The sequence below is a fragment of the Microbulbifer agarilyticus genome, assembly GCF_020171345.1.
Lineage (GTDB): Bacteria > Pseudomonadota > Gammaproteobacteria > Pseudomonadales > Cellvibrionaceae > Microbulbifer > Microbulbifer agarilyticus_D.
In genome coordinates, this window is sequence record NZ_JAIUZM010000005.1 from 1 (window position 1) to 57,671 (window position 57,671).

Consider the following 57,671-nt stretch of genomic DNA (forward strand, 5'->3'; position numbering starts at 1 on the left):
CCTGACGACCATAGAGTTGTGGAACCACCTGATCCCTTGCCGAACTCAGAAGTGAAACGCAACATCGCCGATGGTAGTGTGGGGATTCCCCATGTGAGAGTAGGTCATCGTCAGGCTTCTAAATACAAAAAAGGCCACCCCAAATGGGGTGGCCTTTTTTGTATTTAGGATACGATGAATTACTGCCACTACCACGCAGCGCAAAGCGCTGCCATGTGACAAGCCATGCACCGCAGGTGCAAAGCTTGGGGCGCCGAAAGGCGTCGCGCAGCGATGGCGAGCGCAGCTCGACACCCAGTGTAGGTCATCACCACCGCACCCCTTCCTCGCTCTAAGCCCCCTTAGATCCACACTTACTCGTCTATCCACAGGATAAAATTCAGTAGCCTTCAAGAAGGTTTATCCCCAATTTCCAATGGCGTTTTTTTAGCCGCCGCCGCAACCCCAATAACCACGCCGCTCCCATCGAATATCCCGTAGTTACCCACAACTCTGTCCAAGGTTTCTGTGTGTAACCGTCTGTGCATAACTCGTAAAAAGCGCGATAAATCAGTCATTAACTACTGTGTCTCCAGGCGTACCACAGAAGTGACAGGCAAACTATTTGTGGGAAAAGAAAACGGACAAACTACTCCTGCGGAAGAGTTAGAAAGGCACAAATTGGTGGGGAAGATTGCGCGAGGGTTGTGGAAAAATGGCGATGAAAAAATAGCCGAAAACGCGAGCCCAGCAACCACGGGGGCCTGCGCCGCTATTCAGGAGTTATCCCCAATGCTATCCAGTATTTCTGTGCACAAAGGGTAATACCCCGTCGCTGTGGATGGAATATTACCGTCAGGCAGTGCGCTAGGTTCCCGCTTAGAAGATGACGCTCCAGCCCAGTGATGCGGACTCCAACTGATACTCGCCTCTTGTTGTATCGCCACCTACTTCAGGAAATAGTTCCCACTCGGCGCGGATGGTCCAGCGATCGCGCAGTCGGTAGCTCACGCCGGCACCGTAGCCCCAGTGGAAGCCACTGGCACTTTCGTTGAACTCGCCCTCCACAGGGAAGGTCACGGCCTGCAGCGAGCCATCTTGGAGCTGTACCACCGCCAGGGTATCGCCGCGCTGCAGCGAGCGTATCTGGTTAAACCAGAAGCCACCGCCTATTTTGCCGAATACGCTGACCCCGGACCCACCCACCGGTAGATGGCTGACGAAAAAAGCATTCCCCATACGAGTCGTCACACGATCTTTTACAAACAGTTGGGGGAACTGTGGATTACTGATGGCAAAGTTTGAGGTTGCACTGGTGGTTTGTCGCAAATCGGCTTCTAGCGCGAAATAAGGGCTCCAGCGCCATCCGGCATAGAGCTTTGCACCTTCACCGCTGTCGCTGCAGTTGGAAAATGTCGCGAGTTGGTTGGAGCTATTCAGGCCGCTGACGAACGACTGTGAGTTTCCGCACACATCGTCGAGGGCCGTGCTCTGGATCGCTAGCCCGCCGTAGCGGTGAGAGTAAAAGTCTGCGTTTGCTGGGCTGCTGGCCAGCAATGAAAGGGGTACCACAAGCAGAAGGAGGAGCCTAACCATGGCGATACCTGCTCTGGAGAATGGAAATGGTGTTTTGTAGCGTCCCGGAACTTCCTGTCGGGACTCACTGCTACGCGACGGCGCAGCAGCTAGATCACATCATATTTTGAGTTGTGCGCGCAATTCCGCCAACTTCTTGGCATTTTCAGCTTTGGACAGAGGCTTGGCCGGCTGGTGCTCCAACTGAACCTGTTGCGGTGCCGGTAGGCTTTCGCCGGCGAGCAGGCGCTCACAAACCTTTTTGTAATGGCTGGCAAATACCGGGTAAGCGGAGGATTCCGGGTTATTGGCGAGGAAGAACCAGTCCGCTGCACGCCCCGCGTGGTACACCGCAGGATGGCTCCACTTCTGGTTGGCCTTGGGGCTCGGGGCGTTACAGGCCTCGCGATAGGCGGCACGCGGGTCCGGCAGGCCGTTTTCGCCTTCCGCACACAGCTGCAGCATCTTGTGCACAGTGGGCAGGTACTCACACTGCTTGACGGCACGCTTTGCGCCCGCGAGGATCTGCTCCGGTGAGAAGCCGGCGAGAGATTCCAGCCACAACCGCTTGGCTTGGTTCAGGGTCTGCACATCCTGGAAGGCCGAGTTAAATTGATTGTGATAACTCAGCTTGAGCAAACCGAACACCTCGTTAAGTGCCCGCTTGCGCGCTTCCAGTTCGGCGTTACCAGTTTGTGTCTGTGACGATGTCCCAGACTGATGTATCTCTGGTGCGTTGGTTGGCTGCATTCCCGGGCTCTTGTGGCTTGCCATGGTGTTGTCCTATCGCGAACTTGTTGCGCTCGGCCCACTGGTGACGGGCGTGACGTACGAAGACGGAATCCCAGCTTTTGCGTGCGGCACCCTGCTCACGCCAGTAGAGGCGGAATTCCGGTACCAGGCCAAGGGCAAATTCGCGGTCAATTTCACATTGATTCAAGAGGTGGCCAAGGCAGTCACTGGTCGGTTGCCAGTTGCGAGAAATCGGCTTGGCGACCGGGTTTTTCTCGATGCCCTGGCAGTAGTACGCCCACTCGGTGCGCGCATACTCGATAAACTGTTCTCCCCAGCGGGCACTGTGTCCACCGCGCTCGAGCCACTTGTAGATAAATTCGGGCAGTAATTCTGAAGCAAAACTGGGGTTGATGGCCAATCGACGCAGCTGTTCCCAGGTGTTCTCACTGGGCTGCCAGTCGCGCATCATTGGCTCGGGCTTCCGCTTCTCTATAAACGGTGTGTCCTGCTTCTCCCAGTCCTCGGTTACCCAGTCGTTAAACTCGAGATCCCAGGAAATGGATTGCTTGGCGCTGTTGCGATGGTACTCCACGAAACGCTGTAAGCAGCGCTGCACAAAGGTACTGGGGACGCCCTCATCGGAGAGTTTGCGCAGGGTATCTTCCCCCGGCCGCCAGTGGTCGGGCAGGGGTTGCTTGCGACCCTGCGTTGCCCGGTAAGACTCCCACTTGGTTTTTACCAGTTTCAGGAACAGGGAACCAAAGGAGTGTCTGCTTTCGCCGCGGTCGCGCCAATAGGTCACAAACTCTGGCAACTGTTCGCGCACAAAATGTTCCGGCACGCCCAGTTGCGCGATGCGCGCCATGGTTTCGCCATCCGGTTGCCAGCTGGGGGAAATGATATTCGCCGCCCGCTGTACCGGCATGTGCGGTACCGGGGACGGAGCTGGTGACGTCTGCTGTGCTTGCGTATTGCCGCGCGCTTGTCCCGCTGGCAGCGCGAACTTCAATACGGCACTACTGCCGTAGGGCGCGGCCCCCAACAATAGCGCGCCCTGATTGCGCAGACTCGTAGATACCCGCTGAATGTCATTGGGTTCCCAGAAAGGCAACAGCTGCTGCAGCTGCTCACCCTCTGCGGTATACCAGTCTCGGCCAGGATGTGACTCAACCGGCAAAAATGGTATCAGGTCGGTCAAGGCGCCAAGTAGCACCGCCTCCTCCAGGCCGAGCGTGGCGGCCAGAGTGGGGGATACTACAAGGGGACGTTCCGGAAGCAGGGGGTGTTTCATTCCGCGATGATACCACCCCGGGTCAAGTCACCGGGAGTAGAATTAGGTGTCTGTTTGGTCGGTCTACCGCCATCTACTTGGCGCCATTTCTCGCTTGCAGCAAGCGACCCGAGTGGGTCTTGCGGTTACGCCTGCTGCGATATTCGATAGGCGCAGCGACGTGCGCCATCCAGCAGATACTCGCAGCGCTCTACTTTTGCCGTAGGCAGGCATTGCCGAAAGATTTCCAGCTCTGAACGGCAGAAGCCCTGGCACTCTCGGGCGGCGGCACAGATTGGACAGTGGTTTTCTAACAGCAACCACACCCCGCGCTTTTCCTGTACCGCTTCGGCCATATATCCCTCCCGGCTACGGATTTCCGCGAGTTTATTTATCCGTGCGCCGAGGCTTTTACAGCTGGCCAGGGCCGACCCATATTCGGTCAGGGATTCCTTTTCACGCTGGTCGATCAAGGCATTTAGGCCCTGCTCACCAAAAATTTCCCGAACGTTGTCGATCAGTTTGACGGTCAGATCGCTGTGGCGATCGGGAAACCGCTGGTGAGCCTTTTCGGTCAATTCCCAGAAACTGGTGGGGCGGCCAACTTTCTCTGCCTTGTCAAAGCGCGCAAGTAGCTCATCCTTTGCCATACGATTCAGATGCTGGCGCGCACCGACCACTGAAATTTTCAGGTGCTCGGCGATTGTCGTCGCGGACTGGGCGCCGCGAGTCTTGAGAAAATAGAGGATTTGCTCGCGAGAATCCCCGGTGCTATCCGCAGCTTTCCCGGTGGTTTGGGCGGTAGTTTCCGCGGTCTTGGACTCAGAAATATTCAACGAGGGATCCCCTTCGCCGGCCAGTTATACGATGCGCGATGAAGTGCTGCGAACCAGATGGCACTAGCAAGGCATAAGGCGCCGCCGAGTACCAGGGTCCATTGGCTCCCCAGTAGTGCAAGCACACTGCCGAGCAGCGCAATGATGGTATTGGTCAGGCAAAAGTTTGCGGTCAGCAGACCCATCACTTTGCCCTGGCCGTACTGCTCAAAACGCTCGGACATAATTGCCGGGAAGACGCCATTCACGGTGGCGATACTGGCACCAATCAACGCGAACATCACAATTGCGCCCTGGCTGTTTGTGAGAGGCAGTAACGCCAGCAGAACACCCAGTAACAATGCGCCGTTAAATACCACGGGATTCGCGCCTAAGCGTTTCTTCAATGGCGGTACCGCCAACGCACTCATGGTAATCATTACCGAGGTAGCGACGACGGTATTCCACGCGATGTCGTGCGGCGCGTAACTAAACTTCTCCACCAGCCAAAACGGATAAAATTCGTAAAAGGCGTTTACCCCAAGACAGAACAGCAGGTTAAACAGCGCCAGAGCGCGAATCGACGGCTCTCGCCACAGGGTCAGCGAGTTTTCCGAGCGAACAAGTTGCAGCAGATTACCGCTTGCGCGCGCGGACGGCTTGTCCTTGGGTAAAAACAACTGCGACAGTAGAGCGCAGGCAATCACTGCCGCCGCACCGGCCCAAAACACCACGGCGGCTCCAAATACCGCCAAATAGCCACCACTCAGCGGCCCGAGTAGCCAGCCGGCATAGGCGCAGGACATTGCCAGTGACAAAGCGCGGGTGCGGTCGATAACTGGATGGAGGTCTGCAGCCATGGCACGGGCAATGGCGATGTTGCCCTCACACAAGCCGGTGACAAAGCGCGCGGCGATGAACAGCATAAAGTTTTGCCAGCTCAGTGCGAGTGCAGCCAATACGTAGCCCGCAGCTGCCAGAATCAAGGTGAGTACGAGAGTGCGGCGACGCCCAAACTGGTCGGACAGCGCGCCCAAAACGCTGCTGCCGATCAACAGGCCGATGGGAAATACGGCCAGTGCGACACCGAGTAGCAGTTTTGGTGGCAGCCCCATAAAGTGGGTTAACTCAGTAGCCGGCCCATCGAGAAACAGTGGCGCGAGTACCGGGTACGGGAGCGCGATACCGGCGGAGCCGATCAGGGTGACCAGCATCACGGTGATCAGCGTGGTCTTTGCGTTGTTCATGGATGCCCAAAATAAATAACGAATTTGTTTTTTATTAAGGTAGCAGCTTTCGCCAATAAAATAAGTATATGCTTTTTTATTGTGGTGATAGCGCCGCTCAATATGGTCGGTGTACACGTGCCTGACTTGCCCTTCCCCGGGGGGAAGCTTTTAGTATGCCCAGCTACATTGATTAACAGATCGACGATTAAGAGATCGACACAGGGAGAAACGCGTGGGAATCACGAAGGATGGCGCCCCGGCAAACAAGACGGCTGCCGCGTCCCAGACATTCCAGCTACACGGTGTGAGCTGCGCCGGGTGTGTGCGCAAGATAGAAAAAGCACTGGAAGGCGTTACTGGAGTAGACGAAGCCCGCGTAAACCTGGCTGATAAAACTCTGGTGATACAGGGCAGCGCCGAAACGGGTGCCTGTGTCCGTGCCGTGGAATCCGCCGGTTACGGTGCCGAGCCGGTCCAGGCTAGTGCCAGAGCGCTGCGCGAACAACAGCGCGAGGAGGAGCAGCACCACTATCACCATCTGCTGTGGCGGGCCGCGATTGCGCTGGGGCTCGGTATCCCGCTGATGGTATGGGGGCTGGTCACCGGTGAGATGGGTGTGAACAACACTTTTCAGCAATTTGCCTGGGGCAGCGTGGGTCTGGTCACACTGGCTGTACTGGTGTTTTGTGGCGGCCATTTCTATACGGGCGCCTGGCAGGCATTTCGTCATCATTCCGCCACCATGGACACCCTCGTTGCACTGGGTACCGGCACCGCCTGGCTATTTTCCATGTTGGTTGTACTGCTGCCACAGGTATTGCCGGAGAGCGCGCGGCACGTGTATTTCGAGGCCAGCGCAATGATCATTGGCCTGATCAACTTGGGGCAGGCGCTGGAAGTACGCGCGCGCGGGCGCACCGGCGCGGCCGTGGAAAAACTGCTGCAGCTGCAAGACAGCAGTGCCCGGGTACTGCGCGATGGCGCAGAGCTGGACATTCCTATCGAGCAGGTGCGCGTGGGCGACCAACTGCGCGTACGCCCCGGGGAAAAAATTTCCGTTGATGGGCGTGTGGTCGATGGCAGCAGCCTGGTGGACGAATCCATGCTCACCGGTGAACCGGTCCCGGTGAAAAAATCTGCGGGCGACCTGCTGACCGCCGGCACCCTGAATAAGAACGGCAGCCTGCTGTTTGCGGCGGAAAAAGTCGGCGCCGATACCCGTTTGGCACAAATCATTCAGATGGTAAAAAACGCCCAGAGCTCTCGGGTGCCCATTGCGCGTCTCGCGGACATTATTTCTGCGATCTTTGTGCCTGCGGTAATGATCATCGCCGTTGTCGCCGCGTTGGTCTGGTTCAATTGGGGGCCAGACCCGAAAGTAGCGCACATGCTGGTGGTACTGACCTCGGTACTGATTATTGCCTGCCCCTGTGCTCTCGGCTTGGCCACGCCCATGTCGGTGATGGTGGGGGTGGGCAAGGGCGCGGAAAACGGCGTACTGGTACGCAACGGCAAAGCGCTGCAGCAGGCCACGGATCTAAACGCATTGTTGGTGGACAAAACCGGAACGCTTACCGAAGGCGCGCCAAAGCTGACCGATATCGCAAGCAATGGCGATGCCGATGCGCTTCTGCAAAAGCTGGCGAGTTTGGAGAGTCACTCCGAGCACCCGCTGGGGGAGGCGATTGTCACTGCGGCAAAACAAAAGCCGCTTTCTTTGAGCCCGGTTGCTGACTTTGAGGCAATCACGGCTCACGGTGTAAAAGGAAATGTGGACGGTGCCACTATTCTGCTCGGCAACAGCAAGCTGATGCAGCGCGAAGGCGTGGCGATCGGCGAGTGGCAACAGAAATCCGACGCCCTCTCCAGGCAGGGCAAGACCGCGATGTACACAGCGGTAGACGGCGAGCTTACCGGCGTGATCGCGGTGGCCGACCCAATTCGGGAAGATGCGGCTGCGGCGGTACAACGCCTCAAGCAACTGGGGCTGCGCATAGAGATGCTCACCGGTGACAATGCCGCTACCGCCAACGCCGTTGCCAAACAGCTGGGTATTGAACATGTGCATGCGGAGTTGTTGCCGGAAGACAAGGAAAAGATTGTCGTTGCGCAGCAAAAAGAAGGTGCCAAGGTGGGTATGGCGGGCGATGGCATTAACGATGCCCCGGCGCTGGCGCGCGCCGATGTGGGCTTTGCCATTGGTGCCGGTACCGATGTGGCCATCGAGTCGGCGGATATCACGCTGATGCGCTCTTCGCTGCACGGTGTCGCCGACGCGGTGGAGTTATCTCGCGCAACTCTACGCAACATTAAACAGAATTTGTTCGGCGCGTTTATCTATAACACGCTGGGTATTCCTATTGCCGCAGGCGTACTTTATCCGGTAACCGGTATGTTATTGAGCCCGGTAATTGCTGGTGCGGCGATGGCTTTCTCTTCGGTGACCGTGGTAACGAATGCCAATCGACTGCGCCTGTTTAAGCCAACGCGAGTTGCTGCAGGACAGGTTGAACACACGAATAATTCCATCGGCGGGGGAGATAGCTAATGGCAACGTTGCTGATTAACTTGCTAGGGCTGATCGCCATTGCGGCAATCGTATGGTGGTTCTGGATTGCCCCAAGAAAACAACGTTCGGCCTCTATCGGCGCGGATGCGCAGATGCAGGTGCTGGTCAAGGATGGGGTCTATTCACCGGACCGTATCCGGGTGCCGGCGAATGAGAAAACCGTGCTGCATTTTTTGCGTGAGGACCCTAGTCCCTGCGCGGAATGGGTGCTGTTCCCCGACCTCGAGGTGAGCGCACAACTGGGGGTGGATCAGTTAACCGAGATAGTCGTGCACCCCAAACAAGCCGGGGAATATCCATTCCACTGCCAGATGCAAATGTATCGCGGCACACTCATTGTTGAGTGAGCCGCGAACTCGACGCAAATGGCGTTATGCAGGCTCCGGCTCTTTGCGTTCGATCACCGAGGTGGCATTAGGCTGTACTTCCACCATCAACTCGTCTGCACGCACCTTGTGGAAAATGGCATAGAACACTGGTACCGCAATCAGCGTCAGCACCGTTGCGAAGCTCAGACCGCCAATGATGGTCGCGGCCATATCCGCAAAGAAGGCATCAAACAATAGGGGCGACATACCGAGAATCGTCGTTACCGCGGCGAGGAATACCGGGCGCAAACGACTGACACTCGCCTGCTGGATCGCGGTCAGGCGTGGCAGGCCGGCGTGAGTCTGGACTTCAATTTCGTCCACCAGTACCACGGCATTCTTAATCAGCATGCCCGACAAACTGAGTACCCCGAGCAAGGACATAAAGCCGAACGGCAAGCCGCTTACCAGCAGGCCGACCACCACCCCTACCAGGCTCATGGGTACAACCAGCCAGATAATAATGGGCTCTTTGACGGTACCGAACAGCAGCACCGTAATCACGATCATCACCAGGAAACTGAGTGGCAGACGGGCACCGAGGTTTTCCTGGGCATCGCCGGATTGCTCGAACACACCACCGATTTCTATGCGGTAGCCAGGTGGGAGGGAAAGGTCTTCGTACCCATCCAAAATCTGCGCAGATGCGGCCATGGCATTCATGCCCGCGGGGGCGTCGCCACTAATGGTAATCGTCGGGATTCGATTGCGACGGTGAATCAGGCCATCTTCCGCAGTGGTTTCAAATTTTTCCACCAACTGTCCTGCGGGAATATAGTCGCGTTGGTTTGCACTCCATACTAACCGGTCTTCCAGAGATCCGACTTGGTTGCGATCGGCCTCCGGCAGGCGAGCAACGACCGGAATAATGCGGTCACCACTTTCAATACTGCCGAGCCGGTAGCCGGAAGTCGCAAACTGGATGGTGCGGCTGATATCCGCACTGGTGACACCGGCAACCCGGGCACGCTCATCGAGGATATGTGCGCGAATTACCGGTTCGCGCCCGCGCCAATCGTGGTTCACGTTATCCAGACCTTTTTCGAGAAAAATAGGTTTGATTTGTTCGGCGAGTGCACGCAACACTACATGGTCCGGTCCGGAGATTCGTACCTGCACATCCGGCACATTGCCGGGCCCGAAGGCCAGGCGTTTGAAGGTGATCAGAGCTTCGGGATGCTGCTCGCGCAGCGCAAGCTTCGCACTCTCGATCAATTGCGGGATCTGTTCGCGGTCATGGGTGCGCACAATCAGCTGGCCGTAGGCAGCGTTGGGCGCATCCGGGGCATAGGTCAGCATAAAGCGGTCGGCACCGCGCCCGGCGACCGCGGTTACCCACTCTACTTCCTTCTGCCCTTCGAAATACTCACCGGCTTCCTGTAGCGCGCGATCCGTGCGATTGATATCGCTGCCTTGCGGCATGTGATAGTTCACAAAGAACATCGGTGTATTGGAGCTCGGGAAAAAGCTCTGCTTCACGAAGCCGAAGGCAAAGTAACTGGTCGCGGTTACCGCAACCAGTATGGCAACGGTGATACGGCGGTGGGCCAGCGCGCGTGACAGTACGCCTTCATACATGCGGTAGAACTTGCCGTTGTAGAGGTCGTCGCTGTTGGTCTGTCCACTGGGCTTGAACAGATGGTTGCCCACAAACGGGGTGATGGTTACCGCAAGAACCCAGCTCAGCAACAACGAGATGCCAATCACCGCAAACAGCGAGAACAGGAATTCACCAGTGCTGTCCGGAGACAGGCCAATACCCGAGAACGCCATGATGCCAATAATGGTGGCGCCGAGTAGCGGCCAGAATGCCTGGCGCACGATACGGGCGGCGGCGCTTTTTGGTTGCTGGTTTTTCTGGACGCCGATCAGCATTCCTTCCGCAACCACGATGGCGTTATCCACCAGCATACCCATGGCGATAATCAGCGCGCCCAGGGAAATCCGCTGCAGGTTGATCTCAAACAGGTTCATAAACAGCAGGGTGCCGAGTACCGTCAAGCCGAGAACGGTGCCCACCACCACGCCGGAGCGCCAGCCCATAAACAGGCACAGCACTAAAATTACAATGGCCACGGAAGACAGCAGGTTGAACAGGAAACCGTCCACACTCTCTTCCACTACCGTATGCTGTGCATACACTGGGTGCAGCTCCACACCCAGCGGCAGGCCCTGCTTCAATTGCGCAAGCTTCGCTTCCACCGCTTTGCCCACGTCCACAATATTGGTGTCCAGGTTCCCGGCGACACCGATCAGGATTGCGGGCTGGCCATTGAAGCGGGCGATAAAGCTCGGGCTTTCATCATAGGAAAGGGAAACGTCGGCTACGTCCTGCACCGCGAGCAGGGCGGTGGAGCCGGGTACGCCGAACAGAATATTGCGCACCGAATCCAGGTCGGTTGCCTGACTGTTGACGGTAATGCGGGTGCGCAGGTCGCGGTCGCCGACTTCGCCGGATTGCTCGGTGCTGGTTTCCGAGGTGATCACCTGAGACAAATCGTCGAGGGAAAATCCGAGCTGTGCCAATCGGGTTTCATCGACATCGAGATAGGCGACTTCATCGACCACGCCAGAGCGGGAAACGCGCGCGACGCCGTCCACCGCGAGTAGTTCGCGACGTACAACCTTGGAAATATCGCGCATTTCCGATGGGGTAAAGTTTTCACCCGTCATCGCAAAATAGATACCGTACACATCGCCAAAGTCGTCGTTCACGACGGGAGGCAGTGCACCTTTGGGCAGCGAAGCGCGGGCGTCACTCACCTTGCGACGCAGTTCATCCCATATTTGTGGCAGGTCTTCGGAAAGGTATTCATCCTTGATCTCAACATTGATTTCCGAAAGCCCGGTACGAGATGTTGAGGTAATTCGCTTGAGTTGCGCCATTTGCTGGATGGCGACTTCAAGCTTTTCCGTAACTTCTTCTTCGACCTGGCGCGCACTTGCGCCCGGGTAAGTGGTGAATACCCGCGCCTGCTTAATGGTGAATGCGGGGTCTTCCAGTCGGCCTATATCGGACAGGCCCCAAAGCCCACCCAGTAAAAAGATAAGAATCAGGGTCCAGCTGTAAACCGGACGCTCAATAAACAAATCAGATATCTTCACGAAGCTCTCCGAATACTGCGTTAACCGAGGGCTTAGAGTCCGGCCTGTGCGTCAACAGTCGCACGTTGCAGGTAGTTGCGCACCAGCGCGCCTTCATACAGGTGTTGGCCGCCTGCTGCCACCAGTTGCATGTTGGCCTGCAGGCCAGACATCACCTGCACCAGTTCGCCATCGGTGCGTCCCAGTTCAACAGCGGTCTGCGTCACGCGTTGTTCCTCATTGATGCGCCACACAAAGGGCGCGCCCTCTGCATTGGTCTGCACTGCAGAAAGCGGGATACGCAGGGTGCCGTTGGCAGCATTGAGCTTCAGGTTTACACGCGCGGTCATGCCGGGGTAGATCTGTACCTGCTGCGGGCGCGGCATGCCCAGTTCGACCAGATAGGTCTGGGTGACCTTATTGGCTTCCGCTTGCAGTTCGCGGTATTCGAGGGCGAATTCCTCACCTGGCAGGAATTCAAAAGTCGCTGTAACACTATCTACTTGCTTCCGGTCGATGGTTGCCAACAAGTTTTCCGGCACTGAGATCTGGATGCGCACCTCGGAAATATCCTGCAGGCGCACGATACCCTCACCGGATTTAACATTGGTGTGGTTTTCTACGAGGCGCTTGGTCACGATCGCATCGAAAGGTGCCCGCAGAGTGGCGTAGGAGAGCTGCTGCTGTGCGTTTTCCAGAGTGACCTTGGCCAGGTCGTAATTGCTCTCGGCTTCGTCCAGGGCCTGCACGGAAATAATTTTTCGCTCGGCGAGGGATCTCTGGCGTTCGAGTGTCTTTTCCAGCAGTTCAACACGCACTTTGGCTTCTCTGACCTGTCGGCGGTAGTCGCGATCATCCAGGGCGCCAATAACCGTGCCCTTGGAAATGACCTGGCCTTCCTGCATGGAAAACTTTCCCAACTTGCCGCCTACCTGGAATGACATATCCAGCGCCTGCACGGCTTTAACCTGCCCGGCGAAGTGGCGCACTCCCGCAGTACCACTGTTGCTCACCTGGGCCACTTTTACCGGCCACTGGCGCTCTTTCTGCTCGCCATCGTCCTTTGTATTGCCACAGCCCGCGAGGCTGGTGGTCGCGGCGAAAAACAACACTAGGGAAAGGGATCGGAAATTACCGGTCAGGGTCATAGTCAATATCCATGGAAATCATTGGGTGGTGGCCGGTTGGCCGAAATGCTTGACCATCCCGGGTCCATGCCGGGACTGGCAGATGTGCGCAGTCTATGGGGGGGAGGCACTGATAGGAATAGACGAACCTGTCCAAATATGGACAATTATATTGCGTGGTAATTAATGGCTGTGTGATGTGAGAGTGCGGTTCCACTAAAAATTACCGCTGGCGGGCAGAATACCCTACATATATTGGGGAAAACTATATTTTGGAGTCGGAAAACCTATGGCCGAAGCACCAGATTCTATTAACCAAGCTGCCAATTTATGGAGAATAGTGTCCGGTGGGGTAGTGGATGACTCGGCTGTCAGCAGCGCCATGACTTACCTGAGTTATCAGAGCAGCGGTATCGCCGAGGACCTGTTGCCACAGTGGTCCGGGGAACGCTTGCGTGAGTTGTTTCTCAAACAGCCGAGTGCAGAGGAATTTATTGCGCGTTGGCGCGGGAAATTTGTGCCAGAAGTGACCCTGCAGCCATCGGAGTTGGTAACTTTTATAAATGAGTTTCTCGCCGCGCATCAGCATATTGATGATTACTTTGAGTCCCTGACTATTTTTGGACAAAGTCGCCGCACACGCGGCGGCCTGGGGGACTTTCTGGTGCGGCGCCCGCCGGGGAGCAGTAACAACTGGGGATTGCTGTTTACCACGGAAGGCCGGGGCACATTTAATTGTGTCCGTCAGCAGTTTGTTGCCCGTCCCGGCGATATGGTGCTGTTGGCGCCGGGCGCGCTCTACGAATTTCACCGTCACCTGGATGAAGAGCGTTGGAATACCTTTTGGCTGTACTGCAAGCCTGCGGAAAAGGTGATGAATCTGATGAACTGGCAGGAACTCGGTCCGTATATTTATCACCAAGCGGTGTCTGCTGCTGAGATGCCGAGAATCCAGGGCATCTTTCAGCAGCTGTTTGAGCTTGAGTCACCGGCGGAGCCGCTTGCGCAGGCGGTGGTCGAAAACCTCGCGGAACAACTATTTTTGCGCAGCTTCCAGTACGCGCAACGTGCGGGTGGCATCATTGTGGATAGCCGGGTGAAAAGGGCACTCGGATATATCAGTGACCACCTGTACGAAGATTTCTCCATTCAGGATGTGGCCGAAGCATCCAGTCTGTCCCGCGCGCGTTTGTCCAAATTGTTCAAGGCATATACCGGGCGCAGTATTTTGCAGTGGCGGGATGAACGGCGTATGTCCGATGCCTGTCAGGCGCTGGCAAAGAATGTGGGGAACGTGCAGGCGGTGGCGGAAGCGGTTGGCTATGACGACCCGCTGTATTTCTCCCGCAAGTTTCACCAGATTGTGGGGATGAGCCCGCGGCAATATCTACAGGATCGGCGTGGTCAGCTCCCGGGGGCATGACCCGGCGTCGGGTGAGATATCAGGCGCGGGTCAGGCACGAAGGCCCCGCGCTGACCCATTACTGGTGGCGGGGCGAAGAAAATGCCGGCGATGCTATCGCGTCGGTGGCAGAAGTGCAGGTCGGTAATTAACGCACGGGCACTATTTAGTACCTGGTCAGTACCTAGAACCAGGCGTGCAGCCCGATAACCCAGGTGGTTTCATCGATATGCTCATCGGCGTCGCGCAGGAAGTCTGCGGTACTACCAAAGTTTTTCTCATAGTTCACACCGATATAGGGCGCGAACTTCGGAGTGAACTCGTAGCGCAGGCGCAGTCCCGCTTCGATATCAGAGAGCCCGGAGCCGGTGCGGGTTGTCGGGTCGTTCTGTCCATAAAAATTGACCTCGACCTCCGGGCTGAGAATCCACTTTTGCGAGAATAGTATTTCGTACTCGGCTTCCAGTCGCAGGGCGGTGTCGCCGTGGTCGCCGATAAACAGCGCGGTATCGACCTCAAAGAAATAGGGCGCGAGTCCGTGCAAGCCGATGGTTCCCCACGTCTTGCTGTCGCCGCCCTGTAGCTTGAAATCGTGTCGCACGCCCAATTGCAGATCCCAGTAAGGTGCCACGGCGCGGCTGTACAGTGCCTGTAGTTCTGCGTCGGCAGTTTCTCCCTCCTCCCGTTCCACTTCCGTTTTCAACCACAGTTTATTCAGGTCGCCGCCAAACCAAAGGCTGCCTTCCAGAGCGCTACCTTCATGTTGGCGGGCCTCCAGTTGATCGATGGTGACCTTGGTGAGCAATACCTCGTGATTCATTACATGCTCAGGGTGATGGGGCTGGTATGTGGGCGCGGACTCGACCGCATGTGCAGGCTCCGGATCTGAATGACCGTGGTGCTCGTGCTGGTGCATTTGTGCACTGGCATGGGAGATTGACGTCGTTAGCGCTGCACAGGCGACGCCGATTTGCTTGGTGATTTTTTTCATTCTGTGTGCCTCCCTTAAACCAAGCGCACTTCGCGGAACATGCCCGGCATGTGGTAGAGCAAGTGACAGTGGTAGGCCCAGCGGCCGTACGCGTCGGCAGTGACCAGATAGCTGATGGTGGAGCCCGGTTGCACCAGTACCGTGTGTTTGCGCGGAATGTACTCCGGGTCACCGGTTTCCAGCTCACTCCACATACCGTGCAAATGAATGGGGTGGGTCATCATGGTGTCGTTCACCAGGGTCACCCGCAGTCGCTCACCGTATTTGAAAATCAGCGGCTCGGCGTCGCTGAACTTGATGCCGTTAACGGACCACATATAGCGCTCCATATTGCCGGTCAGGTGCAGCTGAATTTCCCGTTCCGGCTGGCGGCGGTCGAGGGTGGGGGTGAGATTGCGGATATCGCCATAAGTTAGCACTTTGCGCCCATAGCGCTGTTGGTGATCACGCAGGCCGATACCCGGGTCGTGCAAGCCGTTGGCGGGCATGGACGCGCGCATGTCCACACCAGGGCCATATTCCGAGGGCAAATGTTCCACTGGCGCGTTGCTGCCGTACCCGGCTAGGCCGAGATCGGTGGTGTTGCCCGGCATCTGGTGCCCCGCGTGCTGGCTGTGATCCATACCCTCCATGTTGTGTGCACTGTGATCCATACCCTTATGCATGTCTTGGTGCATGCTGTGCCCACTGTGGTTTCCGCCGTGATCCATGCCGGGCATGTCACCCATGGCGTGCGCCGAATGGTCCATGCCCATATCGCGGTGGGTGAGCACCGGGGCGTAATCCATTGCCGGTACCTTGGCCTGCAGGCGCGGATCGGAAGTGAGGGTGCCGCGGGCGTAACCAGAGCGGTCAATGGTCTGGGCAAACAGGGTATAGGCAGTATCCTGTTCCGGCTCTACGATGACGTCGTAGGTTTCTGCCACACCGATGCGGAATTCGTCCACGGTCACCGGTTCGATGTTCTGGCCGTCACTCGCCACGACGGTCATTTTCAGTCCGGGAATCCGGATGTCGAAAATCGACATGGCGGCGCCGTTGATAAAGCGCAGGCGAATTTTTTCGCCGCGTTTGAACAGGGCGGTCCAGTTGGCATCCGGCGTCTGGCCATTCATCAGGTAGGTGTAGGTGTAGCCAGTGACGTCGGCGATGTCGCGGTCCGACATACGCATCTCGTTCCACATCTTGCGGTCGCGCCATGTCTGGCTAACACCCTTCTGGCGAATCTCCTCCCACAGATCGCCCACCGTGCGGCGACGACGGTTGTAATAGTGCCCTTCCTTTTTCAGGGTGGCGTAAATGTCCTGTGGGGATTGGTCGCTCCAGTCGGTGAGTAGCACCACATAGTCGCGGTCGTAGGCCACCGGGTCCGGTTCGGCTGGGTCGATTACGATGGCGCCGTAATGACCGCGCTGCTCTTGGAAATCGGAGTGGCTGTGATACCAGTAGGTGCCGCTCTGTTTCAGCGGGAACTGGTAGGTGAAGGTTTCCCCGGGGCGGATACCATCAAAACTCAAGCCAGGCACGCCATCCATATTGCTGGGCAGGATCAGGCCATGCCAGTGAATGGAGCAGGTGGTTGGTGACATTGATGGTGACGGTGTCGCCCTCTTTCCAGCGCAATACCGGCGCGGGCACCGTGCCGTTTACCGCCACGGCGGTGCGCGGGCGGCCGGTAAAGTTTACCGGCAGGTAATTCACGTGCAGGTCAAACTGGTTACCGCGCAACTCGGCCGGTAATGGGTTGCTTACTTGCGGAGCTTCGGCACTGGCCGGTAGTCCGGTGAGGGCGGCGCCGCCGGCCAGGCCAGACATCGCACCGGTGACAAATCGGCGCCGGGAAATCGGCGCGACCAATGGGGACGAATCAAGATACTTGTTCACGGCGTGCCTCAAAATTGCTGCTGGGCATTTTCAATACGCGCATACACGCCGTGACTGCCATCTTTGTGTAGCAGAAGAATCTCGTAGGGCGTGAAGCGGTCGCCCACCTCCATGCCCGGACTGCCCAGTGGCATTGCCGGTACCGCGAGGCCGCGCGCATTGGCTGGTGGATTCTGCAGGAACTGGCGGACAAACTTCGCCGGCACATGACCCTCGAACACAAAATTGTTTTCGGACACGCTGGTGTGACAAGACTGGAACTGCGGCGCGATACCGAAGCGCTCCTTGATGCCGTTCAGGTCATCGACGTTTTGCGCATCCACCGCAAAACCTTGCTGGTTGGCGTGGTCCACCCACAATTGGCAGCAGCCACAGGTAGCGGACTTATAGGTGGTGAGGGCGATGGCTTCACCCTTTGCTGCATCAATGGCTCCACTGCTGTGGGTCTCACTCTCCACTGGTTCGCTGCAGGCACTCAGGGCTAACAGGGTGAAAGCCCCGAACAGCAGGGCGAGGGCGGATGACTTGCTGTTGCGTAATAGGTGCATGGCACTGTTTATCATCTTCATGATCTCTTTCATATTCGGGTGCGCAGGTCGCATAGCGGTGCAATGACCGAAACACAGCGATGCGCCGTTTGCGTTGGTAATTTTTAAGCGAGTGTCCGGGTAAGCGAGCGTTAGGTGGGATGGAAAATACGCCAGGTTCGGGCGTACCTATCCCGTATCAGGCAGTAATCGGCGGGCGAATAGCGGATTCCGGTGCAGGGGTGGAATCCAGTGGACGGTAGGCCGTCACCGAGCGGGCAAAGGAATGAAATTCCGCCACTGGCACTGAAGCGGGAATGCAATTTGCGCAGTGACCGGGGCAGCAGGCGCAGCTGCCATCGCAATCAGTGTGCGAGCTCGGTTTGGTATGAGTGTCGGTATGCGACTTGTTATCCGATGTGGCGCATTGCCCATGGCTGCAGCTTGCATCCTGCTCGGCAGTGCCTGCAATTACGTGCGTGGTCGCTTGATGATGGCCGTCCTCCCCGTGTTGCTCGTTCTCCGACCCACCACAGTGCATAGCCGCCGTCTCGCCGGTGATGGCGAGCAGCGCGAGTAGCAGCAGGGTTTTCAGAACATTGAACATGGTTTGGCGCAATCTGGTATTTTGGGTGAGCGGTTAGTGCCCGCTCTTGGCGAAGATGGTATGGGCTTGGGCCTTCGCGCGCAAGCGTGTCTGGCGACGCGCTTCAACTGAGGGAATCATGTCCCAAAATGCGCCTCAGTCGGGCAGTCCACGGGAAATCTGTTCCGCGCTGATCTCGCTCAGCACCGGATCCTGCCCGGCCAGGGCCATATGCAAATGGTTGCCGTCCAGCAGGGGCAGCATCAGGTAATTGAACTGCCAGGGAGCCTCGCTATCGGCCATGGCGGCATCCAGGTGGACACCCTCGCCCAGATGGAAACCCGCCAGGTTGATCCGTCCGAGTCCTTCGGAAATGCCGGTACCGCGCGCCTTGAAGAAGGCCTCTTTCATGGTCCACAAGCGGTAGAAATGCACCGGGAGCAATTCTGGCGGCGCATTGTCCAGCAGCGCGCATTCGTCAGAATGAAAATAGTGACGAGCTATGCGTAGAAAGTCCCGGGGTTTTCGGGGCTGTTCGATATCAATGCCTACCGGCGCCTCACAGGAAACGGATAGGGCGACCCACTGGCCACTGTGGCTGAGGCTGAAATGCAATTCCGGTACGTCGTCGAAAAGCGGTTTGCCATTGCTGTTCTTACTGAAATTCAGTGCTTCTGGCGCCCGATCGGTAATCCTTCCCAAAACCTTTCGTAACAGAATGCGGCTCAACAAGTATTGGTGGCGCGCCTCGTCCCCTTTATGGCGGATTAGACGGTTTTGTTCATGATCACTTAGGATTTTTTGCTGGGCTGTCAGGGCCGGGCTGCCCTGCGCCAAATCGTCGGTGTGCACTAGCCAAATGGCGGGTAAAGTCATGTGGGACAAAATTCTAGGTTTGTGACTTCATCCTAATAGTTCGCAGATGGCCTCGCCAGTGCTTTGTATGCAGACGGTGAATTTGTTAGGTTACGCCAACCTATTGCGGGTGGCGGCTCATGTAGCGTGTTGCCGTAATAGCGCTTTGTCCTCGAATAGAGCGTTACCCGGGACGTTGTTTTAACGATGGTTTTCAACGCACAAGCAAGCAAAGTGATGCCGAACATGAGCGCCGCCAAACTACTGGGTGTTTTGCTGATGGCACTGCTGGTATTTCAGCAGGCCACGGCGTGCTATGACGGTCACGAAGTTGCCGGTGGGTCCACGGGTGCCACTGCCGAGATTGCGCTCAATCTGAACAACGCCCCCTCTGAATCAACTACCGCTAATGCGGCGGAAGTCACAGCGACGCCAGATTGTTGTGATACCACTTCACAACAAACGCTGGCCTCTGAGGCCAATACGTTTGTCGAACTTGAGCAAGGCTGTAACCACTGTTGCCACTGCCATGCCAGCACGTCCCTCTGCCTTCCTGCGGCTCCGCATGAGCAGTGGGCGGCCTCGCACAAACAGTGGTTTAATGAAGTCGAATTCGATATCCCGCAAGACACAATTTCCGGTCTGTATCGCCCTCCCATTGCCTGAATAAATTGAATTATTGCGCGTTTGCGTGACGTGCGTACCTGTCAATTTTTCGGGAACTACCACTATGTTTTGTTGTTTGACGCCGCATGCAAGGCGTCTTCTTTCCGCCGTGCGCGCGGGGCTTGCGTGTGCCCTGCTCGGCGGGAGTGTTTTGCCTAACACCGCTCTGGCAGCAGCGCCTACTGCGCCACCCTTGTCGCTATCGGAAGCGATGGCGCGCACCCTTGCGCGTAACCCTGCGCTCGAGGTCTTTGCATTTCGTCAGCAGGCGCTGGATGGCAGGGCGATAACCGCCAACCTGCGTCCGGTGCTCAGTCTGGATGCCGAGTTGGAAAATTTCGCCGGCACCGATGGAGCCGATAACACGGAACTCACCGTAGCGTTGTCGTCTGTTATTGAGCTTGGTGGCAAGCGTGAAGCGCGCTCGGAACTGGTGAATAGCGAGCGTTTGTTGCTGGATGCTGACCGTCAGATTGCGGCACTGGATTTGCTGGGTGAAGTCACTCGGCGCTATGTGCAGGTATTGGCTGCCGCAGAAAGCGTTACCCTTGCGGGCGATGCAATGCGACTGGCACTGGATACTTTGCAGGTGGTACGCGCACGGGTGGCCGCCGGCGGTGCGCCGATGGCGGAGCAGCGCCGCGCACAAGCGACCTATACGGGTGCCGAGTTACGGTACCGGTTGTCGCAACAGCAGCTGCTGGTGGCAGAACGCTCGCTGGCAGCGATGTGGGGCGATCTCGACGCTGATTTTTCGATTTCCGGTGGTCAACTGTATCGAATACAAACCATCGATGATTTCGAAGACTACTTCGCCCGTGCCCTGGAAAACCCGTTGATTACCCGCTTTGCCAGTGAGGCGCGCGTGCAACAGTCCCAGTTGCGCCTGGCACAGAGCCAAACCAAAGCGGATGTTGGCTGGGCGCTGGGGGTGCGCGGTAGCAATGAAACCGACAGCACCTCGCTGGTTGCCGGCATACAACTTCCTCTTTTCAGTGGCGCTCGCGCACAGGGAGAAATTCAGCGGGCACACGCTGCGCTTGGAGAGGTCACAGCGCGGGAAGAGCGCGCGCGTCTGAACTTACACACACAACTCTATCGAGCCTTTGCCGCCCATAAGCAGGCGGCCCTCGCGGTAAGCCAATTGCGTACGGAAATTATCCCAATCCTGAGCCGCGCTCTGGAAGAAACCGAAGCGCTCTACCGTGCCGGTGGCTACCGCTACCAGGAATGGGTTGCTGCACGTGAAGAACTGCTTGAAGCCCGGTGGAAGCTGATTGAAGAGGCGACGCGAGGGTTGTTAGCCGGTGCCGAGCTGGAACAGCTGACGGCTGCCCCGCTGGTATTTGAAGCAACGCCCACATCGCAAGAATAGAATTAGGTATCCCAATGTTTGCAAATAATTCACTCCATACAACCTTGCTATCTGTAAGCGTTGTTTTTCCAAGGATTTCAATTCCGTTTTTCTGTCGGGGCTTTTTATTGGTTGTGCTATTAGTTGTGTTATCGGCTGTGCTGGCGATAGCGGGACTTGGTGGAAGCGCTTATGCCGGTGAGGACGATCATCAGGGTGATCCCCATGAGCACCAGCATGATTCAGAACATGGTCATCAAGACAAGCAAGAAGACGAACATCATCACGAAGAAAATACCTTGGCGCTGACCGATGAGGCGCTTGCGCATGCCGCATTGACGATAGCGTCCGCAGGCCCGGTAGAAATCGCACGGCAAGTTACCTTGCACGGAAAGCTCCAACCGGAGCCGACGTCGGTGAGTCATTTGCGTGCACGCTATCCGGGTGTGATTTCATCGGTCAATGTGCATATTGGTGCGTTAGTGAAAAAAGGCCAGGTGTTGGCCACGATCAATTCCAACGAAAGTCTGCAGGAATATCAGCTACGTGCGCCGTTTGATGGAATGGTGATTGCGAAGCACGCGGGCCCCGGAGAGTTTGCCCGCGATCAGGTTCTATTTGCGGTCGCAGACTACGCACAGCTGTGGGCGGAACTACAAGTATTTCCGGCACGCATTGCGCAGGTTCGGCCGGGGCAGGCAGTTACAGTGACGGCTGGGGACCAATCAGCGATCGGCGCTGTTCGCAGCTTGGTGCCAGCGGATAACGGGGCTCCATACAGTCGCGCCCGCGTTGCGGTGGATAACCAAAATGGAAGCTGGGTGCCGGGCATCTTTGTGCAGGGGACGGTTACGGTTGGGAAAGAAGCGACGGAAATTGCCGTTGATAACCGCGCATTGCAGGAGCTTGGCGGCGCTATGGTGGTGTTTGTACAGATCGCTCCGGGGCGGTTTGAGGCAAGGCCGGTAGCACTCGGGGTGCGCGACAACCAGCATACGGAAGTGCTCTCGGGCCTCAACGCTGCAGAAGAGTATGTAGTGGAAAACAGTTTTCTACTGAAGGCGGAGCTTAAGAAGTCTGCTGCCGGCCACGCGCATTGAGGAAGTTGCAATGATTGAATCCTTTTTGCGTTTTTCGATTGAACGCCGCTTTCTGGTATTGAGTGCCAGTTTGGTTATCGTGGTACTCGGGCTCTGGAGTGTGCAGCGCCTGCCCGTGGATGCGGTGCCCGATATCACTAATGTCCAAGTACAGATTCTCACTGAGACACCCGGCTATTCGCCGCTGGAATCCGAGCAGCGAGTGACGTTTCCAGTGGAAACCGCACTGGCTGGCATGCCGAACCTGGAATACACGCGCAGTCTTTCTCGCTATGGACTGTCGCAGGTTACCGCCGTGTTTCGCGATGGTACGGACATCTATTTTGCACGCAACTTGATTGCTAGTGCCTTGGCTTCACTGCGGAGTGACCTGCCCCCGGGGCTGGAGCCCAAAATGGGGCCGATTGCCACCGGCCTCGGCGAAATTTTCCTGTATACCGTGCGTGCCGAACCGGGCGCTTTGCAACCGGATGGGCGTCCATACGACAGTACCGCATTGCGCGAAATACAGGACTGGATCATCAAGCCGCAACTGGCGCGGGTACCCGGTGTTGCGGAAGTGAATGCAGTGGGTGGATTCCGCAAACAATTCCACGTGACGCCAGATCCACGAAAACTGCTGACGTTCGGCGTCACGATGGAGGAGGTGGTCGCGGCGCTGCAACGCAATAACCAGCACCGTGGCGCGGGCTTTGTGGAGCGTGGTGGTGAGCAAGTGCTCGTGCGGTCACCGGGCCAGTTGCAGGGTATCGAGGATATTGAGCGTGTAGTCGTGAAGCCCTCGATGAGTAGCGCAGAGCTGGCCTCTCCAATCACCATCAGTGATATCGCCCAGGTCGCCATTGGTCGGGAGTTGCGTACCGGTGCCGCGACCGAAAATGGTCGTGAGACGGTACTTGGCACCACAATGATGTTGCTGGGAGAAAACTCCCGAGCGGTGGCAGCAAACCTGGCGAGGGCGCTGGAAAAAGCACAGTCATCACTACCAGAGGGAGTGATTGCTGAACCGGTATATGACCGCACCAACCTGGTGGATAGCGCTATTGCCACCGTACAGAAAAATCTTCTCGAAGGTGCGTTGCTGGTTATTGCTGTGCTTTTTGTAATGCTCGTTAATTTCCGCGCGGCACTGATTACCGCCGCGGTGATTCCACTGGCGATGTTGGCTACCCTGACCGGCATGCTGGGAACGGGTATTTCGGCCAACTTGATGAGTCTTGGTGCACTGGACTTTGGCCTGATTGTGGACGGGGCGGTGATTATCGTGGAAAACACCGTACGCCGTTTGGCGCAGGCAAATCATGGGCGGGGTACACCATTATCCTTGCAGCAGCGGCTACACGTGGTGTTCACCGCGACCAATGAAGTGATTCGACCCAGCCTGTTCGGGGTACTAATCATTACGCTGGTATATATCCCTCTATTTTCCCTTACCGGTGTTGAGGGGAAAATGTTTCACCCGATGGCGGCTACCGTGGTAATGGCGTTGCTCGCGGCAATGGTGTTTTGTTTTACTTTGGTACCTGCGGCACTAGCGACTTTTTTGCGTGGCCCTATTCGCGAAACAGAAAACCCGGTAGTACGTGGTGCGAAAAGCCTATACCGGCCGATACTTCAGGCAGCGATGCAGTTGCGTTGGCTGGTACTATCCATAGCGCTATCGCTGGTGTTGTTTTGTGGCTGGCTGGCAACAACCCTTGGCTCCGAGTTCGTGCCGCAACTCAATGAAGGTGATATCGCCACGCACGCGTTGCGTGTGCCGGGTACAGGGCTAGAGCAATCCGTGGCGATGCAAAAGCAACTGGAGGAAGCTCTGGCGACGGAGCCGGAAATTGCACGTGTATTTTCGCGTATTGGCACTTCGGAAGTGGCGACAGATCCGATGCCACCCAATGTTTCCGACACCTTTATTATTCTCAAGCCCAAATCAGAGTGGCCCGACTCCAAGCTCACCCGGGATGCATTGATCCAACGCCTGCAGCAAACGATCGAGTCGGTACCGGGTAACAACTATGAATTTACCCAACCGATTCAGATGCGCTTTAACGAACTGATCTCCGGTGTACGTGCGGACGTTGCAATCAAGGTGTTTGGGGATGACTTAGCGCAGTTGCGCCGTTCGGCCAAGGACATTCTTGCCGTCGTTAATCGTGTTCGCGGAGCGTCAGATGTGCGGGTTGAGCAGGTGGATACATTGCCGGTGCTGTCCATCGAACCCAGGCGAATTGCCCTGGCGCAGTATGGGCTGGATGTACAGGCGCTGCAGGACTATGTGTCTACCGCGATCGGCGGGAGCAGGGCCGGCCTCATGTATTCTGGCGATCGTCGCTTTGACCTTGTGGTGCGCCTGCCGGAACCATTGCGTGAGGAAACCGAGGCCTTTGGGTCTTTACCGGTGGGCTTGCCCGGTGGTGGTTTCGTACCTCTGGAAGAAATTGCGCAAATCCGCTGGCTGCAAGCACCCGCACAGGTTAGCCGCGAAAATGGCAAGCGCAGAGTGGTGGTCACTGCAAATGTACGTGGTCGCGACCTGGGGTCATTTGTTGAGGAAGTACAGCAAAATGTGGCCAATGCAGTGACGCTGCCGGCAGGCTATTGGCTGGATTATGGCGGTACCTTTGAGCAACTAAAGTCTGCAGGCAAGCGACTTTCGTTTGTGGTGCCGATGACCCTGTTGATGATTTTACTCTTGCTCATGCTGGCATTTGGCAGTCTGAAAGATGCACTGATTATTTTTACCGGTGTGCCACTGGCGCTGACCGGCGGTGTGTTGGCCTTATGGCTGCGAGATATGCCACTGTCGATCTCTGCCGGAGTGGGCTTTATTGCGCTTTCCGGTGTGGCGGTGCTGAATGGCCTGGTGATGTTGTCGTTTATTCGCGAGCGCTGGCGCGAGAGCGGTGAGCTGTATACGTCCATTGTAGACGGTGCCATGTTGCGTCTGCGTCCGGTGTTGATGACTGCGCTGGTCGCGAGTCTCGGATTTGTACCTATGGCCCTGAATACCGGCACTGGTGCGGAAGTTCAGCGTCCACTGGCAACGGTAGTGATTGGTGGTGTCATTTCCTCGACACTGCTGACGCTGGTGGTACTGCCGGTGCTGTACCAGTGGGTTCACGGTCGTGTCCGTGAGTTTTCCTCAGCGGCGGTCGAAGGGTAGAATCTTCTGCGGTTCGGGATTATCGGTTCAAAAGAGCAGTAATTCCGAATCGCTCCCAAGCCGCACGAACGTACCTTTACTCATACCAGATGCACGAGGTTTACCTTGGCGAAGAAATCCAAAACCGCTTTTGTCTGTAATGAATGCGGAGCCGACTACAGTAAATGGGCGGGGCAGTGCGGTGCCTGCGGGGCCTGGAATAGCCTCAGCGAAGTGCGCCTTGGCCCAGAGCACACCGACAGTCGCGCGGCCAATTTTACCGGCGCCCAGTCGGGTTACGCTGGTGCAGCGGGTCAGGGCAAGGTACAGAAGCTTTCCGAAATTGATCTCAGCGAATTACCGCGCATACCCACCAACGCCAGTGAGCTGGATCGCGTGCTGGGCGGTGGCCTGGTGCCCGGATCGGTGGTGCTGATTGGCGGCCATCCCGGTGCGGGCAAGTCCACGGTACTGCTGCAGACCCTTTGCCATCTCTCGCAAAGCTTGCCTGCTCTATATGTAACCGGTGAGGAATCCCTGCAGCAGGTCGCCATGCGTGCGAAGCGCCTGGGGCTGCCTGCAGATCACCTGCAGATGCTGTCGGAAACCAATGTCGAACAGATCTGCCTCACCGCTGGTGAAGTGAAACCGAAGGTGATGGTGGTCGATTCGATCCAGGTCATGCACATGGCCGAGGTGCAATCCGCCCCTGGCTCGGTGGCGCAGGTGCGGGAAAGCGCAGCCTATTTAACGCGCTTTGCCAAACAGACAGGTACTGCGCTCATTCTCGTCGGCCACGTCACCAAAGACGGTACCCTCGCCGGCCCGAAGGTGCTGGAGCATATTATCGACTGCTCCATCATGCTCGAGGGCACCCATGATTCTCGCTTCCGCACCCTGCGCGCGCACAAAAATCGTTTCGGTGCGGTGAATGAGCTTGGCGTATTTGCCATGACCGAGCAGGGTTTGAAAGAAGTCTCCAACCCGTCCGCGATTTTCCTGCAGCGTGCCGATGAAATCGCTGCGGGCTCGGTGGTTACTTCTGTTTGGGAAGGCACTCGCCCGCTGCTGGTAGAGCTGCAAGCGCTCGTGGACGATAGCAGTCTCGGCAACCCGCGCCGGGTCGCGGTGGGGCTCGATCAGAACCGCTTGAATATGCTGCTTGCGGTTCTACACCGGCACGGCGGCGTGCTGATTGGCGATCAGGATGTGTTTATCAACGTGGTGGGTGGCGTAAAGGTAATGGAAACCAGTGCTGACCTCACCCTGTTGATGGCCGTGGTCTCCAGCTTTCGCAACCGTACCCTCGACCGGGACCTGATGATTTTTGGCGAAGTAGGTCTCGCCGGTGAAATTCGCCCGGTACCTTCAGGCCAAGAACGCCTGCGTGAAGCCGCCAAACACGGTTTCCGCAAGGCCATTGTGCCTGCGGCGAATCGTCTTAAGGATGATATCGAGGGGATGCAGGTCATTCCAGTGAAGACGCTTTCTGAAGCGTTGAATGCGCTGGATATGGGGTAATAATTATTTTGAAACGTGAACGGTTGGAAGTGAACTTAATCTGCGAGTATCCCTAGCTCATTTAGTGAGATAAGAATAAGCATGCAGCAACCGGACCCCATAAATATCCAAAAAAATACGATAGCCAGAACCTTGTCGAATCTATTAGTATGTTCAGAAATAAGTTCCGAATTTGCGTGAAGAAATGACAGCTGGCTATTTTCGAGAATTTTGTGAATTCTTCGCGGTGTTGCCAATGCCTGGGCAACATTTAAAATGTCCCAGCCGCTAGCAAACTCCAGACCTAGAGCATGTTTTGTTTTCGGGTTTTTTCTTAACTTTCTTACAGTGATCTGCCCGAATATAACGTATAACAATAAGCCGAAGAACATTGCAGCAACACTGCAACCAAAAAGAAAATGGAATGTGCTCATGTCCAATTGATTGTCTTCAGTGCTCGGGCATGGAGCTTATAGAGGATGTGCCGATGATGGCTAATCGTTCGGTCAGGCTTTCCACCTGATTCTCGGCAAGCACACTGTTGGAAATTTTGAGCGAGGCTGATTCTATAGGTTTGATCATCGCGCACGTTCTCATAAGACTAATTCGCAAAAAGACCAATGGATTTGAGTAGGGCCAGTAATGCCATACTGAGGCCGGAAATCATAAGCGGCCAGAAAAACAGAATTGCTAGGATTCTGTCGAGTTTGTTTGTATGTTTCTTCAGTAATTCCGAGTTGGCGTGAAGAAATGATACGGGGCTATTTTCCAGCATCTTGTGCGCTCTTTGCGGAGTCGCGAGCGCTTGAGCAATGTTTAGAATGTTCCAGCCGCTCATAAATTCCATTCCCAAGTGCCGACTTACCTCAGGATTTTTGCGGAGCTTTCTAGCCGTTACCTGACCAAAAATCACAAAAAGAATACAGCTAAAAAATCCGGGGATGAAAGCAATGCCAAGAAGAGCCGAAAACGTATTCATGATTATTTCAAAGTGCTCATTATCAAGTCGTACCAGCTACCACCGCTCTCTTGAACAAGACTATTCATGGCAATGGAGGATCCGGCAGATACTGCAACGACCGCAATACCGCCAATTAGTAAACCTACCCATCCTACCGGTGTCGCGACCATAAGAAGTCCAAGAGCCGCGGCGCCAGCTTTTGCCGTCGCGATTCCAGTTATTGCACTAGCGGTAAAGCTGCTGGATTCAATAAATAGATCCCTCTCCCAATGCCCCCCGGTCCTGTAGCTATTGCGTACATTCCCTACACGAGTACCAAAATCAATCACCGCCAATCCATTTCCCAGTAACTTAGTGTACTGGCTAAATCGTACCAGCTTATGCGCCTCGATCTCATTTGCGAAATGTAGCTTGGCTGCATTGCGGCTGCTGCGGGCGATATTGATACCGCGTTCTGGGTTGGTTAGCGGAATGCCGCGGCGGGCGCTAATGTGGTTGGTGGTAGCGTGAAGTTCTGCGCGGAACTGAGCCTGCATACGCTGGAAAGTACGGTGAGCCTGCTGTTTGAGCTGTCGGTGATTGGAGGCGTTGCCGAGCTTGGCATCGCGATAAGTCAGTAGAGCAACCTGATACTCTTTTACCGATTTCGCAAACCCGCTGATACGTTCGCCATAAACACTGGTCGAAGCACCGGTAAGGGCGATGTTGTAGTCCTTGAGTTGCTCCATCATTGCCGCAATGGCAACAGTGTTGTCCTCCCCAAAGGTGAGGGATAGCTCAGTGACGGGGCGCGCTACTTGCGGCGGTGAAAGCAGGGTTTGTATGCGCCTGCCCTGCGCGCTGCTGTGCCCGTTGAGCAGGTAGGGCGTATTGGCCTTGGCAAATGCAGGGCTCGGGCAGTGTGGTGCCGAGAGTTGTTGGAGATTGATGTTACACGCTTGTTGAATGGCGGGCGAGGTCAGATCTCTGTTGCACAGAAGTACACTGCTCACTTTCAAATCCTTTTGAAATACACGCGGTATGGCGAGAGGATTCTAACGGCGTTGTTTTCCGGGCGAAACAAGAATTAGTGGAGCAAAAGTACCAGTTGGAAAAAGTAGGGGCGCTGGAAGCGCCCCTTTGTCTTCGAATCAATATAGTTACTTGGTTAACCGCAGCATCACCTGCATCATCTTTTTCGCCACATTGCCGTAGGGCGGCATCAGCAGCTTCAGCGGGTCCAGTGGGCCCTGGTAGAACACCGGGCGCAGTTTGGAGAAGGTGAGGAAGCCTTCGTAGCCGTGGTAGTGACCCATGCCGCTCTCGCCCACGCCGCCGAAGGGAATATCGTGCTGACCTACATGCAGCACCGCGTTGTTTACACTGACGCCGCCGGACATCACGTGGTCGATATAGTAATCGCGCAGCCCTTTGTCGTTGGTGAACGGGTAAATCGCCAGTGGACGGTCGCCGCCATTGATATAGCTGGCCACTTCCTCGCGGTTTTTGTAGGTCTTGATTGGCAATAGCGGGCCAAAGATTTCCCGTTTCATCACGTCCATCTCTTCATCGACGTTGATCAGCAGGTGCGCGGGGAATTTTTTCAGCGGGTCATCCCGTCGGCCCTGGCCTTCGGTCAGGTCAATCGCGGTGGCCCCTTTCGTGGTGGCATCATCGAGCGTTTGCCAGATGCGCTGGAAGGAGCGCTCGTCGATGACCGAGGTGTAATCCGGGTGCTGGATATCCGGGTAGCGCTTCTTGAATACCTGCTTGGCCTTCTCGACAAAGGCATCCACCTTGTCTTCCGGCAGCAGCAGGTAATCGACCGTGGTGCAGATTTGGCCGGCGTTGAACAGTTTCCAGAACAGTACCCGTTCAACCGCGGTGTCAGTGCTGTAATCGGGGCCCACGATGGCGGGTGACTTGCCACCCAGTTCCAGGGTAACCGGGGTCAGGTTGGCTGCGGCCGCTGCCATTACCTTGCGGCCGGTGGTGCCGGAGCCGGTAAAGATCAGGTGGTCAAATTTGAGTGTGGAAAATTCGATGCCTACACCGCCGGTTTCCTCCAGGAAGACCAGCTTGTCCGCCGGGAAGTAGTCGCCAGTGATGCGCTGTAGCAACGCGGTGAGGTTGCGGGAATTCTCCGACATTTTCACCATGGCGCGGTTGCCGGCGGCAAAGATGTTGATCAGCGGCCCGAAGGACAGGTTGATCGGGAAGTTCCACGGTACGATCACGCCCACCACGCCCAGCGGCTGCGGAATCACCTTGGTGGAAGAGGTCGGGAATGCGGTGAAGTCGATGTGGCGGCGCTGCGGCTTCATCCATTTTTTGAGCCGCTTTTTGGTGTCCTTGATGGAATCCAGCGAGGGGAAAACTTCGGCGAACAGGGTCTCTTGGTGTGAGCGGTTGCCGTAGTCGGCGCTCACTGCCTGAACCAACTCATCCTGGTGGTCGCGGATCATGCGCGCGAGGGCGTTGAGGTCGTTGATACGCTCTTCGCGGCTGGGCGCGGGATTGGCGAGGTAGGCCTGGCGCTGGCTGTCCAGCAGGGATTGCAGGCTGCTGGTCTGTTGATTTTCGATGGCTTCGGCGATCTCGGTCATGCTTGTGGCTCGACTGGATTTGGTTATTGAAATAGTTCCGATCTGGGTTCGATTGTACGGAAGTATGCTTCCTTACTTAGGGATATTGCGGACGGATTTCGAAAATACGAGGGATTGTGCCACCGAAATTACTCGTTGGCTGCATGACGGACTCTCAACACTCGAGTGACTGATTGGTCTTGCTCACGTCATCCTGGCGGAGAAGTTGTCCGCTGGAGGCTGTTTCTGGGGCAGAAGAACAGCAAAAACGGGGTGGTCCATCGGCGCTACGAACCAGAAGACGTGGGCGCTATTCTCAGGCACAATCGATGTCAGGTAGACGGAACTGCCATCCATAAAAAGACAATAATAAATAGGAGTGGCGACGATGAGAGAGGCCCGAGCCATTGGCCAATATTGAGTTCCGCGGTGTCAGCAAGCGCTACGACGACGGTCCAGCGACGGTGCCGGGGCTTGACCTGGAAATCCGCGATGGCGAATTCATGGTGTTGGTCGGTCCCTCCGGCTGTGGCAAGTCCACCACTCTGCGGATGATCGCCGGGCTCGAATCGATTTCTTCCGGCGATTTATATATTGGCGGTCATCGGGTCAACGACCTTCCCCCCAAAGACCGGGACATCGCCATGGTGTTCCAGAACTACGCCCTCTACCCGCATATGAGCGTGTTCGAGAACATGGCGTTTGGCCTGCGCGTACGCAATTTCCCCAAACTCGGCATCGAAAGGCGGGTGCGGGAAGCCGCGGAAACGCTCGGGCTTTCCGACTTACTGCACCGCAAACCAGGACAGTTGTCCGGTGGCCAGAATCAGCGCGTGGCGCTGGGGCGGGCCATGGTACGCGACCCGCAGGTGTTCCTGTTCGACGAGCCCCTGTCCAACCTGGATGCAGAGCTGCGCGTGCAAATGCGTGGCGTGATTCATCGCCTGCACCACCAGCTGGGTACCACCTCGGTCTACGTCACCCACGACCAGGTGGAAGCCATGACCCTCGGCACCCGCATCGCCATTTTGAATGGTGGTGAATTGATGCAGGTGGGCACCCCGCTGGAACTGTACAACGACCCGGACAATACCTTCGTCGCCGGCTTTATGGGCTCGCCGCCGATGAACCTGCTGCAGGTGGTGAACGATGGCCGGCAACTGAGTTGCGACCTGCTCACGCTGCCGCACGCGCAGCTGCAGGGGCTCAACCGGGAACTGTTGCTGGGGCTGCGCCCGGAGAAACTGGTGTATGCCTCCAGCGCACCCGCCAACTGGCCGCGGCTTACCGGGAATATCGAACTGGTGGAGAGCCTGGGGGCGGAAATGCTGGTGCATCTGCGCGTCGGTTCTGCGCAGCTGGTGGCGCGATTGGCCGGGCTGCGCGCTTTCTCCCTCGGCGATGCACTCGAACTCGCCTTTGACCCTGCGGCGCTTTATCTGTTTGACGGCGCCAGCCAACAGCGTATCCGCGCAGGGAGCGCTAAAGCCGGAGTGAGTCAGTGCTGAAGCGGCGGGGCGCACAGTACTTTATGTTTCTATTGCGGCTGCTTGTGCTGCTGATGCTCGCCGGTAAGGTTTACGCGCTGGAAACCCTGTCCCTGTGGCACGGTTACCGAGGTGCAGAACGCGCTGCCTTTGAACGGCTTGTCGAGGACTTCAACCGCAGCCAGAGCGAGATACAAGTGAATGCCCTGGCGGTGCCCTTTGGTGGTTACGCCGATAAATTGTCTGCGGCCCTGCCGCGCGGGCAGGGCCCGGATCTGTTTGTCTTTGCGCACGACCGCTTGGGTGGCTGGGCCAGTGCCGGGCACACGGTCGCCCCCATTGATCGCTATGTCAGTGAGCGCTTGCGCCAGCGCTTCCCGGCCAACTTGGTCGACGCGATGACGTTCGCGGGTGAGCTATACGGCCTGCCGTTGGCATTCAAAAGCCCGGCGCTGATTCTCAATACCGACCTGGTGGCAAGTGCCCCCGCGACGACCGACGAAATGGTGGCTATCGCCCGCCAACACACCGATCGCAATGCCGGGCGTTTCGGCCTCGCGTATATGTATACCGAGCCGTTTTTCCACGGCATGCTGATGAACAGCTTCGGTTCGGGGCCCTTCAGCCGCGGCGGAAGTCTGGCCCTGGGTAGCCCGGGCAATATCGCCTCGGTAGAAATGCTTGCGCGCTGGGCGCGCGCAGAGCGCATTCTGCCGGAAGAGCCCAGCAGTACCCTGGTCTCGAGCCTGTTCAATCAGGGGCGCGCGGCCATGGTGATCAGTGGCCCCTGGATGCTCGGAGAAATTGATTCCCGAGTAAATTATCGTGTGGTGCCGCTGCCGGTGAACAGTGCAAGCGGCCGGCCGCTGGCCCCCTGGATGGCGGTGGAAGGAGTGTTCCTCTCTTCGCGCGCGACGAATCCGGCGGCGGCAGTGGCCGTCATGGAATACCTTACCCGTCGCCATTCTGCTGAACGGATGGCCATTCAAGGCGGCCAGCTGCCAGCCAACACCCTGGCCTTCGCGCACCCGCGTATCGCCACCGACGATACCGCCATGGCGTTTCTGCGGCAGCTGGAAGTGGCGGTGCCGACGCCCAATCTTCCTGCCATGACCGTGGTGTGGGTGCCACTCAAAAACCTGCTGAAGAAAGTGGTCAAGGGCGCCGCGCAACCGGAAGCCGAAATGCATTTGCTGCAGCGCCAGTTGCAGGGCGATCTTGCGCGGCTCGAGCGCTCCCGGCAGCGCAGCGAGATTCCCCAGCAGATGCCCGCGTGGCTGTGGCTGATCCCGCTTGCGCTGGTGCTGGCGGCGCTGTGGGCCTGGGCGCGTTACCGACGGCGGTTGATGGCCACCTGGCATGCCAATCGCACGGCCTATCTGTACATCCTGCCCGCCATGCTCGGCATGCTCGTTCTGGTGTTCTTCCCACTGTTGTACGGGCTGATTCTGTCGTTTACCGATACCACGGTGTTCAACGAGCACACCCCGCTGTGGTCACGCTTTGTCGGCTTGGACAATTACGCCGCAATCCTTGGGGATTTCGACCTGTGGCGTGGGCAAGAGGGCGCGCGCAGCCTGGATTTTGACAATTTTTACTGGACCCTGCTAATCACCATTCTGTGGACCGCGAGCAATGTCATCCTCGCCGTGGGGCTGGCATTGATCATGGCGCTGGCGCTGGATAAACCGATTTTCGGGCGCAACGCCTTCCGCCTGCTGCTGATCCTGCCCTGGGCCATTCCCAACTATATTACCGCGCTGGTGTGGAAGGGCATGTTCCACCCGCAATTCGGGGTGATCAACCAGGGCCTACAGGTGCTGGGGGTGGCGCCGGTGGCCTGGTTTGATTCCATCGGTGCGAGCTTTTTCACCGGTGTGGTCACCAATGTGTGGTTGAGCATCCCGTTTATGATGGTGGTGATCCTCGGCGGCCTGCAGTCGATTCCGCGGGAGCTGTATGAGGTGGCCCGGGTAGAGGGCGCCGGGCGCTGGTTCCAGTTCCGCTCTATTACCCTGCCGTTGCTGAAGCCGGTGCTGATTCCGGCGGTGATCCTGTCGGTGGTGTGGACCTTTAATATGTTCAACGTGATCTACCTGGTGAGCGACGGGGCGCCCGCCGGGGCCAACGATATTCTGATCACCAAGGCGTTCCGTATCGGTTTTGAAAAGTACCAGTACGCCTATGCCGCCGCCTATTCGATTGTGATCCTCGCGCTGCTGTTCTGTTATGCTGTATGGCAGATGCGGATGAGTCGGACCATGGAGGTGGTGCGATGAACACCATGATTGAGCGGCTGCGCGAGGGCAGAACGGCGCCGGTGAAGCGGGTGCTGCGGGATATCTTCAGCTGGCGGTTCGCATTGCTGACGTTCTCTGCTCTTATCGTCGTCTACCCGTTACTGTGGGTGGTGAGTCTCGCCTTCTCCGGACAGCAGTCGCTGACTCTGGTGCAGTTGTCCCACGATGCCAGTCTCCGGCAGCAGTTGCTGGCCCTGATTCCGTTACCGGAGGTGTGGACCCTCGACAACTTCCGCGCAGTGCTGACCAAGCAGCCATTCCTGCGCTGGATCGGCAACAGCCTGGTGGTCGCCCTGGCAACCACGGTGGTGGGCCTGACTCTGAGTTGCACGGCCGCCTACGCTTTTTCCCGCTTTCGCTTCGCCGGGCGCCAGCGGGGGCTAACCCTGTTTCTGATCTCGCAGATGTTCCCCGCGGTACTGATGCTTATTCCTTTATATGTGATCGTGGTGCAGTGGTTGGGGCTGGGCAATTCCTGGCTCGGGCTGATACTGGTGTACGCCATCACCGCATTGCCGTTCTGCGTGTGGATGCTGAAGGGCTACTTCGACACCTTACCTTACGAGATTGAGGAGTCGGCACTGCTGGAAGGGGCGAGTCGCTGGACCATCTTTATCCGCATCATCCTGCCACTCGCACGTCCGGCCATTGCGGTCACCGGTCTCTTTGCGTTTATGACTGCCTGGAACGAATTCATCCTCGCCTCCATTTTTATGGACGACGAATCTCTTTACACTGTGCCTGTTGGGCTGCGCTTCTTCGTCAGCGACTACGCCTCCGAGTGGGGCTACTTTGCGGCGGGCTCCATCCTGGTGTCCCTACCGGTTATTTTGCTGTTCCTGTCACTGCAACGGTATTTGGTGTCGGGCTTGTCCGCGGGCGCGGTAAAAGGGTGACCGTCGCGTTCCCAAGTCCGTAGATGCCTGTGGCTGGTTGTTTTTTGATCTGTTTTCGTTATAATCCCCCCCTACCTTCTAACTGATTGATTTATAACGTTATTTTTGTTCCCGCTTTGCGATTTTCAAGGTGGGATAGTCCATTTTTCCCCAGTTTCCCAAGGTGGGACGACCCGATTGCGTGGCCAGCGAGAGTATAGCCTTGCGTCAGATAGGGTTATCCTTTTGAGGTCTCGAGGTGCCCACCCTGGCGAAATCAATAACGAAAATGACGTGACGATGGGGAGACAACTCCATGAGTAAGACAAACGAGTTTAAGAAAAAGTCGATCGCGGTAGCTATCGCGACCGTAGCCGGTATCAGTGGTCATGCACTGGCTCAGGAAGCGCAGGATGCCGCGCTTGAAGAAGTAACGGTTATTGGCATGCGTGCCAGCCTGGAAAAGTCCGCTGATATCAAACGCGATGCCCAGGGCGTTGTTGATGCCATCTCCGCGGAAGATATTGGTAAGTTTCCCGATACCAACCTCGCGGAATCCATGCAGCGGATCAGCGGTGTATCTATTGACCGTGTAAATGGTGAAGGTAGCAAGGTAACCGTTCGCGGTATCAATCCTGACTTCAACCTAGTGACCCTGAATGGACGTCAGCTGGCGCGTACCACTGGTGGCCGCTCCTTTGATTTCCAAAATATCGCCTCCGAAATGGTGCATGGCGTACTGGTTGCCAAAAGCAGTAACGCACTGGCGCCGAGCGGCGGTATTGGCTCCACTATCGATTTGCTGACTGCTCGTCCTCTGGAAATTGGTGAGCAGCGCCTGCAGTTTGCTGCAAAAGGCGTGGCGGATCAGTCTTCCGACGATTCAGGCATTACTCCTGAGATGTCGGGTTTCTACTCGGATACCTTTGCTGATGGCAAGGTAGGCGTGGCTATCTCTGCAAGCGTTGCTGAGCGTGAGAGTGGCGCAGCTATTGCTACCGTAAACGAAGGTTGGCGTAGCTTCCCTGGCTGGGTAGACCAGGATTGGGCGGGTGGTACCGCTGATTGGGGCGGTGTGCCCCAGGAGAATCAGGTAAACCGTCCTGGCGAAGGTGATATCTATTCTGTACCGCAGGCCGTTGGCTACAAGTTTGAAGAGCAGCAGCGTAAGCGTACCAACGGCTCCCTGGTGTTGCAGTGGGCGCCGACTGACGATTTCACTGCGACCGTAGACTACATGTACTACGCCAACGATATCACCAAAGAGTTCAATGATATCTCGGCCTGGTACAACTTCGGCGCGTCCGAAAATGTGTGGACCGATGGTCCGATCGCTACGCCCATCATTTACGCCGAATACTATGACCCAGCTGCGCCGGCTGACCTGTCCATGGGTGCTGGTGTAAGCGCCGAAGCGCATCGTGGTCAGGCGTTGGGCCTGAATGCCGAGTGGCAAGTAAATGACCGCCTGTCTCTGGCGTTTGATGCGAGCTTCTCCGATGCCGAGCGTCGTCCAGACAGCCCTTGGGGCTCTTCCGCACTGCTGTCTACCACTGCATTTGTGCGCACCAGCGCAATTACCGACTTTACCGGTGAGCGCCCGATGCTTTCCGTCGGTGGCGGCAATGAGGTCCAGGCCTCCGATATGGAAGTAACCGGCAGCGTGTTCACTAACTCTCGCGATCGTTCCGACATCGAGGCTTACCGCTTCAGTGGTAACTTCGAGCTGAACGAGAGCAGCGATATTGACTTCGGTATCAGCCTGCAGGAAGTGAGCAACCACTCGCAAATGGCGGTTGTGCAGCGTGACGCATGGGCTGGTGCTGGTGATCCAAGCGATCTTGATGATGCGCTGTTTACTGCGAAAAGCATTCAGGACAAGTTTGACAGCGCCGGTGGTGATTTCTCTGAGATCGGTGGCGCTGAGCCGCTCGACACCTATTTCGATTGGGACTTCGTGACCGTTCGCGCGATCGCCGAGGACCTGTATGGTGATGACCTGTGGCCGAGCCTGATCGGTGATTGCGGCACTCAGTTCTGTGCCTCTACCGATTACACCAATGCGACTGACCGCACTACCGTGGAAACCAGCGCGGCAGCGTTTGCTCAGTACAACTTCCAGTCCGAAATGTTCGGTATGCCTTATGACCTGAACGTTGGTCTGCGCTATGAGACTACCGAAGTGGACTCCAAGGCCGCATCCCCGGTCTATGACGAGGTGCTTTGGGTTGCAGCTAATGAGCTTTCTTTGAACCCGGCTGGTACCGGCTTCCTGAGTCAAACCGCTGACTACGATTACGTGCTGCCGAGCGCTAACTTCCGCCTCAACCTGAAGGACGATCTGGTCCTGCGTTTGGCGGCGAGCGAAACCATTGGACGTCCAGATTACGATTCCATCAAAGGTGGCACCGTAGTGGGACAGTTGGCGCGCGAAGATGGCGGTAGTGGCTCTTCCGGTAACCCGGCGCTGCTCCCGACCGAATCTACCAACTTTGATCTGTCGCTGGAGTGGTACTACGACGAAGGTAGTTACGCGTCTATCGGCTACTTCAACAAGCGTATTAGTAACTTCATCTCATCTGCAACCTCAGAAGGTGTTGATGTATTTGGAATCGCAACCCCAATTAATGGTGCGCGTTATCAGGCTGCCGTGGATGCGGGTGCCCAAGGTAATGTGGAGATTCGTGATTACATCTTCGCTAACTTTGCTAGCGACCCCTACGTGGATGTAGATGGTGGCATCATCTACGGTAATCCTGCGGAAGACCCGACGATCTTGTTTGATCTGAGTGTGCCAGGTAACGGTGATCACAAAGATACCTTGGATGGGCTTGAGTTCTCTGTGCAGCACATGTTCGGCGGAACCGGTTTCGGTGTGGTAGCGAACTACACCATCGTCGATTCCAAGTATGAATACGACCCGTTCCAGCTGGTTGACCAAGAAGCGATGATTGGTCTCAGTGACACGGCTAACCTAGTAGCCTTCTATGACAAGAATGGTTTGCAGGCCCGTGTTGCTTATAACTGGCGTGATGACTTCTTGTCTTCTCGCGGCCAAAACACTGGCGCGAACCCGCAGTTCACTGAGTCTTACAGTCAGGTTGATCTGAATGTGAGCTATGAGGTGCAGCAGGTTGAAGGTCTCGAAGTATTCCTCGAAGGTCTGAACGTGACTGAAGAGTATGGCCGGGTTTACGGTCGTTCCTCAAGTCAGGTGTTGGGTGTTTACGAGGGTGGCGCGCGCTGGCAGTTCGGCGCTCGCTATGCCTTCTAAAAGCAGCAATCTGATTTGATTTGCAAGAAGTAGCAGGGAAGCCGCTGAATTTCAGCGGCTTTTCTGTTTACGGCCAATGTGAATAGTCGTGCGGTAGGTGAAATGATCGAGCAGACGAAAGACTTGGTGAAAGAAGTTGTCATAGTTGGGGGCGGTAGCGCCGGCTGGTTGACCGCCGGTGTGCTGGCTGCCGAGTACCTTATTGGCAATCATGAGCTCAACATTACCTTGGTCGAGTCACCAGATGTGCCCACAGTGGGTGTCGGCGAGGGTACCTGGCCAACCATGCGGGCTACGCTGAAGCGAATGGGCATATCGGAATACGATTTTATCCGAGAGTGCGATGCTAGCTTCAAGCAGGGCTCGCGTTTCATCGGTTGGCGGCACGACAGCGCGCGTGGTCGAAAGGACGAGTATTTCCATCCCTTTACTGGGCCGACTGGTTTTGATCGGTTTGATCCATCCCAGCAGTGGCAGAAAATTAGGGATAAAATCTCATTCGCTGACGCTTTTTGCCCGCAAGCAGAAATTAGTCGACACGATTTAGCTCCGAAACTAAGTTCCACCCCTGAATATTCGTTTGCGCTCAATTACGGATATCACTTGGATGCGGGTAAGTTCGCCGAGTTTCTCCTTCGCCATTGCACGGAAAAATTGGGGGTGACGCACAAGCAAGACCGAATAGTAGCCGTCGAAAGTGACTCCAGCGATTACGTCTCCGCTTTAAAGCTTGAGTCCGGAGCGCGAATTCATGGTGACCTATTCATCGACTGTAGTGGCTCTGCCAGTCTTTTACTTGGCCGGCACTATGGCATTGAATTGATGGAGCAGCGTTCGATACTTTTCAATGATTCCGCGCTCGCAGTGCAGGTTCCATATCTGGATCCTGAAAGTCCCATTGCGTCCTGCACACATTCTACCGCGCAGGGTGCCGGGTGGATTTGGGATATTGGTTTGCCAACACGCCGTGGCGTTGGTTACACCTATTCCAGTGCCCATGCGGATGAAGCTGAGGCGGAGCACGCCCTTCGGCAATATATCGCACCGGCTTTGAATGGTCAGTCTGTCGCGTCTCTGGAAATACGCAAAATTCGCTTCAATCCTGGCTTTCGCCGAAAGTTTTGGCACAAAAATTGTGTCGCGGTCGGTATGGCCGCAGGTTTTATTGAGCCCCTTGAGGCTTCAGCGCTAGTGATGGTCGAACAGAGTGCGAAATTTCTCGCAGAGCAACTTCCGCCCACTCGTTCTGTGATGGAGGCCGTGGAAAACCAATTTAACAATAAGATGCATCATCACTGGTCGCGCATTATCGATTTTCTGAAGCTGCATTACGTGCTATCGGAGCGTAATGAGACAAGTTACTGGCGCGACCATCGTGCAAATTCGAGTGTTCCCGAAACCCTGCAGCAGGCACTGGCCACTTGGAAACATCGCTCCCCATGGCGAGATTGTGTCGGTTACGCGGATGAGCTTTTTCCTGCAGCCAGCTACCAATACATACTTTATGGCATGGGCTTCGAAGGCTGCGGCTTGCCCTGGGGGCTGAGGCGACCTACGGAGCCGGATGCAAAGAAAGCATTTTTTGAAAATCAAAATAATCGAGAGCGACTGCTGCGCACATTGCCCAGTAATCGACAATTAATTAATAAGATTCGAGACGTCGCAGTGAATGCGGCGCTGTAAGCGCATGAGAGGAGAAAGGCCATGACAAGCCCGGTAATGTTGAATATCGATGAGCACAAAGATCTGCGGGTAATTACAGATAGATCTGAAGCCTACGGTGATAATACGTGGTTCGCATTAACGTTCCCTCTGGAGTTTCGAACGCTTCAGGCCTACTACCCGATCTTTTTTCAAAAGCATGCAGAGACCGGTCGCTTTCTTGCAATAGCCCTGCTCGGCCTGCGGGAAGGTGAAAACCTGTTTCTGGAAGGCGATCGCTGGACCGTTCCTTATATTCCATTATCAATCAAGCGGGAACCATTTTTGATTGGTCATCAAAAAGTTACTGTTGATGGTCAAGAGCGAGTTGAGCGTGTGATTCATATCGATATGGACAACCCTCGAGTTAACTCGGACAGTGGCGAACGCTTGTTTATGGAGTTCGGCGGTAATTCACCTTACTTGGATAAGGTTGCCGACATGCTTGATGCTATACATCACGGGTTGGGCCAGGCAGATGATTTTATGGGCGCCCTGGAACGGCATGAATTACTTGAAAGTTTTACTTTAGAAGTGCAACTCGAAAATAACGATAAGCATCAGCTGGTTGGGTTACATACGATCAATGAAGATAAGCTTGGCCAGCTCGACGGAGAAGCCTTGGCTGAACTGCATGCTAAAGGGTATCTGGCATCCATATACATGGTGCTGGCTTCTCATTCAAATGTAATGAAGATGCTTGCGGCGAAGAATAAGCAGGTATCTGCCGCGTGAGTAGGCAGGATCCCTGTCTTTCTGATATTGCCCTGCAGCCAGTAGAGGAAGTGTCAGATTACAGAGTAGGCGAAATCCCTAAGGCGGTTCTCAACGCGGATCGGCCGCTCGTACTGCGGGGTGCTTGTGAGCATTGGCCTGCAGTAGAGTCTTGCCGACAATCTGCTCGGCATACGGCCGCATATTTATGCGAATTCTATAGCGGGGCGCCTATTAACGCTGCCTATGGAGGAGCGGAAATAGAGGGTCGTGTGTTCTACAACGATTCTGTCGATGGGTTTAATTTCCGCGGGCAAAATCGCGACTTGCGGCAGCTGCTACAGGAAATTCTTGAGAGCGCCAGTGAGCCGTTGCCGCCGACACTTTACATGGCGTCTACCGATGTGCAGCGCTGGTTCCCCGGTTTTGCAGACCAAAATCCATCTGGGATAGAGGATTTTTCTCCGATTGGTTTTCTATGGCTGGGCAATCGCACCCGTATAGCTGCGCATTACGACTTCCCGAAAAATCTCGCCTGTAATATTGCCGGGCGCCGCAGGTTCATTCTGTTTCCCCCGGAACAAATAGAGAATTTGTATCCCGGACCACTAGGGTTTGCGCCAGGCGGCCAAGAAATTAGCATGGTTGATTTTCGCAACCCGGATTTTAAAAAATTCCCGAATTTTCGAAAGGCGCTTGCTGAAGCTGTGGTCGTGACATTGAATCCTGGTGATTCACTGATTATCCCAGAAATGTGGTGGCACCATGTCGAAGGACTCGATGATCTGAATGTTCTTTACAGTCATTGGTGGGTTGATGCTCCGGCATACAACGGGTCCCCCTCTTCTGCATTGATGCATACTTTACTCAGCATGAACGACTTGTCTCCAGGTCTTCGATCCGCTTGGAAGGCTGTGTTTGATTACTATGTTTTTGATGCGAAGCCCCAGCGGCCGGAGCATATTCCGGCGAGTGCGCGAGGCTACACTCAGGAGCCGCTTAGTGAAAAAACGGCAGTTACGCTGAGGGCTGAACTTCTTAAACGGCTTCAGTGACGATATCTTGTTTGTGATTTCGACGAATAAATAAATGAATGTATTGATGAGGGAGTCCAAAATGGTGAAGCGAGTTGTTATCGCCGGTGGCGGTACCGCAGGCTGGATGACTGCCGCTGCGATTTCCAAGTTGATTGGCAAGCATCTGGATGTTCGCCTGGTTGAGTCAGATGCGATTGGCACGGTTGGAGTTGGTGAAGCAACAATCCCCACTCTTCACGTGTTCCACCAATTACTGGGTCTGAAAGAATCTGAAGTGATGGCGGCAACAAATGCCACCTTCAAATTGGGGATTAATTTTGAAAGCTGGCACGATGTCGGTAAAGACTATCTGCACTCCTTTGGCTACCCGGGTAAAGATTGCTGGGCTGCAGGATTCCAACACTTTTGGCGCCGTGGACTGGATCTAGGCATTGATCACGAAATTGGTGATTACTGTTTCGAGCACTTGGCTGCCCGTGAGGAACGCTTCGCGGTGCAGACCAATCGCGACAGGAATTACGCCTATCACTTGGATGCCACGCAGTACGCCAAGTATCTAAGAGCGTTCGCTGAGCGCCATGGTGTAACGCGTATCGAAGGGAAGATTGAGAGTGTTCAGCTTGATCCACAGTCCGGCGATATATCGGCCCTCGCGCTTGATAGTGGCGAGCGTTTAGAAGGGGATCTATTTATAGATTGCACTGGATTTCGCGCTCTACTGATCGAAGGTGCTTTGCACACCGGTTATCTGGATTGGACGCACTGGTTACCCTGCGATCGCGCGCTTGCAGTGCAGACTACGTCCGAGGGCGAACCTGTGCCGTACACTCGCTCAATTGCGCATGAATCAGGGTGGCAATGGCAAATTCCCCTTCAAAATCGCGTTGGCAACGGGTTGGTCTATTGCAGTCGGTATCTCGATGATGACGCCGCGAAGCAATTGCTTCTAAATAATATTTCCGGCGAGACTCTTACAGAGCCTCGTGCAATCAAGTTTCGCACCGGTACAAGGCGCAAGCACTGGAACAAAAACTGCGTTGCGATTGGACTTTCGAGTGGATTTATTGAACCACTGGAGTCAACCAGTATTCATATGATTCAGCGCAGTATTATTCGGCTGCTCCAACTGTTCCCAACAAATGGTTGTAAAGCTGCGGATATTGAAGAATTCAACCGCCAGACCTCCGCTGAAATTGAAACGATCCGAGATTTTATTGTGTTGCACTATCACGTGACTGATAGGCAGGACAGTAGTTTCTGGCGTTACTGTCGCAGTATGCCGATACCCGATAGCCTGCAGCATAGGCTTGATCTGTTTGAGCAGCGAGGGCATGTTTTCAAGCAAGCCGGTGAACTCTTCGGGGAGAGCTCTTGGATTCAGGTGATTGTCGGCCAGGGGGTGATTCCAAAGGAGTATCACCCTATCGTCGATATGATGAGCGACGGCGAGCTAAAGGACTTTCTCGATACGATTCGTAACCAGACCCGACACCAAGTGGCGAAGTTGCCGAAGCATGCGGACTTTGTTGCGCATTATTGCAAGACCGGCATGTCCTGAGGTGGCTTGGCTCTAGCAGTCTCATCTTTGACCCCTTAGACGAGGGGTTTCTTTTTCAATCGGGCCGCCCCACCTTGGTTTTAATCCGCAAAGTGGGGCGACCAAGTTTTCGAAACGGCGTTAAAAAATGCTTGCTCGTTATTCCATTGCCAAGGAATACATAACGATAAACGATGATGAGGAGACAATAATGAGCAGCAAATTATTTCACGCTTCCCTTCTTTCCCTTTCGATCGGACTGGTGGCCTGTGGTGGCGGTTCCGAGAGCGGCAATGACACTGATGCGGACCTGGGCGGACCGGTTGATCCGCCGGTGAGTGATCGGCCCGAGCAATGCCTGGAAGATCCGCTGAACTCGGGCTACTGCCTGGTGTGGGCCGATGAGTTTTCCGGTGACGCTATCGACTCCGCCAACTGGTCACACGAAGTCAATTGCTGGGGCGGTGGTAACAATGAGGCGCAATGCTACGTAGACGATGCCGAGAACTCCTGGGTCGCCGACGATATGCTGCATATCAAGGCGATCCGCCAGGATGCGGTTGGCCCGAGCCGCGTGGATGATGACCCCGCGTATGACCCAAACGATACCAGTGGCAGCGGTACTTACACCTCCGCGCGCCTGCGCACCAAAGGCCTTGGTGACTGGAAATATGGCCGCTTCGAGATGCGTGCGAAGTTGCCGCAGGGGCAGGGCACCTGGCCGGCGTTCTGGATGCTGCCGACCGAGGGTGTGTACGGCGGTTGGCCCCTGTCTGGTGAAATCGACATTGTCGAAGCGGTGAACCTCAAAGTCGGCGGTGAAGACAAGGTACACGGTACCCTGCATTACGGCGGCAGTTGGCCCGGCAACAAGTATTCCGGTGAGTCCTATCAAATTCCTGACGGTTTGAACCCCGCAGACGACTTCCACACCTATGCAGTGGAATGGGAAGAGGGTGAGGTCCGCTGGTATGTGGATGGCGACCACTACGCAACGCAGACCAGCGCGGGCTGGTACACCACTGCAGACCTCGAAAATCCGCTGGCCCCGTTTGACCAGAGTTTCCATCTGATCCTGAATTTCGCGGTGGGCGGCAACTGGCCTGCAAACGTGAACGATACCGGGATCGATGAAAGCGCGTTTCCCCAGGAATTCGTGATCGACTACGTGCGCGTCTACCAGTGCAGTGAAGACTTTGCCACTGGCAAGGGCTGTGGCTCTACGGATGGCGACTTCGTGCTTAACCCGGGCATCCAGCCGCCAGCAGCGCCAGATAGCGACGCCGACGAGCTGGTCATATTTGATGGGGAGGCGAAAGCACCCTACGCCTGGTACACCTGGACCGCGAGTGGCGACGTCGGTTACGCGACAGTGGATGCAGGCGGTGACTACGGTGATGTTGCCGAAGTGACCTACAACACCGACCAGGGAATCGGCTTCTTTCAGTCCGACGCGACCTATGACCTGAGTGCCTTTACCTACGTGGAATTTGACCTGCGGATGACCGCTGAGCCTGCCGACCCCGGCACCGCCTCACTGACCTTCCGCGCGGACTGCGTCTATCCCTGCAGCTCCGGTGACTATCCCCTGGATATGCCCGTACTGAACGAGTGGACGCACTTTCAAATTCCGGTCATGGATCTCACCAACGCCGGTTTAAATGCGGCCAGTGTGAACACGCCGTTTGTTATTTCTCCAGGGTGGGACAATCAGCTGGGAGCAGTACTGCAGCTGGATAATATCCGCTGGGTGAAGTGATAAGGCGGCGGGTTTCTCGTCCCATTTCACTTCGTCGTGCCTGTAAAAGGTGGCCCGGGTCATTTTGCCTGGGGAGGGGAAAGTGGGACGCACCCTGCCGGTAGATTCCGTACAACTCACACTGAGAAAGCCGGGCGTGGCCACAAATACAGTGTGACCGCCTGATTCAAATAAGTCATAGCGTTAATAAAAGTTATCTGCGGGATGGGGGTGTATGGTGTTTAAGAAGCGAATTTTACTGGGGGTCATCTCGGCCCTGGTTGCCGGTGGCGGGCTTCTCGGCTGTGCGGACCAGGTGGAAGATCAGGTTGCCGACCAGCAGTCCGAGTCGGTGCATCCTCACTGGCCGGCACTGACCTCGGGGATTGCGAAAGATCCCGAAATTGAGTCGCGTATCGATGCGCTGCTGGCCAAGATGTCGCTGGAAGAAAAAATCGGCCAGATGATTCAGGTCGAGATCCGCTTCGCTACCCCGGACGAAGTGCGGGAATATCACATCGGTTCCATTCTCAACGGTGGTGGCGCCTTCCCCAACAACAACAAACACGCGAGTGTCGCCGACTGGGTAGCGCTGGCGGATGAGTACTACCGCGCGTCGGTGGATACCAGCGACGGCGGTGTGGCAATCCCAATGATCTGGGGTACCGATGCCGTTCACGGCCACAACAATGTGATCGGCGCCACCCTGTTCCCCCACAACATCGCTCTCGGCGCAGCGCAAAACCCCGCGTTGATGCGCAAGATTGGCGAGGCAACCGCAGCGGAAGTTTCCGCGACCGGCATTGAGTGGGTATTTGCTCCCACGCTGGCGGTGGTTCGCGATGACCGCTGGGGTCGTACCTACGAATCCTATTCTGAAGATCCCGAGCTGGTGCGCGCCTACGCGGGCGAGCTGGTGCAGGGCATGCAGGGTGCACCCGGTGACCAGGAACTCTTGAACGGTAAGCGCGTTGTCGGTACGGCCAAGCACTATATCGCCGATGGCGGCACCGAGAATGGCATCGACCGTGGCGATGCGATCATGAGCGAAGAGGACCTGATCAAGTATCACGCTCAGGGTTACTTCTCCGCGATTGAAGCCGGTGTGCAGACCGTAATGGCCTCCTTCAGCAGTTGGAACGGCGAGAAGATGCACGGTCACAAATACCTGATGACCGATGTGCTGAAAGAGCGCCTTGGTTTCGATGGCTTTGTGGTCGGTGACTGGGCTGGCCACCAGTTCGTCAATGGCTGCAGCAATGTGAGTTGCCCACAGGCGATTAACGCTGGCCTGGATATGTTTATGGCGCCGGACCCGAACTGGCGGGAGCTGTACAAAAATACCCTGGCTGAGGCGAAAAGCGGGGAAATTTCTCCCGCGCGCCTGGACGATGCGGTGCGCCGTATTCTGCGCGTGAAGCTGCGCGCTGGTTTGTTTGAGGCCGGCCTGCCTTCCACGCGTCCACATGCTGGCGATGAGAGCCTGATTGGTGCCGCCGAGCACCGCGCCATTGCCCGTCAGGCGGTGCGCGAGTCTTTGGTGTTGCTCAAGAACAACGACCAATTACTGCCGCTTGCGCGCAATCAGCGCGTACTGGTTGCAGGCGATGGTGCCGATAACATCGGTAAGCAATCCGGCGGCTGGAGTATTACTTGGCAGGGAACTGGGAACGAGAATGCTGATTTCCCGGGCGCGACTTCTGTGTACGGTGGTATTAATGAAGTTGTTACTGCAGCCGGAGGCCAGGTAGAGCTGTCGGTAGACGGCAGCTTCGAGGAAAAACCGGACGTGGCCGTGGTGGTCTTTGGTGAGGATCCATATGCAGAGATGCAGGGTGACATCGCCAATGTAAATTACGCTGGTGCATCAGACCTGGCCCTGCTGAAGAAGTTGCGTGACCAAGGTATCCCGGTTGTCAGCCTGTTTATCACCGGTCGCCCATTGTGGGTTAACCCGCACATCAATGCCTCCGATGCTTTTGCGGTCATCTGGCTGCCGGGTACCGAAGCCGGTGGCGTGGCGGACGTTCTGTTCCAGGATGAAGCTGGCAACGTAAACTTCGATTTCACCGGCAAGCTGACCTTCTCCTGGCCAGGGGACGCAACCCCTGCGTTGCACAATCGTGGTGAAAGCGATGCGGCGGCACAATTTGCCTACGGTTATGGTCTGAACTACGAGAAGGACGAGGATCTCGCGCACCTGTCTGAAGAAAGTGGCCTGCAGATGGTTACAGGCAACGGCACACTGGCAGTGTTCAACGGCCGTGCGCTGGACCCATGGAGCTTCGAGGTGATCGATGCCACAAACACCCGCTCAACCATTACCAGCAGTGTGTCTGAGCTGAATGGTATCCGTGTGCAATCTGTAGACCGCAACGTGCAGGAAGACAGCCGTCGTCTGCAGTGGAACGGACAGGGCAATGCGATTGCCGGGTTCTTCGCGAACCAGCGCACCGATCTTTCCGGCTTTGTCAGCAATCAGGGTGCACTGATCTTTGATGTAAAAGTTGATGCGGCCCCCAGCGACGCGGTAATCCTCGGCATGAATTGCGGTATGGATTGCGGTGCCGAACAGCCGATCACCGATTTACTGAAAGATGCGGCACAAGGGGAGTGGCAGACACTCGCCGTCGACCTGAAGTGTCTGGCCGAGGCAGGCGGTAAAATGGATCTGGTGTTGTCACCCTTCTACGTGCGTACTGCGGGTGAGCTGGATATGACGGTGCACAATGTGCGCATCGCCCAGACCGATACGGCGAAAGTGAGCTGCGGTTAACCCCACAGCCTGACCAGACGAAGCAAAGCCGCTGGCGACCAAGTCGCCAGCGGCTTTTTTGTATCCCTTTCACATAGCGGTTAAGAAGCCTTGGTATCTACCAGCGCTTGCTTGCGGAACTCTGTGGGCGACATACCGACGAGTCGGCTGAAGAAGCGGTGGAAAGCTGACTTGCTGTTGAAGCCTGATTCCAGCAATACATCGAGTACGGTCATGTCCGTCTTGCTTGGGTCGGCTAGCAGGGACTTGGCCGCTTCGACGCGGTAGCTGTTCACGTACTCAAAGAAGTTGGTGCCGAAGTGTTTGTTGATTACGGCGGAAACTTCTTTTGCTGGCAATTCAATTCGATCGGAAAACTGTTCCAGATTAAGATTCTTTTTAAGATAAATCTTGTCGTTTTCCATGGCGTTCCGCACCTTCTCGATCGCTGGCTCTGAAGGCTCGTCTTCCTCCGGAATGCGTTCCTCGCTCGCTTCTTCCGGTTGCGTGGCGAGTAATTGGTGCGCATAGGTGAGGCTGTAGGCGAAGAAGGCATTGATCAGGATGAACGACAGATAGTTGTCGGCGATCCCCATGTAGTCTGCCACGCTCTGGCTGGAGAATTTGGCCACCACGTGCACCACGGTGGTCCAGGCCCAGGCCACACATACGCCCCATACCAAGGCGGTTAACCAGTTGAGCTCAACTTCCGAGTAGTGGGAGTACTCATCCTTCAGCGCGTGGCGATAGCGGCGGATCTGTCGCAGTGCCGCAACGGCGTAGACAAAGGGCGCCAAAGAGGCCAGATCCCAGATCAATGAGACGATGGTTGCTGAGAATGCCTGTCCGGCGGCGGCCTGGCGCAGGTCATTGCTCGAAATATTGAAAATCGCGAGGCACAGAATGACGAGAGCTGCTGGCAGCAGGTGTAAGGCCATACGCCGCGTGAACGTGAAATTCTGGCGGGTTAGCGAGCAGACGTAAAGATAGATTGCCGGCCCCTTGAGCATTAGTGCAGTAAATAGCAGGTAAGGGAGCAGGGTCTGCCCCAGCCAAGGGGCGAGTGAGAACTGGTCGTTCCACAGGGCCAGGGTGCAGGCAGAGGCGACGGCAATGATGAGCAGAAAGGCGATCAGCAGCCGGCCGTCATGGCGGGAGCGGGTCGGGAGGATCGCCTGGAACACCGCCAGCAGCAGACATTCCGCCGCCGTCATCAATAGCACCACGTCGTGGATATTGAAAATGTATTGTTTCATGTACGCATCGCCGATGGGGTTTGTCGTTGTTATGTTCTTATTATTCTCTCGTGTCGCCAGTATATGAAAATTCGCCAAAAGGGAGGAGTGGAGTACCGTTGGTAAGTCCGCTGCAGGCTTCCCGTTTACGAAAAATCGTAAAGTGACCCCCCCCAGTTTACCCGCCTGAGTAAAGTGGGGCGATTTTCGCGACAGTAAGCGCGACTCTTTATGGCGTCGAGTACGCCATTGGTTGCGTGGCAGCAGAGATCACCTGGCTGGCATGCGCCAGTCGGGTACTTTGTAAAAGCTTTCGACATCATCTTTCCTCTCCCTATTACGGGTATCTTCTCGTCGCCCCATTGGGACCGGCAGGTGCATCCTGCCGGACTTTTCTTTCCTCGCCTGACTTTCTGGTCATGAGTGCCCACCGTGGGTGTTTCGTCTATCCATCCGCCTCAGGAAAACAGTCATGAATAGAGTCGCGTCAGGTTGCGGTCACGTCTAGGCTGGTGTCTCAGTCCAACTATTGTTGGTAATTGTTGCTGAGTTTCGCATTTTTCGAGCCCGTCACTGGCGCATTGAGGGTGAGATAGCGTGGGGAAATGGTCATTTCGTAGTTTTATTACGGAGTCGTTTCTGCGTCGCCTTCTCTCGGAAAGCGCATATTTCATCATTGTGGGGCGATTTTTTGCTGGCTAGGTCTGGAATTTTTCACCTGAAATCATTACCTTAGCGCGCCTCGATAGCGCTTTTGTAAATTTACTACAGGGCTTATCCCCTCGTGTTGACCCAAGGAACGCATGCATGACCAGAATCGTCGCAGATATCGGCGGTACCAACGCTCGCTTTGCGGTGGCCATCCCGGAAGGGACTGGTTATCGGCTGGATGCTATTCAGGTGGTGAACTGCGCTAAGTTTGGTGACTTTTACTCTGCAATGAGTCAGTGGCTCGAAGAGTTGTCGTGCGATGTGCCCAAAGAAGCGTGTGTAGCGGTCGCTGGCCCTGTGGAAAAGACCCCGCAGGGCGGCCGCGTGACCATGACCAACCTGGGCTGGGATATCCGCGCAGAAGAGCTGTGCGCGCGTTTCTCGCTCGAGCGCGCTCTGGTCGTCAATGATTTTGCCGCCTTGGCGTTGTCTCTGCCGCGCCTGCCGGAAACCGACAAGTGGGCCCTGCGCGATGTGCCCGCGCAACAGGGCGGCCCCATGGTGGTGCTGGGCCCGGGTACCGGTCTTGGCGTTGCTGGCCTGGTGAGCGAAGGTGGCAGCTACCGCGTGGTGCCGGGTGAGGGTGGCCATGCCAATCTCCCCGCTGGCAGCGAGCGCGAACTGGAGCTGCTGCGTATTCTCGCCCGCGAGCAGATGCCGGTATATAACGAGTATGTGCTGAGCGGCGGCGGTCTGGTGAACCTGTACCGCGCCGTATGCGCACTGCACGGCCGCCCGGCAGAAGACCTGACTCCTCCCGACGTAAGCGGCCGCGGCCTGGATGGTTCCGACCCCCTGTGCCGTGAAACCCTGATCGATTTCCTCAACTTCCTCGGTAGTGCTGCCGGTGATGCTGCCCTCTACTATGTCGCTCGCGGTGGCGTGTTCCTCGGAGGTGGCGTACTGCCGCGTATCGAGTCCCTATTGCCAGAGAGCCAGTTCGAACAGCGCTTTGTGACCAAGGGGCAGCTCGGTGACTGGCTGCAGGGTGTACGGGTGGAGGTGCTGAAGGCCGGCTACCCGGCGCTGATTGGTGCTGCCGCCTGGCTCGAGCGCTAATCTGGGCGTTTTTGCCTTTATATTTGCTCATCTGGGGCTGAACATTTTTTGTACGCCCCGTATAATCCCCGCCTCGATGGTGACTTGGGTTGGCCCCCTCCTCCTCTGCCGACCCTAGCTTCTCCCCCTCCTCCCCCCTGGGGGGTGGAGGATATGGACTTCGGGTAAGCCTAGGATGGCATTACTCACCATAACGATAAGTCCAAGGGAGATGATGATGAGTCTGACAAACAAACGATTTCGACCGGCGCTGCTGTCCGCAGCTATCGCCGCGTCCGTAACTTCCGTTGGCGTATTCGCTCAGGAAGAAGACGGAAATACTGGCCTCGAAGAGATTACCGTAACTGGTTTCCGTAAGAGTGTTATGGACTCTATCGGAACCAAGCGCGACGCCACTTCGGTAGTAGAAGCCATTTCTGCAGAAGATATTGGCAAACTGCCGGATTCCTCTATTGCTGACGCAATCTCTCGCTTGCCTGGTCTGGCTACGCAGCGCCTGGACGGCCGTTCAAGCCGTGTATCCATCCGTGGTTTCGGTGAAAACGAAAGTGCTACTACCTTTAATGGTCGCGAGCAGGTTTCCATTAGTGATAACCGCGGCGTAGAGTTCGATCTCTACCCATCCGAAATTATGAGCGGTGTTACCGTTCATAAGACGCCGCAGGCCAACATCGAAGCTGAGGGCATCGCTGGCGTAATTGACATGCAAACTGTCAAGCCGCTGGAGCGTTCCGAGCGCACTGTGCAGTTCAACGGCCAAATGGAAATGACTGGATTCGATAAACTGAATCCGGACGGCGAAGACCAGGGCCAGCGCTTCACCTTCTCTTACATCGATCAGTTCGCCGATGACACCATTGGTGTGGCACTGGCAGTAAACTCCATGAGCTCTCCGAGCCAGGAAGAGCGTTGGAATGCTTGGGGTTACCCTGAATTTGAAGTAGACGGCGAGCAATACTCTATTCTTGGCGGTGCCAAGCCGTTCGTACGTTCTTCTGTACTGGACCGTGACTCTGTCATGTTGGTTGTCCAGGCTCAGCCTAACGATCGTCTGAACACTACTTTTGATGCTCTGTACGTAGACTTTGCAGATGAAAAGATTCTGCGCGGTATTGAAGTGCCGTTCGCGTGGGGCCAGGGTGCCTTGTCTGCAGATTTTGCTGACGTTGATCCAGCGACTGGCTTTATCACCAGCGCCAATACCGACGGCCAGCGTGTCGTTGTACGTAACGATTTTGAAAGCCGCAAAGCGGAGCTGACTTCTTTCGGCTTCAATGCTGAGTTTGAGGCATCCGACGATCTGCAACTGGAATTCGATGTCAGCCACTCTGCGGTTGAGCGTCAGATCTGGAGCTTCGAAAGCTACGCAGGTACTGGCCGTGGTAACGACAACGGCGTTGCTGACAACCTGAGTTATACCTTCAAGCCGGGTAACACTGGAGTGACCTTCACTCATGAACTGGATTACAGCGATTTTGACCTGATCCAGCTGGGTGGCCCGCTGACTTGGGGCTGGAGCCAGGCACTGAACGACAGCCTTGGTATTACCGGTACCCCGCTGGAAAATTCTGGTCAGGACGGCTTCCTGAATACTCCGGAAATTGATGACGAGCTGACTTCCCTGAAGCTGGCTGCGACCCAAATGGTTGAAGCTGGCATCGTCAATGAAATCAGCTACGGTATCTCTTACCGCGATCGCGAAAAGACCAAGCGCTCACAGGGTTACTACATGACCCTCGCGGGTTTCCCGACTGAGTTCGAGGGTACCTTGGTTGTACCGGAAGAGTACCGTCTGGGCAGCACCTCCCTCGACTTCATCGGTATGGGTGACATGATTGCGTACGACGCACGCGGTCTGTTGAACGACGGTTACTACACCCTGACTGACGAAGCCCTGACTGGTATTCAGCACCTCACCGGTTCTTACACCGTGCAGGAAGCGGTTACCGCTGCCTTTGTACAGGCTAACTTCGAGACTGAAGTTGCAGGCTTCCCGCTGACCGGTAACCTGGGTGCGCGCTACGTACATACCGATCAGCGTTCCGAAGGCTATGCTGGTGATGTTCAAGACGGACTGGTAGTTGGTGTTGAGAACAATGTCGATCACGACTACGGTCATTTCCTGCCCAGCTTGAACCTGTCTCTGGCTCTGACCGATGCGCAGACTGTACGTTTCGGTGCTGCCAAGACCATTTCCCGTGCGCGCATGGATGAGATGAACTCTTCGGTTAACGTTTCTCCTTCTGGCAGCCCGGATGGTAATGGACTCTATTGGTCTGTAGGCGGTGGTAACCCCACTCTGGAGCCAAAAGAAGCTGTAGGTCTGGACCTGTCTTACGAGAACTATTTCAGCGAAGAAGGCTACTTCTCCGTAGCGCTATTCTGGAAAGACCTGAGCAACTGGCATTTCGATGACAACTACGTAATCGATATCGCCGATATGCCCGGATATGACCCGGCTCGCACTACTACTGATGCGTTTGACGAAGGTGTAGGGTCTCTCGCGACTCGATACAGCAAGGTCAACGGTGGCGGTGGTACCCTGCAGGGTTACGAACTGTCTGGCTCCCTGCCGTTCAACATCTTCCACGAGAGCCTTGATGGTTTTGGTCTTATCGCCAGCCACACTGGCCTGAGCCAGGACATCGAAGACCTGAATGGTAATGAGTTTGAACTGCCGGGCCTGTCTGAGAGCATCCAGACGTTCACCGTGTACTACGACAACCACGGCTTCTCCGCCCGTACCAGCCTGCGTAAGCGTGATGACTTCAAAGGCGAAGTGTACGGTACTGGCTTCAAAACCGAACAGGTGAATGTAGTTGGCGAGACTCTGGTTGATGCGCAAATCGGTTACGATTTCGCTGAGTCCGGCATCAGTGGCCTGGAAGGTCTGTCTGTATTCCTGCAAGGTCAGAACCTGACCGACGAGCCGTTCACCACTCTGAGTGGCGACAACGCTCTGCAGGTTCGTGACTACCAGAGCTACGGCAAGACTTACCTGATGGGCTTTAGCTACAAGCTGTAATGCCTAGGTTAGTCTAGACCTTAGGTCGAAAGCCCTTGCAACCTGTGTTGCAGGGGCTTTTTTTTGTCTGGGCGTTCTTATAAACGCATGTGGGATGGTGTTTCGAGCAATGTATACTTTTTGCTAGGTTAGCAGTGCAACATCACACAAGACTCTTTCATTGACAGGCTTGCGAAATAACGTGAATAACAAAGTAGTAAAAAATCTGGTTATCTTAGGTGGCGGTACAGCGGGCTGGATTACGGCCGCGCTGATGTGCAAGGTGCTTGGCAAGTCAATCAGCATTACTCTGGTCGAGTCCGATAAGATTGGTACTGTCGGTGTGGGTGAAGCCACGATTCCGCCCATCATTAACTTTAACCAGGCGCTCGGTTTAGACGAGAAAGAATTCCTGCGTGAAACCAAGGGTACTATCAAACTGGGCATCCAGTTTGAAAACTGGTTGAAGCAGGGCGATAGCTACATGCATGCCTTTGGCACAATCGGAAAGAACTTTCCCTTTTGTGATTTTCACCATTTTTGGGTCCGTCATCGCCAGAATGGCGGAACGGAAAGCCTTTGGGATTACTCCCTGAATTACCAGGCTGCAAAAAACAACAAGTTCTCGCCCCTGGGTCAGATCAAAGGTACTAACCTCCCGGGCATTTCATACGCTTATCATTTTGATGCAGGGCTGTATGCCCATTTTCTGCGCAAGTACGCGGAGAGTAAGGGTGTTACGCGTATTGAGGGGACCGTAGATGAAGTCAAACTCAACCCTGAAAGCGGCTACGTCGAAAAGTTAGTACTGGAAGGTGGTCGTGAAGTACCGGGTGACCTCTTTGTCGACTGCACCGGTATGGCTGCACTGCTGATTCACAAAGCACTGGGGGTTGGCTATGACGATTGGTCCCATTGGCTGCCGTGTGACCGTGCGCAGGCGGTACCCAGTGCGCTGGTAAAACCCATTGTCCCTTATACGCGGTCGATTGCGCATGAAGCCGGGTGGCAGTGGCGGATACCGCTGCAGCACCGCACGGGTAATGGTTTGGTGTATTCCAGTCGCCACTGGACAGATGAGCAGGCGCGCGAAGTTCTCATGTCCAATCTCGATGCAGAACCCCTCGCCGAACCGAAAGTTATTCGCTTCCGTACCGGTCGCCGGCGTGAGGCGTGGCGCAAGAATGTGGTAGCGATTGGACTTTCCAGCGGGTTCCTGGAGCCGTTGGAGTCCACCAGTATCCATATGATTCAGTCTGCAGCTACACGGTTGATAAAATGCTTCCCACATTGTGGAATTCGTGCAGAAGAGGTTGCGGAATACAATCGTCAGTCCCAGGTGGAAATTGAGCGCATTCGCGACTTTATCATTCTGCATTACAAGGCTAATCAGCGTCGCGACAGTGAATTCTGGCGGCAGTGCGAGGAAATGGCGGTTCCGGACTCTCTGCAAGAGAAGATGGAACTGTTCCGCAGGTCCGGGAAGGCGTTTAGGGATTTCGACGATTTATTTACCGAGGTGGCGTGGCAGCAAGTACTTATTGGGCAAGGTGTAATGCCTGAGGACCACCATGTAATTGCCGATGGGCTTAGCGATAGTCAGCTGACTGATTTGATGGAAAGCTTGCAGACCTTGATCCAGGGAACAGTAAAGCAGCTTGCCGATCACGACGACTTCTTGGCCTCCTTGTAATTTTCTGGGGCCAAATAAAAAACGCCGGCATTGCCGGCGTTTTTTATATACGGCGAAAATCGCGCGTTAATGCGCAGTATTGGTAAACGCGTTACACACCATCACATCAATATCCAACGAGCCGATGACGCGCTCGGCGGTATTGCCGCGCAGCAGCGAGCCGGTTTCGCCATACTGGTTCAGGGTACCCATAACCACCAGTTCTGCATTGATCTCTTTGGCGATCTCCGCAACCACTTCGTTGGTGTAGCCCTGCTTCACGTGGATTCGGTCAGTTGGTACGCCGGTCTTGGTGGCCAGCTTGGCCAGGGCGCCGCGGTCTGGGTAGAGCATGGAATCCAGGAATGCGTTCACCAGGTGCAGCTCCGCACCGTATACTTCGGCAATGTAGCTGGCGCGCTCGGTGATCTGGCGGTTCAGCTGGCGCTGCTGGGTGGTTTGCGCCTGGTAGTTCACGGTGGCCAGTACCACTTTACGGCGGTCCTGTGCACCCGGGCGGATTAGTACCACAGGGCACTTGGCCTGCTTCAGTACCTGCCACTTGGACTCGGCGAAGGTAAAGCGGTTGCTGCTGCGTGCGTGTACCGGCAGGTAGATCATTTCCGCATTACAGCGCTTGGATTCCTGGATGATGGCCGCCTGCCAGTCGCTGGACCAGCATACGGTGATATCGAACTCCACACCGGCCTCTTCAATCGGCTTGCGAATCTGGTCGCGGAACCAGAATTCGTCGCGGAACAGGTGATCATTCACCGCGCGCGTGTCTACGGCTTCGCCGTCAACGGCAACGAATACGGCCAGTTTGGGCTGCGGGTTGCGCTCGCGGGCGGTCGCCAGGGCGCGATCGAGGGCTACGTGGCGTTCATCGTTGGGGTCTACCACCACGAATACTACGGGTTTGTCCTGCATGTTCACTCCTACAAATTTGGAAATCTGGTCCCTAAGTTCTCTCTCTGCGCAGTATTTGTTCTTCTCCGGCGCAGATTTACCGCCCCCTGTTTTTGTGTGCTTTTTGTGCTTGTAGGCGGCCCCTAGAACGGGGAGTCAAGATTATCACCGACCGTTGATTTTTTCATCTACGCCCCGCCCCGGGAGGATGAATCTGGGGGGCAGCGGAGTACATTACGCTGATGTGATGACCGTTCCATGACGACGGAGGGAAGATAATGAGAAAAATGACCAGTTTGGCGGCCTTTATTTCAGCGGCGGCCCTGACCATGAGCGGATGCACCGACAGCGACGTCGAATCCGTACAGAGCGCCCCAGAGGCCCCACAGAATGTAGCCAAGGCGGCGCCGGCCAGCGACAAGAGCGCGGCCACCGATCCTTTCTGGAACAACGCTACCATCTATTTCATGCTCCCGGACCGTTTCCACAACGGTAACCCGGATAATGACCTGTCCTACGGCCGTAAGGGCGATGCCGCCCATATGCGCGGTTTCCACGGTGGTGACCTGCGCGGTGTGATCCAGAAGCTGGAAGAAGGCTACTTCACCGACCTGGGTGTCGACGCCATCTGGATGTCCCCGATCATCGAGAACGTGCACGGCTACGACGAGGGTGACAAACGCACCTACGCGTTCCACGGCTACTGGCCGAAAGACTGGACCACCGTTGATGCCAACTTCGGTACCGAAGAAGAACTGGCCGAGCTGATCGCCAAAGCGCGCAGCAAAGGTGTGCGCATCTTCATGGATGTGATCATCAACCACACCGGCCCGGTGACCAACGAAGATCCGCTGTGGCCGTCTGACTGGGTGCGTACCAACCCGCAGTGTGATTGGAGCAGCTTTGCCCAGAACGTCACCTGTGCACTGACCGACAACCTGCCAGACATCCTGACTGAAAGCGAAGAGCCAGTCGACCTGCCGCCGCAGCTCACCGAAAAATGGCAGCGCGAAGGCCGCCTGGATCAGGAGGTGGCTGAGCTGGATGCCTTCTTCGATCGCACCGGTTACCCGCGTGCGCCCAAGTACTACATCGTTAAATGGCTGACCGACTGGGTGCGCGAATATGGTGTAGCAGGCTTCCGTGTAGATACCGTAAAGCACGTTGAGCCGGAAATCTGGAACGTACTTAAGAAAGAAGCGAGCCTGGCGCTGGCTGAGTGGAAGGAAAACAACCCAGAAAACAAACTGGATGATCGTGAATTCTTCATGGTCGGTGAGGTTTTCCATTTCGGCGTCAATAATTTTGCCAGCAGTGAAGGCCGTTACTACAACTTCGGTGATCGCAAGGTCGACTTCTTCAACCACGGTTTCGATAGCCTGA

At 55.9% G+C, this 57,671-nt stretch carries 39 protein-coding genes, 1 rRNA gene and 1 pseudogene (1 of these 41 running past the window's edge); 23 read left to right on the top strand and 18 right to left on the bottom strand.

The annotated features are described in order from the left end of the window. A 5S ribosomal RNA gene (rrf, locus tag LCM31_RS14890) occupies window positions 1–116 on the top strand. A 742-nt stretch (window positions 117–858) separates the two neighbouring features. Here rrf and LCM31_RS14895 read toward each other — a convergent pair. The 5 genes from LCM31_RS14895 to LCM31_RS14915 form a co-directional block, all read right to left on the bottom strand. After that, a complete protein-coding gene (locus LCM31_RS14895) occupies window positions 859–1,575 on the bottom strand; it encodes an outer membrane protein (RefSeq protein WP_224871385.1) in 717 nt (238 codons plus the stop codon). Window positions 1,576–1,674: 99 nt separating this feature from the next. Continuing rightward, window positions 1,675–2,304, bottom strand: coding sequence for a replication protein P (locus tag LCM31_RS14900; protein ID WP_224871387.1), 630 nt, complete (start codon window positions 2,302–2,304; stop codon window positions 1,675–1,677). Further along, window positions 2,240–3,580 carry a DnaT-like ssDNA-binding domain-containing protein gene (locus tag LCM31_RS14905; protein ID WP_224871389.1) on the bottom strand — a complete coding sequence of 447 codons (1,341 nt, stop codon included), beginning with the start codon at window positions 3,578–3,580 and terminating at the stop codon, window positions 2,240–2,242. Before LCM31_RS14905 ends, LCM31_RS14900 begins: the two co-directional genes overlap by 65 nt. Before the next feature lie 125 nt (window positions 3,581–3,705). After that, on the bottom strand, window positions 3,706–4,395 hold the full coding sequence (locus LCM31_RS14910) for a helix-turn-helix transcriptional regulator (protein WP_224871390.1): 690 nt from the start codon (window positions 4,393–4,395) through the stop codon (window positions 3,706–3,708). Continuing rightward, window positions 4,392–5,621, bottom strand: a complete 1,230-nt coding sequence (locus tag LCM31_RS14915) for an MFS transporter (RefSeq protein WP_224871392.1) — start codon at window positions 5,619–5,621, stop codon at window positions 4,392–4,394. The genes LCM31_RS14910 and LCM31_RS14915 overlap by 4 nt, the downstream gene beginning before the upstream one ends. A gap of 214 nt (window positions 5,622–5,835) precedes the next feature. Here LCM31_RS14915 and LCM31_RS14920 point away from each other — a divergent pair, with 214 nt between their 5' ends. Both LCM31_RS14920 and LCM31_RS14925 read left to right on the top strand, forming a co-directional pair. Continuing rightward, on the top strand, window positions 5,836–8,151 hold the full coding sequence (locus LCM31_RS14920; protein WP_224871394.1) for a heavy metal translocating P-type ATPase: 2,316 nt from the start codon (window positions 5,836–5,838) through the stop codon (window positions 8,149–8,151). Beyond that, the gene (locus tag LCM31_RS14925) at window positions 8,151–8,519 is read left to right on the top strand and encodes a cupredoxin domain-containing protein (RefSeq protein ID WP_224871396.1); all 369 of its coding nucleotides are present in this window, start codon (window positions 8,151–8,153) and stop codon (window positions 8,517–8,519) included. The genes LCM31_RS14920 and LCM31_RS14925 overlap by 1 nt, the downstream gene beginning before the upstream one ends. Before the next feature lie 24 nt (window positions 8,520–8,543). Here LCM31_RS14925 and LCM31_RS14930 read toward each other — a convergent pair whose 3' ends face one another. Together LCM31_RS14930 and LCM31_RS14935 are read right to left on the bottom strand one after the other, a co-directional pair. Further along, the gene (locus LCM31_RS14930; protein WP_224871398.1) at window positions 8,544–11,645 is read right to left on the bottom strand and encodes an efflux RND transporter permease subunit; all 3,102 of its coding nucleotides are present in this window, start codon (window positions 11,643–11,645) and stop codon (window positions 8,544–8,546) included. A gap of 32 nt (window positions 11,646–11,677) precedes the next feature. Further along, entirely contained in the window at window positions 11,678–12,772 is a 1,095-nt protein-coding gene (locus LCM31_RS14935) for an efflux RND transporter periplasmic adaptor subunit (RefSeq protein WP_224871400.1), read from the bottom strand. Window positions 12,773–13,106: 334 nt separating this feature from the next. On the opposite strand from LCM31_RS14935, the gene LCM31_RS14940 reads away from it, so the two are divergent. Then, a complete protein-coding gene (locus LCM31_RS14940) occupies window positions 13,107–14,174 on the top strand; it encodes an AraC family transcriptional regulator (RefSeq protein WP_224871402.1) in 1,068 nt (355 codons plus the stop codon). A gap of 163 nt (window positions 14,175–14,337) precedes the next feature. On the opposite strand, the gene LCM31_RS14945 is transcribed toward LCM31_RS14940, so the two are convergent. The 5 genes and pseudogenes from LCM31_RS14945 to LCM31_RS14965 form a co-directional block, all read right to left on the bottom strand. Then, entirely contained in the window at window positions 14,338–15,144 is an 807-nt protein-coding gene (locus LCM31_RS14945) for a copper resistance protein B (protein WP_224871405.1), read from the bottom strand. Between the two features lie 14 nt (window positions 15,145–15,158). Then, window positions 15,159–16,959: pseudogene (locus tag LCM31_RS14950) on the bottom strand (copper resistance system multicopper oxidase). 77 nt (window positions 16,960–17,036) lie between these two features. Beyond that, window positions 17,037–17,597, bottom strand: coding sequence for a DUF411 domain-containing protein (locus LCM31_RS14955; protein ID WP_224871407.1), 561 nt, complete (start codon window positions 17,595–17,597; stop codon window positions 17,037–17,039). A 157-nt stretch (window positions 17,598–17,754) separates the two neighbouring features. After that, window positions 17,755–18,162: a hypothetical protein gene (locus LCM31_RS14960; RefSeq protein ID WP_224871409.1), complete on the bottom strand. Its 408-nt coding sequence runs from the start codon at window positions 18,160–18,162 to the stop codon at window positions 17,755–17,757. Between the two features lie 135 nt (window positions 18,163–18,297). Then, on the bottom strand, window positions 18,298–19,017 hold the full coding sequence (locus LCM31_RS14965) for a 4'-phosphopantetheinyl transferase family protein (RefSeq protein ID WP_224871411.1): 720 nt from the start codon (window positions 19,015–19,017) through the stop codon (window positions 18,298–18,300). A gap of 225 nt (window positions 19,018–19,242) precedes the next feature. Between LCM31_RS14965 and LCM31_RS14970 the strand changes: the two genes are divergently transcribed. The 5 genes from LCM31_RS14970 to radA all read left to right on the top strand — a co-directional run bounded on the left by LCM31_RS14970 (window position 19,243) and on the right by radA (window position 26,776). Further along, window positions 19,243–19,662 carry a hypothetical protein gene (locus LCM31_RS14970; RefSeq protein WP_224871413.1) on the top strand — a complete coding sequence of 140 codons (420 nt, stop codon included), beginning with the start codon at window positions 19,243–19,245 and terminating at the stop codon, window positions 19,660–19,662. Window positions 19,663–19,813: 151 nt separating this feature from the next. Next, a complete protein-coding gene (locus LCM31_RS14975; RefSeq protein ID WP_224871415.1) occupies window positions 19,814–21,037 on the top strand; it encodes a TolC family protein in 1,224 nt (407 codons plus the stop codon). A gap of 14 nt (window positions 21,038–21,051) precedes the next feature. After that, window positions 21,052–22,116 (top strand): efflux RND transporter periplasmic adaptor subunit, encoded by a 1,065-nt coding sequence (locus LCM31_RS14980; RefSeq protein ID WP_224871417.1) that lies wholly within the window; start codon window positions 21,052–21,054, stop codon window positions 22,114–22,116. Between the two features lie 10 nt (window positions 22,117–22,126). Further along, window positions 22,127–25,276 carry an efflux RND transporter permease subunit gene (locus tag LCM31_RS14985; RefSeq protein WP_224871419.1) on the top strand — a complete coding sequence of 1,050 codons (3,150 nt, stop codon included), beginning with the start codon at window positions 22,127–22,129 and terminating at the stop codon, window positions 25,274–25,276. 105 nt (window positions 25,277–25,381) lie between these two features. Beyond that, entirely contained in the window at window positions 25,382–26,776 is a 1,395-nt protein-coding gene (gene radA, locus LCM31_RS14990; RefSeq protein ID WP_224871421.1) for a DNA repair protein RadA, read from the top strand. 35 nt (window positions 26,777–26,811) lie between these two features. Here the strand turns inward: radA and LCM31_RS14995 are convergent, their stop codons facing one another. From LCM31_RS14995 to LCM31_RS15010, 4 genes are all read right to left on the bottom strand, one after another. Beyond that, window positions 26,812–27,189: a hypothetical protein gene (locus LCM31_RS14995; RefSeq protein WP_224871423.1), complete on the bottom strand. Its 378-nt coding sequence runs from the start codon at window positions 27,187–27,189 to the stop codon at window positions 26,812–26,814. A 167-nt stretch (window positions 27,190–27,356) separates the two neighbouring features. Next, the gene (locus LCM31_RS15000) at window positions 27,357–27,734 is read right to left on the bottom strand and encodes a hypothetical protein (RefSeq protein ID WP_224871425.1); all 378 of its coding nucleotides are present in this window, start codon (window positions 27,732–27,734) and stop codon (window positions 27,357–27,359) included. A 2-nt stretch (window positions 27,735–27,736) separates the two neighbouring features. Then, window positions 27,737–28,708 carry a hypothetical protein gene (locus LCM31_RS15005; protein WP_224871427.1) on the bottom strand — a complete coding sequence of 324 codons (972 nt, stop codon included), beginning with the start codon at window positions 28,706–28,708 and terminating at the stop codon, window positions 27,737–27,739. 147 nt (window positions 28,709–28,855) lie between these two features. Next, window positions 28,856–30,301 (bottom strand): coniferyl aldehyde dehydrogenase, encoded by a 1,446-nt coding sequence (locus LCM31_RS15010; RefSeq protein ID WP_224871429.1) that lies wholly within the window; start codon window positions 30,299–30,301, stop codon window positions 28,856–28,858. 386 nt (window positions 30,302–30,687) lie between these two features. Between LCM31_RS15010 and LCM31_RS15015 the strand changes: the two genes are divergently transcribed. The 10 genes from LCM31_RS15015 to LCM31_RS15060 all read left to right on the top strand — a co-directional run bounded on the left by LCM31_RS15015 (window position 30,688) and on the right by LCM31_RS15060 (window position 47,719). Further along, window positions 30,688–31,788: an ABC transporter ATP-binding protein gene (locus tag LCM31_RS15015; RefSeq protein WP_263601147.1), complete on the top strand. Its 1,101-nt coding sequence runs from the start codon at window positions 30,688–30,690 to the stop codon at window positions 31,786–31,788. Then, entirely contained in the window at window positions 31,782–34,046 is a 2,265-nt protein-coding gene (locus LCM31_RS15020) for an extracellular solute-binding protein (protein ID WP_224871431.1), read from the top strand. Before LCM31_RS15015 ends, LCM31_RS15020 begins: the two co-directional genes overlap by 7 nt. Further along, window positions 34,043–34,963, top strand: coding sequence for a sugar ABC transporter permease (locus LCM31_RS15025; RefSeq protein WP_224871433.1), 921 nt, complete (start codon window positions 34,043–34,045; stop codon window positions 34,961–34,963). Before LCM31_RS15020 ends, LCM31_RS15025 begins: the two co-directional genes overlap by 4 nt. A 295-nt stretch (window positions 34,964–35,258) precedes the next feature. Continuing rightward, complete coding sequence (locus tag LCM31_RS15030; RefSeq protein ID WP_224871435.1) at window positions 35,259–38,216, top strand: TonB-dependent receptor; 2,958 nt, start codon at window positions 35,259–35,261, stop codon at window positions 38,214–38,216. A gap of 102 nt (window positions 38,217–38,318) precedes the next feature. Beyond that, the gene (locus tag LCM31_RS15035; RefSeq protein ID WP_224871437.1) at window positions 38,319–39,899 is read left to right on the top strand and encodes a tryptophan halogenase family protein; all 1,581 of its coding nucleotides are present in this window, start codon (window positions 38,319–38,321) and stop codon (window positions 39,897–39,899) included. A gap of 21 nt (window positions 39,900–39,920) precedes the next feature. Further along, window positions 39,921–40,652: a SapC family protein gene (locus LCM31_RS15040; RefSeq protein WP_224871439.1), complete on the top strand. Its 732-nt coding sequence runs from the start codon at window positions 39,921–39,923 to the stop codon at window positions 40,650–40,652. Between the two features lie 50 nt (window positions 40,653–40,702). After that, window positions 40,703–41,686, top strand: coding sequence for a cupin-like domain-containing protein (locus LCM31_RS15045; RefSeq protein ID WP_224871756.1), 984 nt, complete (start codon window positions 40,703–40,705; stop codon window positions 41,684–41,686). Between the two features lie 34 nt (window positions 41,687–41,720). Continuing rightward, complete coding sequence (locus LCM31_RS15050) at window positions 41,721–43,226, top strand: tryptophan halogenase family protein (protein WP_224871441.1); 1,506 nt, start codon at window positions 41,721–41,723, stop codon at window positions 43,224–43,226. Window positions 43,227–43,416: 190 nt separating this feature from the next. Further along, entirely contained in the window at window positions 43,417–44,964 is a 1,548-nt protein-coding gene (locus LCM31_RS15055) for a glycoside hydrolase family 16 protein (RefSeq protein WP_224871443.1), read from the top strand. A gap of 214 nt (window positions 44,965–45,178) precedes the next feature. After that, on the top strand, window positions 45,179–47,719 hold the full coding sequence (locus tag LCM31_RS15060) for a glycoside hydrolase family 3 protein (protein WP_224871445.1): 2,541 nt from the start codon (window positions 45,179–45,181) through the stop codon (window positions 47,717–47,719). Window positions 47,720–47,799: 80 nt separating this feature from the next. Here the strand turns inward: LCM31_RS15060 and LCM31_RS15065 are convergent, their stop codons facing one another. Continuing rightward, window positions 47,800–48,954, bottom strand: a complete 1,155-nt coding sequence (locus LCM31_RS15065; RefSeq protein ID WP_224871447.1) for a helix-turn-helix domain-containing protein — start codon at window positions 48,952–48,954, stop codon at window positions 47,800–47,802. A gap of 786 nt (window positions 48,955–49,740) precedes the next feature. Here LCM31_RS15065 and glk point away from each other — a divergent pair. The 3 genes from glk to LCM31_RS15080 all read left to right on the top strand — a co-directional run bounded on the left by glk (window position 49,741) and on the right by LCM31_RS15080 (window position 55,400). After that, window positions 49,741–50,703, top strand: coding sequence for a glucokinase (glk, locus tag LCM31_RS15070; RefSeq protein ID WP_224871449.1), 963 nt, complete (start codon window positions 49,741–49,743; stop codon window positions 50,701–50,703). A 217-nt stretch (window positions 50,704–50,920) separates the two neighbouring features. Continuing rightward, entirely contained in the window at window positions 50,921–53,728 is a 2,808-nt protein-coding gene (locus LCM31_RS15075; protein WP_224871450.1) for a TonB-dependent receptor, read from the top strand. Window positions 53,729–53,909: 181 nt separating this feature from the next. After that, on the top strand, window positions 53,910–55,400 hold the full coding sequence (locus LCM31_RS15080) for a tryptophan halogenase family protein (protein ID WP_224871452.1): 1,491 nt from the start codon (window positions 53,910–53,912) through the stop codon (window positions 55,398–55,400). Between the two features lie 66 nt (window positions 55,401–55,466). On the opposite strand, the gene LCM31_RS15085 is transcribed toward LCM31_RS15080, so the two are convergent. Next, on the bottom strand, window positions 55,467–56,309 hold the full coding sequence (locus LCM31_RS15085) for a universal stress protein (protein ID WP_224871454.1): 843 nt from the start codon (window positions 56,307–56,309) through the stop codon (window positions 55,467–55,469). 257 nt (window positions 56,310–56,566) lie between these two features. On the opposite strand from LCM31_RS15085, the gene LCM31_RS15090 reads away from it, so the two are divergent. Further along, window positions 56,567–57,671: the 5' portion of an alpha-amylase family glycosyl hydrolase gene (locus LCM31_RS15090; RefSeq protein ID WP_224871456.1), read on the top strand. 653 nt of this gene lie beyond the right edge of the window; only the first 1,105 of its 1,758 coding nucleotides appear in the window; its start codon is at window positions 56,567–56,569; the stop codon falls past the right edge of the window.

Excerpts from the sequence above, each read along its gene's own strand:
- glk (WP_224871449.1), top strand. The coding sequence starts at position 49,741 with ATGACCAGAATCGTCGCAGATATCGGCGGTACCAACGCTCGCTTTGCG.
- LCM31_RS14995 (WP_224871423.1), bottom strand. The coding sequence starts at position 27,189 with ATGAGCACATTCCATTTTCTTTTTGGTTGCAGTGTTGCTGCAATGTTC.
- LCM31_RS14965 (WP_224871411.1), bottom strand. The coding sequence starts at position 19,017 with ATGACTTTACCCGCCATTTGGCTAGTGCACACCGACGATTTGGCGCAG.
- LCM31_RS14985 (WP_224871419.1), top strand. The coding sequence starts at position 22,127 with ATGATTGAATCCTTTTTGCGTTTTTCGATTGAACGCCGCTTTCTGGTA.
- LCM31_RS15030 (WP_224871435.1), top strand. The coding sequence starts at position 35,259 with ATGAGTAAGACAAACGAGTTTAAGAAAAAGTCGATCGCGGTAGCTATC.
- LCM31_RS15060 (WP_224871445.1), top strand. The coding sequence starts at position 45,179 with ATGGTGTTTAAGAAGCGAATTTTACTGGGGGTCATCTCGGCCCTGGTT.
- LCM31_RS15040 (WP_224871439.1), top strand. The coding sequence starts at position 39,921 with ATGACAAGCCCGGTAATGTTGAATATCGATGAGCACAAAGATCTGCGG.
- LCM31_RS15050 (WP_224871441.1), top strand. The coding sequence starts at position 41,721 with ATGAATGTATTGATGAGGGAGTCCAAAATGGTGAAGCGAGTTGTTATC.
- LCM31_RS14915 (WP_224871392.1), bottom strand. The coding sequence starts at position 5,621 with ATGAACAACGCAAAGACCACGCTGATCACCGTGATGCTGGTCACCCTG.
- LCM31_RS14935 (WP_224871400.1), bottom strand. The coding sequence starts at position 12,772 with ATGACCCTGACCGGTAATTTCCGATCCCTTTCCCTAGTGTTGTTTTTC.
- LCM31_RS15065 (WP_224871447.1), bottom strand. The coding sequence starts at position 48,954 with ATGAAACAATACATTTTCAATATCCACGACGTGGTGCTATTGATGACG.
- LCM31_RS14980 (WP_224871417.1), top strand. The coding sequence starts at position 21,052 with ATGTTTGCAAATAATTCACTCCATACAACCTTGCTATCTGTAAGCGTT.
- LCM31_RS14895 (WP_224871385.1), bottom strand. The coding sequence starts at position 1,575 with ATGGTTAGGCTCCTCCTTCTGCTTGTGGTACCCCTTTCATTGCTGGCC.
- LCM31_RS14945 (WP_224871405.1), bottom strand. The coding sequence starts at position 15,144 with ATGAAAAAAATCACCAAGCAAATCGGCGTCGCCTGTGCAGCGCTAACG.
- LCM31_RS15075 (WP_224871450.1), top strand. The coding sequence starts at position 50,921 with ATGAGTCTGACAAACAAACGATTTCGACCGGCGCTGCTGTCCGCAGCT.
- LCM31_RS15025 (WP_224871433.1), top strand. The coding sequence starts at position 34,043 with ATGAACACCATGATTGAGCGGCTGCGCGAGGGCAGAACGGCGCCGGTG.
- LCM31_RS14960 (WP_224871409.1), bottom strand. The coding sequence starts at position 18,162 with ATGTTCAATGTTCTGAAAACCCTGCTGCTACTCGCGCTGCTCGCCATC.
- LCM31_RS14905 (WP_224871389.1), bottom strand. The coding sequence starts at position 3,580 with ATGAAACACCCCCTGCTTCCGGAACGTCCCCTTGTAGTATCCCCCACT.
- LCM31_RS15000 (WP_224871425.1), bottom strand. The coding sequence starts at position 27,734 with ATGAATACGTTTTCGGCTCTTCTTGGCATTGCTTTCATCCCCGGATTT.
- LCM31_RS15035 (WP_224871437.1), top strand. The coding sequence starts at position 38,319 with ATGATCGAGCAGACGAAAGACTTGGTGAAAGAAGTTGTCATAGTTGGG.
- LCM31_RS15085 (WP_224871454.1), bottom strand. The coding sequence starts at position 56,309 with ATGCAGGACAAACCCGTAGTATTCGTGGTGGTAGACCCCAACGATGAA.
- LCM31_RS14955 (WP_224871407.1), bottom strand. The coding sequence starts at position 17,597 with ATGAAGATGATAAACAGTGCCATGCACCTATTACGCAACAGCAAGTCA.
- LCM31_RS14900 (WP_224871387.1), bottom strand. The coding sequence starts at position 2,304 with ATGCAGCCAACCAACGCACCAGAGATACATCAGTCTGGGACATCGTCA.
- LCM31_RS15055 (WP_224871443.1), top strand. The coding sequence starts at position 43,417 with ATGAGCAGCAAATTATTTCACGCTTCCCTTCTTTCCCTTTCGATCGGA.
- LCM31_RS15010 (WP_224871429.1), bottom strand. The coding sequence starts at position 30,301 with ATGACCGAGATCGCCGAAGCCATCGAAAATCAACAGACCAGCAGCCTG.
- LCM31_RS14970 (WP_224871413.1), top strand. The coding sequence starts at position 19,243 with ATGAGCGCCGCCAAACTACTGGGTGTTTTGCTGATGGCACTGCTGGTA.
- LCM31_RS14925 (WP_224871396.1), top strand. The coding sequence starts at position 8,151 with ATGGCAACGTTGCTGATTAACTTGCTAGGGCTGATCGCCATTGCGGCA.